This window comes from uncultured Pseudoteredinibacter sp., from assembly GCF_947500695.1.
Taxonomy (GTDB): Bacteria; Pseudomonadota; Gammaproteobacteria; order Pseudomonadales; family Cellvibrionaceae; genus Pseudoteredinibacter.
Window position 1 is genome coordinate 1 of the sequence record NZ_CANMSS010000018.1, and the last position, 42,766, is coordinate 42,766.

Below are 42,766 nucleotides of genomic sequence, written 5' to 3' on the forward strand. Positions count from 1 at the left end.
TTTCAAGTGTTTAACGTTGTTTTGGAAACTCGCTAAACCTTGTAACACTTGCCTGAAAAACCGCCTCATCAGCTTTGCTTTTCTGCTCTTCCCCGTCAGGAGAGGCGCGCATTATACGCAGCATCGAAACCTTGGCAAGCCCTTTTTGAAGTTTTTTTACAAAAATATTTAAAGACGCTTAAATTTGCATGAAAGCTGTTAATCGAGCCTTCTTTTACTTCTGGGATATCCAACGAGAAAGGCCGCCTTCCGGCGGCCTTGTTCCGACAGGAGCCTATAAACATAGACCACCTATTAGGGAAATCAAATAACTAAAGAACTAATTTTCTTCTACCGGGCGAAACAAACGCCAGCACCACAATACCGGTCCAGATAAACCGTAGATACCAAAGATCACTAGCAACATTGTAGAGGGCGCACTACTCACAACAGCAAAACCAATGACCACCGCCAGCATTACTACAAAAGGAACACGGCCACGAAGATCGATACCTTTAAAGCTGCTGTACTTAACATTGGATACCATCAGCAAACCAGCAAAGATGGTCACGATCGCCACCAGCATAGCAAGCTCGGTAGATAGCAACACATCATTCCACTGCCAAACTATGCCAGCCACTATCGCCGCCGCGGCTGGGCTCGCCAAGCCGACAAAGTAACGCTTATCGACTACATCCACTTGGGTATTAAAGCGCGCCAGGCGAAGTGCCGCACAAGCAGCGTAGGTAAACGCAGCCGTCCAACCAAATTTTCCTAGCTCAGCGAAGCCCCAAGAGAACACCACCATGGCCGGTGCCAAGCCGAACGAAACCATGTCGGATAAAGAATCATACTGCACGCCAAACTCAGAAGCGGTATTGGTCATGCGTGCCACACGGCCATCTAGCCCATCAAGAATCATAGCCACAAAAATCGCAATAGCGGCTGACTCAAAGTTTTGATGCATGCCAGCAATAATGGCGTAGAAACCGCTGAATAGCGCACCCGTGGTAATTAGGTTGGGAAGCAGGTATACCCCGCGGTGCACCACTTTTTGGCCATTCTCGGCCACTTCTTCCACATGCTCATCGATAGGCAATAGATTTTCCAGGCTTTTATCCTCGCCTGAATTGTCTTTATTGTTATCTTGGTTTTCTGGTTGATTCATATAAATCCTAGAACAATACCGTTGTAGAGCCGCATCATACTGGGGCGGCGCGGCAATGACCAGAACCAAAAAGCCCCGGCGTTAGCCAGGGCTTAGAGGACCACCGATAAAGGGGGCTATTGCTACAGTGCTTATAATTCTGCCTCTAGGGCTGCACCTTAGTTTTTGGTTTTATCGATGATCTTGTTGGACTCAATCCAAGGCATCATGGCGCGCAACTCAGCACCTACCTTCTCGATTGGGTGGGCCGCATTATTACGACGACGCGCAGTCATAGATGGGTAGTTAGTCTGACCTTCAGCAATAAACATCTTGGCATACTCACCATCCTGGATACGCTTAAGGGCATTACGCATAGCCTGACGAGACTCTTCGTTAATAACCTCAGGACCAGTCACGTACTCACCATACTCAGCATTGTTTGAAATGGAGTAGTTCATGTTGGCGATACCGCCTTCGTACATCAGGTCAACAATCAACTTCAACTCGTGCAAACACTCGAAGTAAGCCATTTCTGGCGCATAGCCTGCTTCAGTCAGAGTTTCAAAGCCAGCCTTAACCAACTCAACCGCGCCACCACACAATACAGCCTGCTCACCGAACAAATCAGTTTCAGTCTCGTCTTTAAAGGTAGTTTCGATAATACCCGAGCGACCACCACCTACGCCCATAGCGTAAGAAAGCGCAACCTCTTTAGCCTTGCCAGAAGCATCCTGATAGATTGCAATCAGATCGGGAATACCACCACCATTAACAAACTCGTTACGAACTGTATGACCCGGTGCCTTAGGCGCAATCATGATTACATCTAGATCTGCACGCGGAACAACTTGGTTGTAGTGAATCGCAAAGCCGTGAGCAAAAGCCAAAGTAGCGCCCTGCTTAATGTTTGGCTCGATTTCCTCGGCGTACAACTGACCCTGGAATTCATCTGGAGTTAGGATCATTACAACATCTGCAGAAGCAACAGCTTCAGCAACTTCAGTTACCTTAAGGCCGTGAGCCTCAGCTTTCGCAACAGAAGAAGAACCAGCACGCAGACCAACAGTCACATCCACGCCAGAGTCTTTCAAGTTACATGCATGCGCATGACCCTGCGAGCCGTAACCAATGATAGAAACCTTCTTACCTTGGATGATAGAAAGATCGCAATCCTTATCGTAATAAACCTGCATTTTGTACTCCAAAAATTCTATTAGCTGGCTCAGTGCCATACTTTAACGAGGTGAATACTAGCCATTTAAATGCGTTGCGTAAAATGATATATTTGCAAGATAACATCCCACATTTTGCAACATGGAATATCTGCGCCGATGGATAGCAAAAGCCTTAAGCTATTTTTACACCTAGCCCAAAGCCTGCACTTTAGTCGCACCGCCGAAGCTATGAACCTAAGCCCCTCCGCCCTAAGCAGACAAATTCAGCAACTGGAAGAACGCTTGGAGTGCAAACTGTTTGAGCGAGACAATCGCCAAGTACAACTCACCCCTCAAGGACGCAAACTGCAGAGCTATGCCCGCGAATCATTAGAGCAATGGGAAACTTTTCGCCAAGACCTAAATGCCAGCGACGGAGAACTAAGTGGCAGTGTCAGCCTCTATTGCTCTGTCACCGCCAGTTATAGCCTTCTCTACCAAATATTAAAACGCTTCAGGCAAGAACATCCCAAGGTCGAGATCAACCTACACACCGGAGATCCGGCCGACGCTATTCGCAGAGTGCTAGGAGGCCATGAAGATTTGTGCATTACCGCCAAGCCCGAAAAGTTAAGCAAGGAGCTAAGTTTTCACAGTATGGTTCACTCACCACTGCTATGCTTGCAAGCTAAGAAGGCCAGCATTCCCACCCCCAAGAACGATAAAGACTGGGCGGAAGTTCCATTGATCATTCCTGAAACAGGCCTTACTCGAGAAAGGCTCGACGCCTGGTTTCAGAAGAAAAAGCTCAAACCCAATATATACGCCCAAGTCAGCGGTCATGAAGCCATTGTAAGCATGGTAGCGCTCGATCTTGGTTTAGGCTTTGCCCCACAAATCGTAGTGGACAACAGCCCGCAGGCGAAACAGGTTAAGCTGGTAGAAAAAGCTCTGCCACTTGGGGATTACGATGTTGGGATTTGTACGCGCAGCAAACGCTTAGAAAAAGATAGGATTATTGCGGCATTTTGGGAGTTGCTTGGGGAGCATTGAGACTGTGCCTGCGGCAGGGGTCAGAACCCTTGGGTTCTGACCCTGACTTGCACTTATTTATTGAGTCGATTATCAATTAGCTGATCGACTACAGAAGGATCTGCCAAGGTTGAAGTATCACCTAGGTTTTCCAACTCATTCGCAGCAACCTTACGCAAAATTCGACGCATAATTTTACCCGAACGCGTTTTCGGCAAGCCTGGCGCCCACTGAATTAAATCTGGCTTAGCAATTGGCCCAATCTCTTGATTACAAAGACCAACCAACTCCTTCTTCAATTCATCAGAAGGCTCTTCGCCATCCATCAAGGTGACATAGCAGTAAATACCCTGCCCCTTAATATCGTGAGGGTAACCAACAACGGCTGCTTCGGCCACTTGAGCATGCAAGCCAAGTGCTGATTCAATTTCCGCAGTCCCCATACGGTGACCAGAAACATTTAGCACATCATCAACACGTCCAGTAATCCAGTAGTAGCCATCCTCATCGCGACGAGCGCCGTCACCAGTAAAGTAATAGCCAGGGTAAGTGCTGTAATAGGTATCAATACAACGCTGATGATCACCGTATACAGAGCGAATCTGACCAGGCCAAGATGCTTTGATCGCCAAGCTTCCCTCGCCCGCACCTTCCATCTCTTTACCTTCTGCATCAAGCAGCACAGGCTCTACACCAAAGAAAGGCAAGGTCGCCGAACCTGGCTTTAACTCAGTTGCACCAGGTAATGGCGTTAACATGTGACCACCAGTTTCTGTCTGCCACCAAGTATCAACAATTGGGCAACGGCCTTCACCAATCACGCGGTGATACCACTCCCAAGCCTCAGGATTAATTGGCTCGCCAACTGTACCTAATAAACGCAAAGAAGAACGGTTGGAGCGCTTAACAAACTCATCACCTGCACCCATCAAGGCACGGATAGCCGTTGGCGCGGTATAGAAAGTATTTACTTGGTGTTTATCAACAATATCCCAAAAACGACCAGCATCTGGATAAGTCGGCACACCTTCAAACATCAAAGTAATGGCACCATTGGTGAGCGGGCCATACACAATATAACTGTGGCCCGTTACCCAACCCACATCAGCCGTACACCAGTAAACCTCACCAGCTTGGTAGTCAAAGGTGTATTTATGGGTCATCGCCGTATGCAGTAGATAGCCGCCCGTGGTGTGCATCACCCCTTTTGGCTTGCCGGTTGAGCCGGAGGTATACAGAATAAACAACGGGTCTTCAGCCTTCATCGGCTCAGGGTCACAATGCTCATCAGCCGCTGGAACCGCTACGTGGTACCAAACATCACGCTCTTCGTTCCAATCGATTCGACCACCGGTGCGTTTAACCACCAAGCAAGTGTGAACATCAGGACAACTTTCAAGAGCGCGATCAGCATTGTATTTTAGCGGGACAGCTTTACCACCACGTACGCCCTCATCGGCGGTAATTAAAACCTGGCAGTCAGAGTCTAAAATACGATCTTTAAGAGCATCAGGTGAAAAGCCACCAAACACCACCGAATGAACTGCACCGATGCGAGCACAAGCCAACATAGCGTATGCGGCCTCGACGATCATCGGCATATAAATACAAACTCGATCGCCCTTTTTAACACCGCGAGCTTTTAGCGCATTGGCCAACTTACACACATGCTCATGCAGATTGCGATAGGTGATAGTTTTAGTGTCGTAAGGGTTATCCCCCTCCCAAATAATCGCAGGCTCATCGGCTTTATCGGCCAAATGACGATCAATACAGTTGGTAGTGACGTTTAAAACGCCATCTTCAAACCACTTGGCCTCACCCTGATGAAAATCAAAATCGCGTACTTTGGTGAAGGATTTATCCCAGCTCAGAAACTCATGAGCTTTTACTGTCCAGAACGCTTCCGGCTGCTCGATAGACTGTTGATACATGGCCTCATAGCGCTCTTTGTCGATATGAGCGTTGGCAGCCAGGGCCTTGGGCACTGGGTAGATATGGGATTCTGACATGGATACTCCTCCATCATCGCTGTAGTTATAAATTAATATGCCTCTTATCATAGCGATTACAGCGCGTTTGCCTAGTTCGACAAACGTCGAAAGCGGACCGCCCCCCAGGCAGCCAAAAGCCAACGCCCGATGATTGGCTATACTTTTAGGCCTACAAACAACACAGCCACTCAATACAGCCACCTAATATAGGCCCAATATGAGACTCATCTTTGCCATCGGTTTTTTCCTCGCTTGGACAAGCCTAATCGCCGCCCTTAGCGGAGGTCTTGGAGGCTTTATCAATGTGCCTTCCGCCGCCTTTTTAATTCCAATCGTTTTGTGTCTTGCCTTAGCCTCCACTAGCAAACAAGCCTTAATGGACAGCTGCCAGTTATGTTTTAAGGGCCAAGCCATTGAAGACCCGAAACGTACCCAGCAAGCGCGATTGTTTTTACAAGTTGCCGCCAAACAAAGCCTACTGATTGGCGCTTTAGGAGTACTAATTGGTTGGTGCGCCATGGCGGCTGGCATTGAAGACTGGAGCAATTTTGAACCCGCCTTCGGCATAAGCTTACTTACCTTGGTTTATGGCGTTATGATGAAGGCCATATTTGATATTGCCGATAAACGCATCGAGGGCCGCTTTTGCAATCAAGGCATTAGCTGATGTCCTAAACGCAAAACGCACACTGCCAAGGACAGCAAATGCACTTTAAACAAGTAGCAAATAAATTACGACAAAATGGCGTAAGCCTGGCTGCCACGATTTTAGTCATGTTACTCACAGGCTGCAGCAGCCACACTATCCACTTATTTGGGGACAAAAAAGATCTGCACGAAGAGCTGCAAAGCAAAAGTGGATTCAAAGTTATTGCTCGCAGCAATGAGAGCGCCAAAGCCTTTACTCAAAACACCTTGATAAGCCCTAGCGATTTAAAACAACAAGAGCTGCAAAGCTTAATAGAACTACTCAAGCAACAAGGAGTAGAAATCGACCATATAGCCTACGGCAGTTATCGTAATCACAGCTATCAAAACGGAAATATTGGTTTGTATCTCGCGAACGATCACGGCAGCCATCGCTTAGATATACCCACAGCAGAGATAGAGCAGGTAGATTTCACTGGCCAATATCAATCTATAAACTGCCAAGACAGCTGGCAACTGGAGCTAAAGGGCAATCGCCGATGGCAGGTAACACATAAGGGGCTAATAACTAATGGCCACTGGCGCAGCAAGGGGCACACGTTAATATTGCTACTCCCCGACTCTAGAATAAGGTTTGATGGCCACCCCAACAAAAAGCATAATAACGTCCTACAACTGATCCCCATAGATCATGAAAAATTACCCTGGCGCTGCCAATATCGAAAGCAAAGTTCATAACAGCAAGCGCCACATTGAGCAAAAGACATCATGACCATCCAAGAACTAGAACAACTTTGGCAAAAGGAAATCGCCGAGCAGCAAGAAAAATACCGCGATATAGATTTAAACCTTAGCGACGTAAAAGTGGAACTTCACAACGCCACATGGTGCCCCGACTGCGTACGGGAATGTTCTGAACTGCTGGCGATAAAAGCTGCCTTAGGAAGTAAAGCCCCAAAGGTTTCGCTAATCAGCTATGAAGATAAAGAACACTACATGAGCAACAAGGCGAGCTTAGACATTAACTGCCTGCCGACTATAGTCTTTACGCGAGGCGAGCAAGAATTTGCCCGTATAGAAGAAGACTCACAAGGAAAGACATTAGGGCTAATCTCTTAAAACAATCTTAACCCTAACACCGGATAATGTTTCTTTAACTTAAACTTAGAGAAACATTATCAATCAAACGAGCACCTTCAGTGTACATAGCACCCAAGATGGTAATTTCCATATCATCCACAGCAGCCATTTCCAAATCTTTGCTATTACAGATATTAAAATAGTCGATTCTAAAGCCTGCGCCCTGGATCAGCTCGCGCGCTTCGGCCTGCAGCTTAGAGTAATCTCTCTCACCAGATTTTATAGCATCAGCGGTAGCATTTAGCGCTTTGTTTAAAACATGCACTTTGGGGCGCTCTTCTTCGGTAATAAAGCCGTTGCGCGAACTCATCGCCAAGCCATCTTTTTCACGATGGATAGGCGCTGCCGTAATTTCGATATCCATACAAAGATCTTCAACCATACGACGAATAATCGCCAGCTGCTGATAATCCTTAATGCCAAACACTGCCTCGTCAGGCTCAACAATATGAAACAGCTTGGTAACAACCGTGGTTACGCCTTCAAAGTGGCCTGGGCGGCTCGCACCACACAGCACATCAGTCATGGTTGGGCAGATAACACGGGTTTGGTTTTCCAAACCGTTGGGGTACATCTCATTATCATCGGGATGAAAAAGAAAATCACAGCCTACACTGCGCAATTTATCGCAGTCATCATGAAAGGTACGCGGGTACTTATCCCAATCTTCATTCAGACCAAATTGCAGGCCGTTTACAAAAATCGAGCACACTACGATATCGCAAGTTTTTTTCGCGGTTCGCACTAGCTCCAAATGGGCATCGTGTAGATTACCCATAGTTGGCACAAAGCCAATGCGTTTACCTGCCAAACGTTCTGCCTTCAAGGATTGACGAAGGGTTTTAATATGATGAAAAACTTGCATGTAACCGTCTCTGCTATGCGCGCAGCCTTGCAGCTGCACAGGCTAAAATTAATAACCCGGGTCCTGCTGGTTGTAATACTCAGGAGCCAAATTTTCAAAGCGCGTAAATTTACCCACAAAGGCGGCCTTGGAGGTACCTACCTCACCATTACGCTGCTTGCCCACAATTAATTCCGCGATGCCTTTATCGGGGCTATCTTCGTTGTAATATTCATCGCGATAAATAAATAGGATGACATCCGCATCCTGCTCGATCGCACCCGATTCACGCAAGTCCGAGTTCATCGGGCGTTTATTGGGACGCTGCTCCACACCACGGTTAAGCTGTGAGAGCGCAATAACCGGACAGCTAAATTCTTTGGCGATAGCTTTTAATGAGCGGGAGATTTCAGAAATTTCTTGGGTTCGACCTTCAGTGCTGCCTGGCACCTGCATTAGCTGCAAATAGTCAATCATGATCATGCCCGGAAGACTTTGCGCTTCGGCGTCTTCAATGCTCATATTGGGGTTTTCCGTAAGCAGGCGGTTTTGATGGCTACGCGCCACCTTCCGAGCACGCGCCCTCACTTCTTGCGGACTAAGGCCAGGGGTATCATCAATATAAAGAGGACGACCTTTGATCTTTGCCACTGCGGCCGACAGTTTTGGCCAATCTTCTTCGGTAAGCTGACCGTTACGAATTTTGCCCTGATCAATACGCCCAATGGATGACAACATACGCATCATCAAGGCATCAGCTGGCATTTCCATACTATAAACAAGGCTTGGCCGCTCTTGGGTCATCATCGCCGCTTCAACAAAGTTGAGCGCCAGCGCTGTTTTACCCATTGAAGGACGTGCCGCTAAAACAATCATCTCACCCGGCTGCCAACCAGAGGTACGCTGATCCAGCTCATCAATACCCGTTGATAAACCGGTGATATCGCTATCGGAGCGAAACAGAGTATCGATTTTTTCTACGGTGACCTTAAGCAGGTCATTGGCACCAATAAAGCCACCTTCTTTCGGGCGCTCTTCAGCGATCTGCGCGACTTTGCGCTCGGCCATCTGCAGCAGGTCATCGGAGTCCATGCCGGCCGGCGCCATACTGTTACGGGAGATCTCGCCAGCAGCATTGATTAACTGTCGTAGAGTAGAACGCTCGCGAACGATTTGAGCATAAGCGCCAACGTTCGCAGCACTGGCCGTTTGATCAACCAGCTCGGTTAGGAAATGTAGGCCACCGCAGCGCTCTAACTCATCATAACGATCAAGCTCTTCGGCTACAGTGATGATATCTAGGGGCTTTTCGGCCGCAATCAACTCGGCCATGCGCTTGTACACTAGCTGGTGTACTTCGCTATAGAAGTCTTTCTCGCTCAGCGCCTCTGCAACAGCGTCATACTTCAAGCTATCGAGCATCAGGCCGCCCAATACGGCACGCTCTGACTCTAGCGAGTGAGGCATTTCTACCTGAATTTCCTTATCCGCTGTATTTGAGTAATTATCTGACATGCACAATGCCCCGATTGGCGACCTGATAAACCAAGAAAATAGCCGCACAGTTTAGTAAAAAGCAGCGCCCCTTACCAGCCGAAGCACTTCGCAGAGCCTACTTTTTAACCAGCGCCACGATTCAAAATTCAATACTGATATTTGACAGGCCTCTAGGGTATTATCTTGCAGCCAAAGTTAATGCGAAGAAAAGGGAGTATTTATGGCTTTGTTAGGGATAGACCTCGGAACCACCAATAGTGCATGCGCTATTTGGACAGAAGACGGACCAAAACTGGTGCCCAACCGCCTAGGAGCATTTCTGACACCTTCGGTCGTGCACATTGAAAGTTCCAAGCTAAGTGTTGGCGAAGTGGCAAAAGCACAACTATACAACCAACCCAAAGCAACCATCGCAAACTTCAAGCGCTTGATGGGCAGTAATCAGTTAAGCAAAATTGAAAATAAAAAGCTGTCTCCTGCGGAGCTGTCCGCCCTTGTACTTAGGAGCCTAAAAGAAGATGCTGAGGTCGCCACTGGGCAAACCATTACCGAAGCCATTATTAGCGTACCGGCTTACTTCAATGACAGCCAACGCATAGCGACCAAACAAGCAGGCGAACTAGCTGGCCTAAAAGTCAAAAGGCTCATCAACGAACCAACGGCGGCAGCTCTTGCCTTCGGACTACATGAGAAACCCGAAGGTTATTTTCTAATTTTAGACTTGGGCGGCGGCACCTTTGATGTAACGCTTATTGAGTACTATGACGGCATTATGGAAGTGCACGCCTCTGCTGGAGACAACTATTTAGGTGGCGAAGATTTTTTGCAGGCCTTAGTAAAAAAAGCCCTTTGGGATCACGAGCTAGCTATCGAAAAAATAGACCCTAGCGAACTTGAAAAAATACGCCTACAATTCGAAGCGGCTAAACGCCAAACGGGGCCAAACCTCAAAGAAATCATTAGCTTTGAAGTTAAAGGCAAGCACTATCAAATCAACTACGATAGTGATTGGTTTAACGCCGCTTGCGCGCACCTTTTACTCAAAGCCCAGCGACCTATTCGCCAAGCACTCAATGATGCCAACTTAGCACCGCAAAAACTGGATGAAATTATTTTAGTTGGAGGATCAAGCCGGCTGCACCCCTTTCGCTCTATGGTGAGCAAGCTACTCGGCCGCTTACCGTCAAGCCAGATAGATCCAGACACCGCAATTGCTCTAGGCACTGCCGTGCAAGCGGGCCTAGCTGCCAAAGACAAAGCCCTCGATGATTTTGTACTTACTGATGTCTCCCCCTACACCCTCGGCATCGACATTCTTAATCAAGATGCACCACACAAAGGTAGTTACTTTTTACCTATTATTGAGCGCAACACGACAATTCCAACTAGCCGGGTGCAAACTGTCTACACCGCTCATGACAAGCAAAAACAGATTGAAGTGAACATATTTCAAGGGGAAAACCCTTACGTCAGCAACAATATTCACATTGGTAAACTCAACGTATCGGTACCAGCCGCTCCAGCAGGGGAAGAAGCCATTGATGTGCGACTCACCCACGACAGTAGCGGCATCATTGAAGCCGATGTACAGGTACACAGCAGCGGCAAAAAGGTATCTACAGTGATCGAACAGTCGGCCAATCACTTATCTGAAAAAGAGGTACAAGAAGTTATTAGTAAAATCCAGGCCCTTAAGTTTCACCCCCGAGACAATGAAGCAAATCGCGAACTTCAAGCAAAAGCAGAAATGACCTACAGCTCCTCCCTCGGTGAAGCACGCGAATATATCAAGCAGCATCTAGGGCAGTTTCAAGCAGCTTTAGAAGCTCAAGATGAAAGAAATATCGCCAGCGCTAAAGAAGAGCTTGAAAAGCTACTGGAATTTATCGAAGAACAGGAATGGACTTAATCGAGTGGACATCTTTAAGCTACCCGAAGGACACAATGAGCGTGATATTAAAAGGGCCTACGCGAAAGCTCTAAAAACAATTGACGTCGACAAAAACCCCGAGCAATTTCAACAATTGCATCAGGCTTACAAACAAGCACTATTTGATTTTGAGAAAGACCAGCTCAATGAATTAGAAGGGCAAACAAAGCAAAGCATTCCTAATTCTGTCGACTCCGACAGCTTAAACGCTGTTCTAGCAATGGATCATAAGCTTGCCGAGGGCACAGCCTGGGAGATGGACGAGAGCAATAACGAGCAATGGCTCGATCATGACTCTTTAACAAACACTCCACCTAATGAAAGCTTCGACCAGTCTGAAACTACAACAGAAACATCTGATAATGCGGTACAGACACAGCAACTAGCCAAACTCGAAGAGCAGCTAGAACAACTACTAGCACAGCCAAACCAGTGCATAAAACTTCAAGCGTGGCTATTTCTCAATGAATTTCCCGAGCTAACTGATTATGATTTTTGGCTGGAAGCAAGCCAAATTGTTTACGACAAAATTGCTTTTTCACAATCACCTGACTACAAGGGGAAAAAGCCAGACCTTAGCCGTGAAGTATTGGCGTTTATCGACTCGATTTTTAATTGGTTTGAATATTTAGCCGATCCAGAAGAGCCCGCATACAACCATCACCAGTGTTTATATAATCGAGTACAAGAATTGCATGGCATTTTGCCACCGAGTACAGAAATCAGAACAGATAACAGCAAAACTGACGGGTTCCAAATTCCTCTGCCGGGTATATGTGCGCTAGCACTCGACATTTCAATTGTCATTTCTTTAATTGAAGTGCTAAAGAGTTTAACATCGCAGAACGCACTCAACTCTCTCTTCAGCGGTATTTACATACCTTTACTAGGACTCGTTTATTACCTGACCTTCCTAAGCAGCCCCCTCCAAGGAACCCCTGGCCAATTCATCAACAACATCAGAGTAACTAGATATGACGGACAAGCTCTCAGTTTTTTAGATTGCCTACGGCGTAGCTCAATCCTAATCATCATAACTGCATTCACTATTTACACAAACTGGATTTATTTGGATTTTTATAGCGGCCCTATAAGCTGGTCAATTATGTTCATCCCCATGATCACCATCGGCAGTTGGTATTATTTAAAAAATACAAAGCTTACTGAACGGATCGAAAAAAATGGTATTTTTGAGAAAGATGTTCTTTCGACATCTATTTTTGCCACAGCGATCGATTGGGTTCTCATCTTATTGCTCATGGTCGGAATACAAGAAGTGTTTGCATACCCCGCAATACTAGCCCTCGAAGGCAAGCACGGTTTCACGCTGCATTTATTTTATTATGTAATCTGCCTAAGCAGCCCACTTAACGGAACCCTCGGCCACCTTTTTCTCAAGGTCAAAGTTGTCAATCGAGACACTCAGAAGCCTAACGTGAAAGAAGTTATTGAACGCAGCTCGGGGCTTATTTGCTGGACAGCCTGCTCTCATCTAAGTCTGCTTATGACAGCAGAGCAACAAGACCTATTCAAGGGCCAACTAAACATACTTATATCCATACTGTGCTTTTTTATTTGGAAACACTTCAACCAAAGTCATTTAGCTAGCAGGCAATTGAAACTCTAGCAGCACGCATAAAAAAACCGCCACACCCTTACAGCGCGGCGGTTTTTTAGCTTTGCTAAGCGTTAAACCTTATTCAGGGATAACGTTAAGAGCAACAGCTACGGTTACTTCAGCGTGTAGCTGGATATCAATCTGATATTCACCTACTTCACGCAGAACACCTTCTGGCAATTTAACTTCAGACTTGGCAACTTCTACGCCAGTCTTAGTGATTGCATCAGCGATGTCACGAGTACCGATAGAACCGAATAGCTTACCTTCGTCACCAGCATTGGCTTCGATAGTTACAGTCAAATCGGTCAACTTCTCACCGCGAGCCTCTGCGGCTGCTTTCTTCTCAGCGGCAGCAGCTTCCAAATCAGCGCGACGCGCTTCGAAGTCTGCAACGTTTTCTTTAGTTGCAGGTACAGCTTTACCTTGTGGTACTAGGTAGTTACGACCGAAACCAGCTTTCACTACAACGCGATCGCCGATACCGCCTAGCTTACCTACTTTCTCGAGTAGAATAACTTCCATCTCGTTAACCCTCTTGTGTTAGGTGGGCCTGTCTGCAGCCTTAGCTGCTTTGGGACAAGCGCCCACGAAAATCAATCCACGAATCCAGAACCGCCAGTAGCGTTAATAGCATTGCCACAGGGCTTGCAAAAATTAGTGCTAAATACATCAGCACCAACCACTGCGTTCCCATCTGCCGCTGTTTTACTACAAAGTGCACAATGGCAATACCTTGTAGTAATAAAGGAAAACCGAATAAGCTTGCCCAAATAGCGTAGTCACTACCCTGGCTAAAACAGTACAAAGCCGAAACGAAGCAGATCAACACACTGCTCATATTCAGCCTTAGCTGACGAAACTCCTCACCGAAACCACCTGGGTTATACAGCGTGGACTGCCACCAGCGCGCCAGAATTAAACTGGCGATACTGCTGAGCGCCAACACATAGGCAATTAGGCCTAAGGCGAAACGCTCTCCAGGAACCGGCAACTGAGCAGCTTGCTCACCCTGCTTGGCCTGGGCTTCAATTTCCTTAAACAGATCTCCTAAAATCTCCACCAAACCCTCAACCGGGGCTGGGACTACCTGCCCTAAAAGCAAGCTGCCTGCGGAGCTTAGGGCCACCATTGCCATAATGGCAGCACCCCAAGAGATACTACGGCGCAAAACTAGCGCGACTGCAAACACTAACAACAGACTCAGCATGGTGATCAAAGCCATTAATGGACCAAGATCGCTAGCAAAGAGTGCCAGTAGTGCCGGCAACATCGCCACCAACAATACAAATGTACCGTCGCTGACGCCCCGACGCAGAGTAACCAAAGCTACCGTAGCCGGGCTAATCAGTGGGAACCAACTCCCAATAAGGGCGGCCACTGACGCCTGCAAACGTCCTCGCATTATAAATTCAGCAAGGGCGCGCACAGGGCTTCTTATTCGTGACTGTCGGTGTAAGGCAGTAGAGCCAGGTAGCGGGCGCGCTTGATAGCGGAAGCCAGCTGACGCTGATACTTAGCCTTGGTACCAGTAATACGGCTTGGAACAATCTTGCCAGTCTCAGAGACATAGGCTTTCAAAGTATCCAAATCTTTGTAGTCGATCTGCTTAACGCCTTCAGCGCTAAAACGGCAGAACTTACGACGACGGAAAAAACGTGCCATGATCAGTCTCCTTATTATTCGCTAGCTGCTTCTTCGCTAGCGGCTTCTTCAGCTGCTGGCGCTTCGGCAGGTGCTTCTTGGGCTGGACGCTCTTCGCGACGCTCACCACGGTCACCACGATCACCACGTGGTTTACGCTCGCGTTGCTCTTTGTCAGCCTTAGCGATTGGAGATTCCTCGGTGATCGCCTCATCAGTGCGGATAACCAAGTTACGTAGAACGGCATCGTTGTAACGGAAGTTAGTAGTTAACTCTTCCAACGCTGCTTCGCCACACTCAACATTCATAAGAATGTAGTGAGCTTTGTGGATTTTGTTGATTGAGTAAGCCAACTGACGACGGCCCCAATCTTCCATGCGATGTACCTTACCACCATCAGCTTCGATAGCAGCGGTGTAGCGCTCGACCATGCCGGGCACCTGCTCGCTCTGATCTGGATGAACCAGAAATACAATTTCGTAATGACGCATATTTGCTCCTTACGGGTTAAGCCTCCCGTCAGACGTACCTTCAAGGCGCAGAGCGCATCTATGGAAAGTACCGCGGTAAGGCAAGGAGAGGCCATATTGCTTTTACCGGCGAACCGGAACCCCTGGCCAAAAATAAAGGGGCGCGCATTATATGCTTAGGCTGTATAAAGATCAAACATCTTTGTCTGTAACCGCCTGATGGACACTTGTTCTACAAGACCTAAGTGTTACCATCAGCAGCCTAATAACGCACAACAACCCCGAAAAGGATTCGACCATGCCAGCTTCCGGCCGCACTTGGGCCCGTTATATCGGCCTTGCGCTAATTGCCGCAATCATTGCCTTCTTTTTAGCCAACCCCAAAGCTTATAGCTATTTGCGCTACGGCCCCAAGGTCATTAATGGCCTAGGCGCCAAGCTGCTTTGCTCAGGCGTCTTTGTCGCCGGACGCGATGCCCAAGCAGTCTTCGAGGAAGATGTACTTACCTCTCATGCGCTAGCCCAATACAGCAGTTTTGACATCAACCAACAAACTGAAGAAGTTACGGTAAATAGCTACGGGCTGTTTACTCAAAAGGCTAAGTACAATCCAGATTTTGGCTGCAGCCTTTACCACAATGAAGCGCCAAGCTTTGGCGCCCCAGAAATCAGCCAGCAAACCGGCTTCCAGTGGGGTGAAGTTGAAGTAAACCAAGATATTCAGGGCATCCTTGATAGCATTATTGCCGAAAATAGCAGCAAGCCCCATATCGACAGTCGTGCTCTTATTGTCGCCAAGCAAGGCAAGATTATTGCCGAATCCTATGCGCCAGGTTACGACCAAAGCAGCCAGTTCTTATCTTGGTCGATGGCCAAAAGTATCACCTCCAGCTTGGTAGGTATTTGGCTAGAAGAAAACGGCCAAGACATTGATCAGCCCCCAGGCTTTAGCGAGTGGGAAAATGATGAACGTAAAAATATTCAGCTGCGCCATCTACTGAATATGGCTAGCGGACTTAAGTTTGATGAGAGTTATGAACCAGGTGACAACGCCACCCGCATGCTATTTTTTGAAGATAATATGGCGCACTACGCCCGCACTGCAGCTGCGGAAATTGAAGCCGCCCCAGGTGAAAAGTTTGTTTATTCCTCAGGCACCACCAATATCCTTTCCGGCTGGCTATTCGATAAATTAGGCGGCACAGAGAACTACTATCGCTTCGCCCAAGAAAAACTATTTTTACCCAGCGGCATAACAGGAGCGACCTACGAGCCTGATGCCAGCGGCAGCTTTGTAGGTAGCTCTTACCTTTATATGACTGCGCGCCAGTGGGCTAAGTTTGGCCAGCTGTATTTACAGCGAGGTAATTTAAACGGCCAGCAAATTATCCCTGAGCATTGGGTAGATTTTGTAAAAACCCCGATAAAAGCAGCGCCACGAGGTGAATATGGTGGGCAGTTTTGGCTAAACGCTGGCGCAGCCGACGATTCCAGCAAGCGCATGTTTAAAGATTTACCTAGCGATCTTTATTTGGCCTCAGGCCACAACGGCCAATACGTCGTTATCATCCCGTCACGCGAGCTGGTTATTGTTCGTCTAGGCTGGGCCAATGGCGAACGCTTCGATCTAAACGGACATTTCGCAAAAATCCTAGCGGCACTCTAATGCCCTGCATGAACAAAGGGGTCAGAACCCACGGGTTCTGACCCCGGCTCGAAGCCGCATCACCTAAATTCAGCCAATCCATCAATAAAAATCACCAAGCCACAGAGCCGCCCTACAAGTAGCCCCAAAACTAAAAACCAAGCACAAACTCAACGGCTAAAACCACATAAAGCCTAGAAACAAACACCCTGCATGAACAAAGGGGTCAGAACCCACGGGTTCTGACCCCGGCTCGAAGCCGCATCACCTAAATTCAGCCAACCCATCAATAAAAATCGCCAAGTCACAGAGCCGCCCTACAAGTAGCCCCAAAACTAAAAACCAAGCACAGACTCAACGGCTAAAACCACATAAAGCCTAGAAACAAACACCCTGCATGAACAAAGGGGTCGGAACCCAAGGGTTCTGACCCCGGCTCGGAGCCGAGGGGCTAAAATCTAGCGAAATTCAAAGGCCACTAGATTAGCTAGTACTAAATATTTGCGGAGCGCAAAAGACAAAACAAAGCTGGGAAAACAGGCCGTGAACAGCCAAACAATCAATGCCAAGAGAAGGCAGCGGAAGCGATAAAACTTAAAAGAGAAACTTTCTAGAAATAGGGTCAGAACCTACAGGTTCTGACCCTGCAAGACTTATGCGTCTTCGCAAACCTCGCGGTAGGCATCTGCATCTAATGCAGCGTCAAGCTCAGAAACGTCAGCTGGCTTAACTTTAAAGAACCAACCATCGTCATAAGGAGAGCTGTTTACGGTTTCTGGCTCATCTTCCAAAGCTTCGTTTACCGCTACAACTTCACCGGTAAGAGGCGAGAAGATATCGGAAGCGGCTTTTACAGATTCAACAACACCCGCTTCTTCGCCGGCGTTAACCTGTGAACCCACCTCTGGTACTTCAACATAAACAACATCGCCTAGGCTATCTTGGGCGTGATCAGAAATGCCAACTGTTACAGTGCCGTCAGCTTCTACACGCGCCCACTCATGGCTCGATAGATACTTAATTTCATTGCGCACTTCACTCATGGACTAATCCTCTGCTATCTCTACTGTATTAATTAAAAAACTTGCTTACCGTTACGGACGAAGCTCGGCTTAATTACCTTAACTTCTACTTGTTTATTTCTCATTTCAACTAAACAAGTATCACCAATCTCTTTGGGCACTCGCGCCATGGCAATAGAATAGCCTAAAGTCGGCGAGAATGTACCACTGGTAATTTCACCAGTAGCCTCAACACCCGGCACAATAACTTTCTGGTGAGCACGTAAAACGCCTTTTTGCTCCATCACCAAGCCTACCAACTTCTCTTTAACACCGGTTTCTTTGGCGGCCTCCAAGGCTTTGCGACCGATAAAGTCACGATCTTCAGGTGCCCAAGCAATGGTCCAAGACATATTGGCTGCCATTGGCAGAATAGCCTCATCCATGTCGCTTCCGTATAAGTTCATGCCTGCCTCTAGGCGCAAAGTATCACGAGCACCCAAACCACAAGGCGCTACATCAGCAGCGACTAGATCTTTCCAAAACTGCACAATAGCGGCTTCTGGGACCATAATTTCTAGGCCATCTTCACCGGTATAACCGGTACGAGCAATAAACCAGCCATCAACTTCCAAGCCTTGGAATACCGACAGAGAATTAACCACCTCAGCCTTATTACCACCTAAAACGGCGGCAACCTTAGCTATTGCTTCTGGGCCCTGCACAGCCAGCATAGAAAGCTCTGGACGCTCACTCAGCTCTACTTCAAATGCTGCGGCCTGCTCATTCATCCAAGCCAAATCTTTCTCGCGAGTAGCGCAGTTCACAACAGTGCGGTACCAACCGTCCATATTGTAAACAATCAGATCATCGATCACCCCACCCTGCTCATTCAGCATACCGGTGTACATAGCCTTACCAGTAACGGAGCTAATCTTCTCAACATCATTGGCCAGCAAATAGCGTAGAAAGTCTTTCGCGCCAGCGCCTTTCACGTCAACAATGGTCATATGGGACACATCAAACATGCCCGCCTCACGGCGCACCTTGTGATGCTCCTCTACCTGAGAGCCATAGTTGATTGGCATATCCCAACCGCCAAAATCAACAATTTTGCCGCCTGCGGCTTCGTGCTCTGCGAACAATGCAGTCTTATTACCCATTACGCTACCCATCCAGTTAAGCCCCAGCCCAGGGGGTAAATACCCTTACACACTACTTGAAACCACCCGTTTTCGGCATGTTTCCCATAATGCACATTGTGTTTCCAATAATAGAAAAACGGCATTGTACTGGTATTAGCAGCAAAGGCAATCACCCCCAGGATAAGGGTAAACTCAATGGATAATTTGGACGCTAAAGGAAGACTGATAATCGCTAGAGAAGTGAGCAAGCGCCCCCAGACAACAAGAGGACGCCGCCAATACAGCCCCTTCAGATCAAGACTGCATCAAGCTCTCAAGTTAGAGCTTAGAAGTTTGAGCCTAGAAGTTATAGTTCAAAGATACCGTAGTATAACGATCGGTTTTCTCGGTACCTGGATCTACATCGGTATTGTGCTTGGCCAAATAGGCAATTTTTAGCGCCAGCTGCTCAGTCATGGCTACTTTTACCGCGACTTCAGCTTCAAGATAGGTATTCTCTTCACCAGCTTCGCTCAACAAGTAGCTTTCTAGCTTAGTGGTATCCGTTAGCTGCTGTTTGTAAGAAACCTTGCCTAGAATTACCGCCTCGTCTTCTTTTTCTTGATTAAGGCGACGCTCACTGCTTCGGAAACCCGCACCGACCTCTGCATCTAGAATAGTATCTTCGGTTTTAATAACGTGATAGCCCACACCACCAGTTAAGGAAGACTGGTATTCAAAAGCACTAAAGCGATCATCTTGGTAGCGATAGTTACCAAAACCGTAAACATCTTCATTAATCTCATAGCGGCTATTGAAGTTAAATGTATAAGCTTCAGCACTGGTTTTGTCATCGTTAGAAGCCGTATTAGCGCTAACCTCGGCTTTATGGGTCCAATCGTTTTGCACATAGGAGATCAACAATTTAACAGCCAAGGCTTCACTCTCAGAGTTGCCCGCCACACTGTTATAGCCAAGATCACCTTCACCTTTCCACTCACCGGCAAAGCTAACGCTAGATGCCAATAAGGCAGACACGAACAGGGTTTTATTTAATTTCAACATAGGTTCCTACTTGTATTACATTCTCTAAAAATAAAAACAGCCAACTCACCAAAGCTTAGACCAATCATTAGACGACTAAAAACAAAGCCAAGCTCAGGTTTAAGATGATGGGGAGGAAGATACTTTAAGCGGCTGAACTATAAATGAACCCTTATAGCTCAGCATAAAAATCAGGAAATAGTGGCAGATAAATTATCAAGGCAAGTAACTAGCGACGAGAGCGACGAATCATCAACACCACTGGGGCAAGACTCAGCAGCACCAAGCTTAAGGCAGGCAAGGCAGCACGCTCCCACTCCCCTTCTGAGGTCATCTCATATACACGCACCGCCAGAGTATCCCAGCCAAATGGGCGCAATAATAAAGTAGCCGGCATTTCCTTCATCACATCTACCAACACTAAAAGCATGCCAGCAAATATACCGGGCGATAGCATTGGTAAATATACCCGCCACAACAACTGCCATTTATTGGCGCCCAAGCTTTGTGCTGCTTCTTGAAAGCTAGGTTTTAAACGCTCGAAGGAAGACTGAATAGGCCCAAGCCCCACGGTAAAAAAGCGTACGCAGTAAGCCAGTATTAAAGCCACTACACTGCCCACCAATATTTGCTTAGGCGGCATATCCAGTAACGCCCGCACCGGCGCCACCAATACAGAATCCACTTTGGCGAAAGACAACATAATACCCACAGCAAGCACAGAGCCAGGAAAGGCATAACCCAAGCTTGCCGCACGCATTGCAAAACCTTTTGCGGAAATATTACCCAGCTGGCGCTGTCCAAAAGCCACCGCGATTGCCAAGCTCACCGTTAAGCTTGCAGCAATTGCCCCCAAGGCGAAGGTATGTAAAACCAAATCTATATAGCGCTGATCCAAACCACCAAGACCAGTTTCCACCACCCAAAACAGCAGCTGGCCAACCGGAATAACAAAAGCCAAAACAAATATCAGCAAGCAGTAACCAGTGGCTAAATAAGCCCGCGCGCCTTTTAATTTAAAACGCTCCCGCTCTTGAGCCGGCACCTCAAATAAACGACCGCCACCGCGTGCTTTTTGCTCGGCAAACAAAGCCAAGGCTACAAATAACAACAATACCGAAGCTAGCTGCGCTGCCGCTGGCAAATTAAAAAAACCAAACCAAGATTTATAAATAGCAGTGGTAAAAGTATCGTAATTAAAAACCGCAACCGCACCAAAATCTGCCAAGGTTTCCATCAGCGCCAAGGCGGCTCCCGCTGCAATAGCTGGGCGCGCCATAGGCAACGCTACCGACCAAAAAGCCTGCAATGGTGTGCGCCCCAACATACGCGCCGCATCTACCAAACCACGCCCCTGACTCATAAAAGCACTGCGACTTAGCATATATACATAAGGGTAGAGCACCGCACTTAAGACTAAGCTCACCCCACCTGCACTGCGAATTGAAGGCACACGAAAATCGCTACCAAACCATTCACGTAATTGAGTTTGTACAGGGCCACTAAAATCAAACAAACCCAGCGCCACAAAAGCAACCACATAAGTTGGGATTGCTAATGGCAGCATCAAGCCCCAATCGAGCCAGCGCCTCCCCGGGAACTCGCAAACCGAAACCAGCCAAGCCAAACTCACCCCTAAAAAGATGGCGATACTGCCAACACCAATGCACAGCTTTAAAGTATTGCTCAACAAGGTACCAAGCTGGGTTTGAATAAGGTGAGCCCAAATATCGCTTTGATCGCTAGTCCAGCTTAGGGCAATGACCAAAATTGGCATTAATACTAAAGCCGCCGCAAACCAAGCCGGTAAACGCCAGAAATGCTTACGCCATTTTGTAGATTGAGCATTCACAAAGAAGGACTCTTTGTTCGCTGAGGGCTGATTAGAATCATCATTAGATGGTTGATCAGAAGGGGGCTGGGGCACGGCAATTTCACTCATGCCCCATTTTAACTGGTTTCAAGCTGCAGCAATAGCCACAGCTTGCCTACACAGTTAATTAAAAGCCTTAAAGACTAAGCCGGAATTAACGGTAGCCGGCTCGGTCCATCAACTTAACAGCATCGGCCTGCAACTTACCGGCCGCCTCAACATTAACCAAGTCAGCTTTGAAATCGCCCCATGCTTGCACTTCAGCAGAAGGCTTAACAGTTACATTCACTGGATACTCATGGTTAATCTCAGCGAACTGGCCTTGGGCCTTATCGCTAGCCAACCACTCCAATAGCTTGCGCGCTTCAGCTGGCTGCTTGGCGTGTTTGGTAATACCGGCACCAGAAATATTTACGTGTACACCACGGTCTTCTTGGTTAGGCCAGTATAGTGCCAAAGCAACATCTGGGTTTTTCTTCTTCAAACGACCAAAGTAATAAGTGTTAACAATAGTGGCGTCACACTGGCCAGCAGCTACTGCTTCCATGGCCTTGGTATCGTTTGAGAAAGGCTCGGTAGCTAGGTTTGCTACCCAACCTTTAACGATCTCTTCGGTTTTTTCTTCGCCTTGAGTCTGGATCATGGTGGCAACCAAGGATTGGTTGTACACCTTCTTAGAAGTACGCAAGCACAAGCGGCCTTTCCAATCTTCAGCGGCCAAGGCTTCGTAAGTGCTTAGATCTTCTGGTTGTACACGCTCGGTTGAATAAACAATAGTGCGAGCACGAATAGATAGGCCAAACCAATCATTGTTAGCGGCCTGCAAGTTAGCAGGCACATTGGCTTCTAATGATTCGGAATCTAAAGAAGCAAACAAGCCTTTATTGCTAGCCTGCCATAGGTTGCCAGCATCTACCGTCATAAACATATCGGCAGGGGTAGATTCACCCTCAGCAGAAAGGCGCTCCATCAATGGACCAGCCTTATCGGTAACGTAGCGCACTTCTACGCCAGTCTCAGCAGTGTATTTTTCAAACAAAGGCTTGATCAGGTGCTCTTTACGGGAAGAGTAAACAGTAACCACAGGGGCTTCTTGTGTTTCTTTGGCTTTAACTTCGGCCTTTTCTGCAACCGCAGCTGCAGTTTCAGTGGTTTCTACTGCGGGCTTACTTTCTTCTTTCTGACTACAGCCAGCAACAGCCAACGCCATCAATGCCAATGACGGAGCCCACTTTGCCTTCATTTGAATTGCCTTCATGCCAACCTCATTCTTTATGCCGAGCTTTAACGGCGGGGAACTAGAAAAGATGCAAATGATAGAGATTACTATTCAGCAATGCAATGACGACAATCAACTGTTGAGACAGGTACACTTAGCCACAAGATAAATAGCCGATAAGATAAGAAGTATCCATGAGCAACTTGCCGTCCAAATTAATGGACCCAAAGTTATTCGCCAAGCTGGTATTAGCTTGGTATGACCAACATGGCCGTAAAGAGCTTCCCTGGCAGCAGGGCATCAACCCCTACCGGGTGTGGCTTTCCGAAATTATGCTGCAGCAAACCCAAGTAGCCACGGTAATCCCCTACTTCGAGACCTTTACCCGCAAATTTCCTGATGTTTGCAGCCTAGCTAAGGCCGATATAGACGAGGTGCTACACCTCTGGACAGGCCTCGGCTACTACGCCCGCGCCCGTAACCTGCATAAGTGCGCGCAAACCGTTGCCGAGCAATACCAAGGTGAGTTTCCAGGAACAGTTGCCGAGCTAGAAGAACTGCCCGGCATAGGCCGATCCACCGCTGGTGCCATTGCCTCCATCGCCTTTGGCCAGCCAGCGGCTATTTTAGATGGCAATGTAAAACGCGTACTAGCACGGCTTCATGCTGTGGAAGGCTGGCCCGGCAATAGCAAAGTGCAACAGACCCTATGGCAAATTGCCGAGCACTACACGCCAAATAAACGTAACCCAGAATACACTCAAGTAATGATGGATTTAGGGGCCACCGTTTGTAAGCGCAGCAAGCCATTGTGCGATGCCTGCCCGCTACAGGATAGCTGCCAAGCCCACGGCCAAGGCAACCCTCAAGATTACCCAGGCAAAAAACCCAAAAAAGAAAAGCCCGTACGCGCCTGCCAAATGCTTATCCTGCAAAACCCAGCTGGCGAAGTACTTTTGCAGCAACGCCCAAGCCAGGGCATATGGGGCGGCCTTTGGTGCCTGCCAGAGCTCGCAAGCGATGCCAATATTGCCGAGCACTGCATTAGCCAACAGCTCAGTAATAGCGAGCCCGCTACCGAGCACTGGAACAGCTATCGCCATACTTTTAGTCATTACCATTTAGATATCACCCCGGTGCTGGTGCAAGTAAACCCCAAAGACAAGATTGCCGAAGCTGGCGAGCAGTGGGTAAATCCCGCCGCCCCAGGCGAGCTAGGCCTAGCTGCCCCCGTTAAAAAGCTACTAGAGCAGATAGCGGCCATACAGCAACAACTTCTTTAAAGCCCAACCAGCACAGAGATGGGCAAATGCCCTCCGGAGGGGTAAAATCCCCCTCCCTTAAATAGAAGGATATCGCCATGAGCCGTATGGTTTTTTGCCGTAAGCACAAAAAAGAACTGGAAGGCCTAGACCAACCACCCTACCCCGGCCCCAAAGGCCAAGACCTGTACGAAAACGTATCTAAACAGGCCTGGATGGAATGGATGCAGCATCAAACCATGCTGATCAATGAAAAACGTCTAAACATGATGGACATGACCGCGCGCAGCTATTTAATGGAGCAAATGGAGAAATTCTTCAGCGGCGAAGAAGTAGACCATATCGAAGGCTACGTACCCCCTAGCGAGTAAATCAACAGCCCCGCAGCCGAACAAAAATTAGACTAAAAAGCCAACAAAAAGAAAGGCTTAAATAAAGTCTTGACTCTGCGGCGGCGAACAGGTTTAATACGCGCCTCTTTACGGGAGCAACCCGTAATATTTGCCCGGATAGCTCAGTCGGTAGAGCAGGGGATTGAAAATCCCCGTGTCGGTGGTTCGATTCCGCCTCCGGGCACCATACACAAACTCTGTTAGATCAGAGACTTAAGAAGCCAGGCATTTGACCTGGCTTTTTTATGCATTTTAGAAACGAACACATTAAGTACACTAGACTGGATATCCAGACTCATGCATCACTGACTCTAGGTACTCGCGCCCAGCATCCGTTAGCTTGACCCCTCTACTAGTAGTAGGACCATCTGATATCGGAACCTCTCTAACGAGCTCCTTATCTTTCAGCCGATTGATAAGCCCGTCAACTTTATCAACGCTCATTTCTTTCAAATATTCATTGGCGAAGCGAATAGAAGCCTGGACTACGCCAGACGAGGAGCGAGCAATTATTGATAGCAAGTAAATATAATCTCTTTCGAAACCAGCTCCATATATGAATATGTAAAAGGTATCATTCACATTTTTAAGATCAAACCCGACTAAAAGGCTACGAAGGTAGAGCAGATTTATATAATGCTCAAGAAAGTGGACCGTGCCTTTCGCGGAGCTAATATCAGGCTCCGTTAGCAACACATCCCGAAGCTTGTAAGCCCCCACAGAATGCCCATTTATCATCTCTTTTAAAACTTTGGGATCTACAAGCCTACGAGTTTCTGGCCTATCAATAGACAACTCTTGCGCCAGCCTAAGCTGTTCCTGTAAGCCCAGAATCTTGTTTGACGAATCTGTTTGCTGACTACCAAGCGCGGCGTTTTGAGTATTTAATCTTTCCACATCCCCTTCGAGTTCTTCTGCTATTTTTTTGATCTTTAATAGGTCAGACAGAGGTACCAATTCCACTTCCTTCAACTTAATAATCCGATTGGAGATAGAGGTTTTTTTCTTTGCCGCATAGTGAGAAATCCAACCAGAAAAAATGGGCGAGAGCAGCAAATATAAGTAGGCAAAGACCAGTGGCAAAGCAATATTTGAAAGAAAAACATTCAAATAAACAGGAGAAACAACATCACAGGTTTCAATAAATACCTTTTGGTAGTAACAATCAATAAATTCAATTTTTGAGGTGAAACTTTCATCCGAGAGAAGTAAAAGACCTATTTTATGGTTTACGATAAGCCATGCCAATAGGAAGGACACAAAAAGCGGATTGCCCCCCCTGTCATATAAACCTGCCTTCACTTCATTGAAAATGTCTTCAACCGTCAAAACCAACCTCCTTATTTAAGGTATTTAATGGGCCATATACAAGAGCTGCCTCTAGATGATTTCGAGACATATGCGCATATCGCATAGTCACCTTAACATTAGAATGGCCAAGAATCCTTTGCAATACCATTATATCACCCCCGTTCATAATAAAATGACTCGCAAAAGTGTGCCTTAAGACATGAGACATCTGGCCAGGAGGAAGAGTTATTTTGGCTCGATGAATTGCAGAGCGAAATGCCGACAGGCAATTAGCAAAAATTCGTACAGTTCCAAATCGCCTCCTAGCGGATAAAGCCTTATACAACTTCTCATCGATAGGGACTGTTCTATTCTTTCGAGTTTTGGTTTTTACGAATCTAATGGTGTTGTTCGAGAGCTGCGCAAAAGTGAGCCTTTCCACTTCTGACCATCTAGCCCCGGTAGCCAAGCAAACCAGAACAACCCAAAACAATGATTCATTAGCGCTTTTCCTGCAGGAAACAAGCAAACGTTTTATTTGATAAGTCGTTAAATATGACAACTCAGCTTCATCCAATGGCAGTGGAGCCAAACCGACTAACGGGTTAGAGCTTAGGTACTGAGCTTTAACCAGCTTGTTAAATAAAGTCTTCAAATACACCAGATCATGGTTACAAGTGTTTGGAGAGATCCCAGAATCAAGACGTTTCTTTCTATAAGCCAAATAATGACCTGGCTTTAAATGGGATACTCTTAAGTCACCAATATCTTTGATGATATGCAGCAGCTTTCGCTTTCTTGCTTCACCATCTTTTAAATTCGCACCAAAATACTGAAACCAAATATCAACACATACCGATAATTTCGCATGATCTAATTGCAGACGCCTTTGGCCCATTAACTCTTGCTCTAACCTTTTACCTTCTGCACGAGTCTTGCAGATCCTTCTTAAGTGCGGACCATTTGTACCCTGAGGCCGACAGGAAACCAGCCAACGACCATCTTTTTGCTTTGTTACTGCCATTCTAAGCCGCTACTCCATTTATTCGATGCTCTTGAAGTCTTTTATCTACAAACTCTGTTAAGTACATATATAGCTCTGTAAGGCCATCAAAGGTATGGGCACCAAAATAACTGGCCAGCTCTTCATTAAGACCTGAACTCATAATGTATTTAACCGTTGTTTCCACATCAATACCGCGCCTTGCCATTAGCTTTACTAAGTTTCCCAACCAAAAAGCCACATTGCGTTTTGAACTGATGCTAGGTGCTTTAGCTTCACGCTTGTACATCCAGTCTATCGCCGGGGGATAGATAGAAATATCTTCCAGTAGCATCTGCCATACAGGGTGGATATAGCTGCTAGAGTGCTGGTAACGAAAGTTATTCATGGCGTACCGCCATAGGTTAGTCAGGTGTGGGATTAGGTCTTGTAAGTCACGAATTTCTAAACGCCCACCATCGGGGCCTTTAGAGCCATTGCAGAATTGCCGTATTACAGAATGGTGGAAACGCATCTCTAAGCGCTTTACCTGATCACCCGGCTGATATTCGGAAACAAAGCAATCTTCGACAGATGGAGTGCTGGCCCACTGTCTTTCCCAGAAACCTATTTTATCGCTTTTGTTAGCCTCTTCTGTTTTATCGTATAGGCAAAACTGCAGGGAGCCAGAGCTACCGAAGGTAAAGGTTTCTCCATTGCCATACACGGCAGAAATATCGTTGAGATTCCATTGGGCCTCTGAGATTGAATTAACCTTAAACTGCCTCTTAGCCTTGCAGGTAAGCTTTCTTTCAAAGTCTAGCGGAACATCAAAGCCTTTAAGGTCAACAGCGATATGAATGGCTACAGCCTCAGGCACCACCTGTATGGCAAACAACTGCCCTATCTTCACCATTTCTTGGCACAGCGCCGCAGGATCACTGATTAGCAGCTTTTGGGGAGTAACTTCGATTTTCATATGTGAGGCCGATTCATCTACCTCAGCAAAGAAGCTTTTGAGCAGGACAACATAGCCGTAATCTAGGTTTTTCAGTATGTATTGATAACCGCTTGACTTAGACGAGCGTGTCACCATCCAATCGATGCCACCCAAGGTGATAAAAGGGCGCGCCCTTGCTGCTTTCATATCTTCTAGCTGATCAATGACGTGGCGCTTGGGAATACAGTTATACAACTGCTTTAAGGTATCAATGCCAGAGTGCAAAACTCGCACATTGGATAAGTCGTAAGATTCAGAGCCGGACTTATTAGTAAAAACGTTATCGTCTCGTTGCCATGTTTTATTTTCGTTTCTCATTAAAGTTACCTTCAAAGTGGGAAAAGTGGGATTTATGTCGGTACGTGTTTTACAGTGCAGAGCACCCCCCTATTTATTAACGTGTTACAAGGACGTTAGCCGCTGGATGGCGGCTATTGGCTGCCGCCAGTAAGCCGCCATTCCAGCGATTGTGGATTGCTTTTTTGTACTGCAGGTAAACAGGGTCACTTGATAGATGTTGCTCTTCTGTCTTAGCCCTTAGGTAATAAATGCCATTCAACATAGCTAGGGCTAAACAACACTTGGTAGCACTCTCTACATCGCTCACAACAACGAACGGCACAGAAATAAGCCACCAGCTTAAATTCTTACAAACGTAAGCAGGATGCTTTAGATAGCGGTATGGGCCAGCTGTAATAATTCCGCGGTTAGTCAGGTTAGAAAAGCGCAAACCAAAAGCCACAGTCGACATCGTGTAAACAGCGGTAAGGGCCAGAATGGCGATGCCCCATAGGTAGAGCAGAAACTGATGATCACTAAGCCACTGATGCCATTTCAGGCCATTGCCGTACTGAATATAGAACTTTGAAACAAACGACCAAAATGGTTGATAGCAGGCCAGCGCAACAGACCAACCTAACAATGTACTTTGGGCGGTTCTGATATGCGCACCAAAAATTTTTAAAGTACACAAGTAAGCCACCACCACAAAAATCAAATCCACGTAGTACAACAAACCTATCGCGATATCGAACAGCTGCAGGAAAGTGACAGTATCAAAATTAATAGATAGAGATTTTAGCCAGGTGATTTTCCCCAATGCATAGACATACATTAGAGGATAGAAAAAACCTTTAACGGCCCAGCCTAAAAAGTGGTGCTTGAGCTCTTCTTTTTTTAGGTAGCTAGAGTCACCCAGTAACAGCCGGCCTAAGGCATAGTACGAATCTTTGCTGTCATCGATACGCGAAACAACAAAGCCAATATAAAACGGAGATGCCAGCAATAAGAACGGGCCAAAGTCTTTGCAGAGTTTGTAAAACGGTGCATAGAACCGGCCGGAGTATTCGGGAAGCAACCAATAAAAAAACGCTACCGAAAATACTGTAAGTAGCATCCCAAGTAAGCGGGGCAGTATTTCGGTAGCAACCAAAGGTGTTTTCTTACGGATCACCATCCTTGGTGAGCTTCTATATTCACTCCAAGCCATAGGTAAAAACAAGACCAAGGCAACGATTTGGAGGACATTTTCGTCTGACAGCGATGAAATGCGAATTAACGCGACAAGAACAATGGACGATAAGAGCAGGCCTAATAGGTTTGCCCGGATATCAGAGGCGGACTTTGGCATTGTGGGATACCTTAACGAGTTATAACTTTGGCTTATCAGCGGGGAATGGATCGGATTCACGACGTTTTCTGAACCCTTCCGTATCGTGCATGATGAAGGCTTGGGGACGACGGCGACGGTATTCCTGTGCCGCTCGCTGACCTTGTGTTAATGGTCGTGTTTGAGTTTCAGACACATGAGCAAAGCCATTAGGTATTTCATCTCTAGCATCCGGGCGAGTCGGATCAAAGAAGCCGCCTTTAACTACAGCCTTACAGATGGCTGCACTCACATTCATTCTTGTGCCTTGTTGCGAGAAGCAGTGACAGCCCTTCATTTTGCTGGTGGACTCAGGCCTATCGTGATCACTCCAGTTAACGCAATTCGGCCTTGGATAAGTAACCGGCTGCATTACTTCTCGATACACAGGTGCTGTCCATGGCATGCCTTCAACCTCAGGCGTGTACGCTTGGATATAGGTCATTTCTGTTGGATCTTTCACAGAGTTCAACGGGGCATTGGCGGGATCAGCTAAGCCCTTATTGAATTGCTCTTGATTCGGCTCTGTTGGTGGTGCTGGAGATATTTGAACGTAGGCGTAATAGACCATACCTAGGCATAGAGCCAACGCACCAAAGAACATAGCAATGCGACCTTTGGGAAGCTGCAATTTATGTGTGTGCTGATCAGCAGAGTGATATTTACCGAAGTACTTTTTATCAAGCTTGCAGATCACCACATTGGCGTTTTTACGCTCTGATGGTGAATTTACATTGTCACAACAGCGAGGCCACATAAAACGATTAACAGCGGAAGAACCAAAGATTCGATCATAGTGATGATGTTCATTGATCAGACCTTTAATAAACGGATCAACCTGACCACTTACCTTTTGGTTGATCAGTAGAATGTCCATTCCCTTGTGACGGTGTACGGCCAATTCTTTTACATGCTTAGGTGGTTGTTTAGAAGCATGGCGAACAGGGAAAACGTTGTAGGCCTCATCAAAAATAATCACCGAGCCCGACGGCAAGTCAGGCCACTTGAACGCCTCTTCTTCAGTGAGCTCTGTCCAGCCAAATGATTCATCAAGGTCTTTAATACCAAAATAGTAAACAGGGCGATCTTTGAAGCGCTCTTCTTCAGCCACGAACTTGATCGTATTGAGTGTTTTACCTTGTCCGGGTGTACCGGTAATTTGATATAGCATGACTATTTACTCTGTCCGAATACAATACGGTTATAGGCACCGCGTATTTGTCGAATCCCTACAGCTGCAACGTAAGCCGACATGACGATATTCACGCAATCGAAAAAGCCCATCATGCTAGCCACTTGTTGAGCCTCACCAGAAACAGCACCAAGCGCCCTATTCAAGTAAGTGATGATTTGATTCATAGCCGCATCGATAGCCACAAAAGAAATAATGGTCATTCCTAAGGCCGTGATGGTTCGCATAATCGCGTGAGCAACCAGCGCACGAACCACAAAGGCCACTATCGAAGGGAGAGCGAGCGCACCATATACAACGGGTAAAGGCATTGTTTAATCCTCCGTTATCGACTTAAACAAGATATGGAAGGCCGCCAGATACGCCGCTAGGTACATCAACATCGATATGTATTCGAACAACTTACAGATGTACTTAATGTCGATATCGATCTGGCTGCCAAAGATAGAAATGGGCGGTATGGGATAGCATTGCTCCCCCAGAGATTTACCGCCCAACCCGGCAGGGAACAAATTGTTAAGAACTTGGTTGATTTGATTACTTGGGTCTAAGGCTCTTTTTTCGCCGAGAAAGTTGTCGACCAATTCAGAATCGGTAGTCACCTCAGCTTCAACGAAGGCTTTTTCAAAATCTTCTAACTTGCCTTCTTCACCGCAAATTAATGTGTGCTGCTGTTTGAGCATTTCACACTGGATGGTTCCCTCCGTGCATTCGGGTTCGCTACCCTCTTCACACTTACCCGCTGTATAGCCCTCGTTCTGGCAACGACTTTCCCAAGTCTGTAATTGAATGCCACACATGACCGGATCATCACCCGCGCAAACAGGCTCAGCATCGCAAGAACCGCCCGTTGGAGTTGTGCCGCCTTCGCCCTCGCCTTCACCTTCACCCTCACCAGAACCGCTAGAGCTAGCCCCGCCGGATGAACCATCGGTACCGGGACAACGGTCATAGCGGAACCTAGAATTTGAACACTCTGGATCATTTGGGAATGGGTCGGTGCTATCAGGATCACCATCACAATCCGCATCATTTGGACAAGAGCCACCAGAAGTGCTTGAACTAGCTGGAGGCACACCACTGCTTGACGTGGAACCCGAGCTTGACGACGTACCGGAAGGCACACCGCTTGTGCTAGAGCCGGAAGAACTCGAACTTGTTGTACCGTCGCCGTCGCCATCACCCGATGAAGAGCCAGAAGAGGTAGAACTTGAGTTAGGGTTCGCTGGACAGTCAGCCAAATCCCAAACGGGTACGCCACTGCCAACACAAATTAATGGAGGGTTTCGATCACAACTTCCACCTAAAGGCGGCCAACCATCTTGGCAAATATTGGGCTGTGGGCAATCGTCACCTGTGCAATATGGGTCAGGGTCACAACGACCAGAGGAATCTGGGGGACTACCATTTGGGCACGAATAGACTGGACCATCCCAAGGGTCTACAGGATCACCAGAGCTTGAACCGTTACTGGATGATGAGCTACCGCTTGACGTTGAACTGCCTGAAGAAGAGCCGGTACTTGAGCCTGATGAAGAACTTGTACCACTACCCGATGTAGAGCCAGAACCGCTGGAAGATGACGAGCCACCACCAGAGCTAGAGCCACCCGAAGTTGAAGACGTACCAGAGCCAGACGTTGACCCCGAACTAGAACCTGTACTTGAAGAACCATCGCCCGATGAAGAACCTTCACCGTCACCAGAGGAAGAACCCTCCCCCTCACCATCGCCCGATGAGGAACCATCGCCATCACCTGAGGAAGAGCCACCGCCTGAAGTAGAACCGTCGCCATCGCCTGACGACCCACTTGGTGCACCGCCAGAACTAGAACCACCACCTGAACTTGAACCACCGCCGCCTGAACTTGAGCCGCCGCCTGATGTACTGGAAGTACTACTGGTTGAAGAAGTACTTGTTGTACTGGTAGAACCGTCGGAGCTTGAACCTGTAGTAGAACCGCTAGAACTTGAGCTTGAACCGTCACCACTACTTGAACCCGAAGAACTGCCTGACGTACTAGAACCGTTTGAAGAAGTGGACGAACTGGAAGACGAGCCACTTGTAGAACTTCCACCTGGGCCCGGGCATTTGAATTGATCATAACTTGTAGAATTACAATCAGGGTCATTAGGGTGCGGATCTTGGTCGTCCGGCTCGCCGTCGTTATCATCGTCCGGATCGCTTTCGTCCGGATCACCATCTTCGTCGTTATCGTCCTTACAAATACCGCCGTCCTTCGCTGGATCAGAGGTTTGTTTTTCCTTACAGCGGCCATAAAAGTAATGGGTTTGCACAACCCCGGGGGAAATTTCTTCACTCGGGCCAATATACCGATAGCTGCCTGCGTAATAGCAATATTCACCACCTTTTGCGGCCTTACATGCTCTAGATGCATCACCTTTGGTTCCATAGTGATGCCTAATAACAATATTATTTGCGAAAGCGAACGAAGGAATAATTAACAAGGCTGCCAGTAGAAGAATCAATCTCATGGTTTGAGCCCTAAGAATCGAAAAGTATTTTCATGCCTGTGAGCCAGACAAGGAGGATGTACATAGAAAGCATGGGAAAGCCCTCTTAAAAAATCTCCCCTCCCCTGTTACCAGAGGAGAGGAGCAACGGGCATTAGCGCTTAACTAGACCGTATAGGGAGCGACCAACCAAGAACAACACACCGAAGCCAAGCATGGCCACAATGATGGTTTCTACAGCGGTTTCGCCAGCTTCGATTTCAGTAACAACAGCCGCCGTATCGATGGCCGCTTGAGCACCGTTTGCTAACGCAAAAGTACCGGCAACGAACAAAGCTTTGTCAGCGTGATTACGGGCACGGGCAAGTAGTTTTTTCATGGGTATATACCCCTCTCTTTGATTAAAGTTAAATGCACTTTTTGTGCTCTTTTGCCCGATCTATATATTGTTGTTTTACTTCTAGTGGCTTATTCAGTTTTTGTATTTTTGAATAAGCCGAATAAGTTTTTCCCTATCCAGCAGACAGCAAGGAAAGTTGTCGTTGCTGCCATAATTGCGCCGATTTCGGCTTGTTCTAATTCTGGAAAAGGTGGTGGTACTTGTTCAGCCACTTTGGAAACCAACTCAGCTTCTGTGATGGTTTGCAGAGTCCCTGCACAACGAACATTGTTGTTATTAATCTTGGTGAAGTTGCTATCGCAATATAGAAAACCCGCCATGATTGATTCCTTTGCTACCGCGCTACGCTTGCTAGATCAGTGTTCGGTTTGAAAGGCCGCAAATAAGCAGGCCTTTCAAATCCGCTCCACCGATCAATTACTGGGTCTTAGCCGGAGCTTGGCGAGCTGGTGCAACAGGCTTAATACCAATGCAGTGCTGCCCCATCTTTCCGCCAGCTGCCTTTTTAAGGCGTACTGAGATAGTGGCGTCGAACGGGTACTTATCGGATTTCATTTCCTCGTACACACGCTCATCACAAGAGACCTTCATAATCTCGATGCCTTTAGCGTTTTGTTCGGACTCATCTTCTACATGCTGACCAACGTACAGAGACGCGAAAGCCTGACCTTCCATACGAGCGATAGAGCCACCGTAAACTTGAACATTCATTTGTTGATTCATCGTGTTTTCCTCTTTGGTTTCTGCCTAAGTTTTTAAACTCGACCGGCAGTCGTTAATCGAGTCAGGGATTTAAGAAGCGCCGCCCAGAGATGTCCCACACACCGAAGCCCAAGCGACGCAAATCAGGAGCCTGAGTATTCACCCGACTCAAAAAATTCTTTTCCGGCTTTTAGTTCGTCTTGAAGCAGACTGAGATTGACTAAGCGTTGGCGTCCGATTTTGACGCTGGGTAAGGTGCCAGCTTGGATCCAGCCCCTTACCGTATCCTTGGTAGTACCGCAGTAAGTGGCGAACTGCTCTTGCCCCATAACTGGCGGCAAAACAGACAGTTGTACTGGTGTACGAAAGTTACTTTCCATTTCTATGCCTTAGCTTGTTTTGAACCTGCACGAGTTTTGATATGCTCGTTGCTGCATGTTTGTTCATAAGTAGATTTATCGTGTTTAATATACACGCTATAAATTACCGGGTCCATTAAACACGATATTGTATTTTTCTATGATGCAGGAAAGGCTCATTGAGCTAATTAATATGGAATCATCAGAGCGACTGAGGTTCTCAAAATTTGCAGAGAAAACTGGTTTGAGTCGAGACATCATTAAGAACCTCTACCACGGAAAACAGAGGTTTAACGAGGAACATATCGAAGCGATATGCTCTACATTTCCAACGTTTAGATATTGGTTTGTTTTTGGCGAAGAAGCCCCAGAGATAGGCCAAGTAAGCCCGTCGACAGAAAAGATTCCAACTACCGGTTAGCCAGGGAAACCGCATGCAAAATTAACAACATGTGGTTTAGTAGAAGAGGTAGTAAGGAAGGCAAGAAGGAATGAAAAAAAAACTATACAAGGTAGTTGGAAGCGCTACAGGCCTGAAGGGCCTAGAAGAAGCCGTCATGGAAAAAATGGCTGAAGGCTGGCAACCAATTGGTGGCCTAGCCTTCAACCAAGGATACCCCTACCAAGCGATGGGCAAAGTTGTAGACCCAGAAGCTAGATACAAGCCAGCTCCGTCAGATAAGAAAGAGCAGGAAATCAAACCTAAAAGCCTTTCTGCGAACGAGGCCAATAGAAAATTGGATAATTTGACATAGGGCCTAAATACAGTTTAGCGCGTTAACAAAAAGCTGAAGCCCACCTCCCCAAAAACTATAAAGACTCAGGAAACATTGTGAAAGTTGGCCATATAAATGGAATTATTCCATACACAGAAAAAGAAGTTGATATCAATCTGAACGGAAAAAATCTTATAATAACGGGAAAAAACGGTTGCGGAAAAACCCAACTACTCCAATCAATTTTCAACGTCCTTCAACAATCATCAAACTACGCCGACAACCACGAGAGAACGATCTCGAATCTCAAAAGCGCCATTTCTCGAAATTTAAAATATATCAAGTCACTTAAAGCAAAGCTTAACGGCCAGAAAAAAAGCGAAGATAATTTAAAAAAAGCCATAGAATTAAGACACAATTATAAAAGCGGCCCATCCCTAGATGTGATGAAAGATCAGCTTTCTGAAATTAGAAAAACAATAACATCTCTAGAAGATGCTATACAAACAAGCAGGATCAGCACCAAAGAAGCTAAAGACCATGCCAAGGATAGACTGTTAACCTATAGGTCGTATCAGGAAGACAACGGAAGCGATGTAATCAAGGAAACCGTAATTTCTTACAATGACATCAAGTCGCCTCCAAATATAAACATTTTTTTCAATGCTTTAAGAGAGCTAAGCGTAGAATCAGTAGAAAGCATACAATCTCTCGAAAAGGAAAAGGCAAACATATCGTTCCAAGTTAGAAAGGGAAAATCAAATAAGGGAAATGGAAATGCTGGTTCATTACTAGAAAGGTTTCTAGCCAACTGGGAAGTAAAAAGTGCATTGAGCGAGAGGAAAAACAACTATTCGGTCACCAAGGAGCTCGATACATGGAAGAAAAAACTAATAAGCAACCTAAAAATCCTTCTAGATGATGAATCTACAGACTTAATTTTTGATGAAAACTCCCTCAACTATCAAATATCACAGAGCGGAAAAAGCAATTTTTCTTTCAGAAACCTCTCAACAGGGTACTCTTCTGTATTAAAAGTGTTCACCGACCTCCTTATGACAACAGAAGTTTCCAGTCACACACCAGAAACTATAAACGGGTTTGTTATAATCGACGAAATTGATGCTCATTTACACCCTTCACTACAAAGAAAAATACTCCCCTTTCTAAGCAACCTATTCCCAAACATTCAGTTTATAGTCTCCACACATTCACCGTTTGTAATATCGTCGGAAAATGACACTGTTGTTTACGATCTATCATCAAGAAAACTTATCGACGCAGACTTGAGAGCATATAGCAACGAGATTATTTTACATAGCATATTCGACGTCTCAGACCACTCATTATACCTAGATGAAATACTAAACAATTTGAGCAATGAGAAGTATATAAGAGAGAACATCAGCAAAATAAGAGGATTAATAGAAAACTCAACGTTGTTAAATGATGAATCATATGTGCAACTCAGTTCTGCATACAGATCAGCTAAAAAAAAGATCGGCAAGATTGAGGACTGAAGATGTTCAATGTAAAGCGAGACGTACCAACACCAGAGTCCCTAAAAAGCGCAGGAAAGAATTACAACAACCCAGACGTACTAGAAGCCCTGAACAAAATATTTCACTCAAAGTGTTACATTTGTGAAATCAAGGAGCCGACGTCCATCGCTGTAGAGCACTTCAATGCAGACAACCCAAACAGGACAGACTGGGAAAATCTGTATTTTGCTTGCACTAGATGCAACTCCAATCTTAAAGGGAATAGATACAATAACTTGCTTGATCCTGCTGACCCGGAAACCGATGTATTCAGACTAGTACACCATCGAGCACCCTCAACCCCGAATACTGAAATAACGATTAGCAAGGCTACTGACACACCAGACTCAAAAGAAATTAGCGAGACATTAGAACTTATCAACCTAGCGTTCAACGACGCAAGTACAGGAAACCGCAGCGTATCACGCAGCTTTCTTCGTAAAAAGGTGTTTAAGGTACTAGCAAAGGTCTCAAGAGAAATAGAGAAGTGGTGTGATGAAGACACCCCAAGACACAAAAAGAAAGAAGCTGAGCAACAGATCATTCACTTCCTCAGAGTAGACCAAGAATTTTCGGCATTTATAAGGTGGCTAATTCTAGATGACCTCGAACTACAGCCCGTTTTTGGACATTATATTGAAGACTAAACTCGAAACATAAAATGGTGAAACTGGTTTAGCACCTAGCTACATTCAAGGAACACCTAGCGAACACTCAGCATGTACAACCATGCAATAACAAGCAGCCACAACCTAACAAGCCATTGTTTTCGTTGAACTAGATATTAATAGGCTTTAGAGACAGCTTTTGAAAATCCCCGTGTCGGTGGTTCGATTCCGCCTCCGGGCACCATACATTAAAAAGGCTTATCTTCGGATAGGCCTTTTTTGTTTTTATCGAGTTCATTTGTGCGGCATCGAACCTTGTTCGATTGATTCGCCCCATCCATAGGGCTCACCCTGCGGGTCGCTACCGCGATCCAAAACGACTCCTGTCGTTTTGTCCGCCTCCGGGCACCATACTTTAAAAAGGCTTATCTTCGGATAGGCCTTTTTTGTTTTTATTGGGTTCATTTGTGCGGCATCGAACCTTGTTCGATTGATTCGCCCCATCCATGAGGCTCACCCTGCGGGTCGCTACCGCGATCCAAAACGACTCCTGTCGTTTTGTCCGCATATATCGAAAAGCCCCCCTCACTGCATCGTGCTTCAACTAATCCCCCCCCAAGTTATTTAGAAAAAGAATGAGTTTTGTTATGCTCAACCTACATCGTAGCACTAAAGCACTAAGGTGCCGGCACGGAAGCCTCCCGAAAAATCAGCAAAATAGATTTATAGGGAATAGCAGTAAGGGAAGTAATTCTGTATGAAAAATAAGCTGTACAAAGTTGCAAGGAGTGCGGTTGGCCTAAATAGCCTAGAAAAAGGCGTCATGAAAAAGATGACTGAAGGCTGGAGACAACTATTCGGAGGGCCAACCTTCTACGAAGCCCCCCTTTCTCCCCGAACGAGCACTTCGAAAACTTGCCCGCCTAATGTAGAAACTCTTTCTTCAATTTCTCCACCACAGCTTAAAAGCTACTATTGGTCACCCCCCATAAGCAAGTGTATATGAACAAACAGAAGGAACTGAGAAAAATGAAAATTTCTAAAATTCATATTGAGAAATTCTTAGGAATAAAACACCTAGAAAGCACATTCAATGGCAAGCTTCAGCTTATCGCGGGACCAAACAATGCCTGTAAAAGCACAGTACTTAAAGCAATAAATTTATTTTTCACCGGAAATGATAGACACGAAAAATCAGATTACACACCTCAAAACAAATACTATGAAAGTGACCACACTAGGCCGACCACCAAGATAAGAATTCATTTCAAAGAACTGACAGATAGAGAGAAAACAACATTTAAAAATTTATGGCTTCCCAAGAAAAAAGAAATATGGATAGAGCTAAGAATAGACAAGCATGGGAGAGCAGGCTATCACACTTCAAACAGCGGCAACGGCAAGAGTGCTTTTGAGTCTCTATCAAACATTTACGACATTATGTATATACCTGCGGTAAGAGCCGGCACTAACTCCCGAGAAAATGAAAACCGAAAGCTATTCATAGCCGCCAAGGATGCTCTAGCACGACAAAGGAAAGGCGAATTAAACGAACTTCAAAAACAATTTAAACTTAGAGCCAAAGGAGTTTCTAAAGTCATAAGCGAGATCCTTACAGAAAGTACAAAAACAATCTCTAACGACTTACCAGGTGAAGCAGAAATTGGGTACGATATCCCTGAGCATGACGAAATACTAGATCTCATACTTTCTAAGACCAAGATAAAAACACGAAAGCGAGAAGATCTGACAATTGAAGACGAAGGGACTGGGTTTCAATCTCTACTCTCACTGGGACTACTACGGCATGTATCATCTAGAAATCGCAGTAGAAATTTATTGCTACTTGTTGAAGAACCCGAGGCGTTTCTCCACCCCCAACATCAAAGGTCAGTCTCTGAGTACTTAAAGGAGTTATCACTAAAAAATCAAGTTATTGTAACCACCCACTCTTCAATCCTTATAGACTCAGTAAAGATTGACAACATACTAAGACTACCAAAAAAACAGGATGGCCTAACATACAAGTGGGAATGGGATTCAAACAACATACAAGATATTGAAAAGCTATCTAGATTTTGCAACACCGAGAATAGCGAAATAATTTTTGCTGACAAGGTGATACTCTGCGAAGGAATATCTGATTTCTATATAATAAATCAAGTGAAAAAGAAGATTTTAAAGGGGGACCAGTACAAAAGGAACATTTCGACCATGGGTGGTGACGGCAGCTCGATCGTTCACGTAGCCCAACTGATGGATATATTCGAAATCCCATACCTAACAATACTAGACAAAGACTGCTACACCGAAGACAGAACTACACTGAAGAACATCTGCAAGAACAAGAATAAGCAAATAACTTCCGAAGAACATACATCTCTTGACAAGCTGAAAGCAATTGACTGCCAAACTTCCGATAATGCTGCAGACTGCAGAAGAAGGGCCAACCAACTACTAAGAGATAGAGAGATATATTGCCTTGGCGGCGACATAGAGACAGCAGTGTTACACTCTTATACCAAACAGAAATTACTCGAAGCGATAAGACCCGAGAACTTAGCCTTGATAGACAAAGCTGTCTTAAGTGAACTAAGCCAATTAAAAGCCTCTGACTATAGGAAACGAATAAATTGCATAATGGGGGCGAAAGGCTGGAATAACGACATACCTAAAAGCGCTAGAAACAAAAAAGTTAAACCTCACAATCTAAAAGCGATTGCGGAAACAAATGAGGGAGCAGAGACAAACAATAGTGACTTGCGAGCATTGAGAGAGGCCATAACAGTCTTCATTGAGAAAGGATAAGGGTGTTCAGCAGCTTACTAAGCGCACAGATAAAATGTCAAAGAGTGCGAGCATTTGTGCAGTATCTACGGCAAACTCAAAGCCACCATAGGATCTTCAAGGACATGCTAACGAGGGTGTTTTTGAAAATTCCGAGCCGGAGGCGGCTCAACACCACCTCCGGCACCATACATTAATTTTAAGCTTAGATAATATCTACAAGATCACTTTCAGTTTTAATCTCGGGCAGCTCGCTTATTGCATCATTCCAAACTAGAACGTCAGGTGCATCGCTGCTGGTTTGGGAATCTGCTTCTAGAGATTTAACATTTACTGATTTGGTTTCTAGGGCTTTTGGTAATAAAGCATCTAGATTTTGCTCTGCTTTATCTAGCGCCAGCACATCTTGTAGCTCAACGGAGTAAGAAGGCTCGTCACTGGAGGCAAAACTAAACTCTGCGCCTGAATCAGCAGTCGGCGATTCACTAAACAGAAGCTCATCTTGCTCAACCAATAAGCCCCCTGCTGTGGTTTTACTCTTGCCTGTACTCTGAGAGCTCTCTTGAACATCATCAATAGTATCTTGCTGTGCTTGTTCTGGAGCTTTCTTCAACGGCGATGAAGATACATTTTGTGTATCAAAAATTGAAACCGTTAAAGTACCCGTGCTGCTTTGGGAATCTACCACAGAGCCATTTGCGGTTTCATTCACCACGGCCGTCACTTCCAGATCGTAATCAACCGTTGCGCCATTGGCTGCGCTATTGGTGCTGCGCACAAATAGGTTATTCAGATCGGTACTGCTGATATCTACGCTGTTGTTTCCGCCACCTGCGGTGAACAACAAGGTATTGCCATCATACACTTCCCAACCATCTGGAATATTACCCAGCGTGATGGAAGCAATTGATTCTGAGCCATCGGTATCTTGCAATTGAACAGAGATACCCGAGAGCTTAATCTTCGCGCCCTCACCGCCTTTATTCAGCTCAATCGGATAGTAACCGCCAACATTACTATTGTGATTTGAGTTGCCAGCTGTTGGCCCTGGTACAAATTCAGAATACTGTGCGCCGGTTGCCTCTAGGGTATCGATATCCCTGAATACAACAACATTGCTATTACTCAAAGCTTGCGGCCCACCACCATCGAGGTGAATACGAATGGAAAAGTCGCCCGGCCCTGAATGGTTGTAAACATACGTTTCCAATGTGTAGTAACCGGAAGCTGACACAGTGTAAGTACCTGCAGCCGTATAAGAACCGGCACCCTGAGAAACAGTTTGAGCTGTTGCGGTATCGTAAGGCCCCCAAGTATTGCCATTGGTACGTAATAGCACAGTACCACCAAGCTCAATCTTAACAGCGTCATCCATATACCCAGAAAAAGAAACCGTTTGCCCTTCTTCAAGGTAGATTAATGATGTGACTTTTTGTAGCTGTCTTGCACCAATATCGGTTGCGCCATTATTGCCAGAAGCGTTGTAGGGTTGAGCAGGCGTGCTGACATTGCCGTTCAACCCAGCACTTATATTTTCCAGCTGATTACCCGCTTGCGGACCTGTAGCTGCGTTATTGTAAACTTCTCGAGTGAATCGATCAGAGCTAGGAATTTCAACCAAATCGATATGCTGGTTATTGCCACTGTTGTAATTCACCAAGGACGTATCGATCAACGCGGCATCCGCATCTGGAGTGACATCAACAGTAAAGCTCGCAGGCGCAGCGCTCCAGTCGTTGCCATCATTCACACTGAAAGTAAACGATGCGTAGTCTGCTTGCTGATCACCCGTGCCACTGCCACCATAAGCATCAGAACCGGATTCATGCTGATCAGGAACAAATTGAAGGCCTGTATTTGGCGCCGCCGTATTATTCAATTCTGCGGCAGTAATAACCTGCCCAGCGGTAACGGCAACACCGTTGAGCATCAATGTTCCGTCAGCCGGCAAGGAATCAATTCGTACCGAGGACAATTGATCGCCAGTATCAACATCCGTAAAGCCAAAATCAGAAACGCCAAGTTGAATTGCCACATCCTCATCACCCGACTTGGAGCTCGCAACAGCTTGCGGGCCCTGATTAGTGCCGGTTACTGTGATGGTAATGGTTGTTGTTGAGAAACTACCATCCGCATCTTTTAGAGTGTAACTGAATGTATCTGTCGCACTCACACCTAGCGCCAAAGATTCAGCCGCAGCACCTGGGGTGTATGTGTACGAGCCATCAGCCTGAAGTGTTAGAGAGCCCAGCGAACCCGCGATAGCCGTATTAACACCACCAGAGATATCGCCGGTTTGTGTACCAGCAACCACACCGGTAATCGCTGCTGCATCAGCGCCATCTACGTCCGCGCCACCAACATCGGTGCGAACGTTACCGATTGCGTTATTATCCGCATCAGTTGA

At 46.3% G+C, this 42,766-nt stretch carries 40 protein-coding genes and 1 tRNA gene; 15 read left to right on the forward strand and 26 right to left on the reverse strand.

The features are described from left to right. Positions 1–319: 319 nt before the first annotated feature. Positions 320–1,147, reverse strand: coding sequence for a CDP-diacylglycerol--serine O-phosphatidyltransferase (gene pssA / locus Q1A08_RS20905; RefSeq protein WP_299776345.1), 828 nt, complete (start codon positions 1,145–1,147; stop codon positions 320–322). A gap of 158 nt (positions 1,148–1,305) precedes the next feature. Next, positions 1,306–2,322: a ketol-acid reductoisomerase gene (ilvC, locus tag Q1A08_RS20910; protein ID WP_299776346.1), complete on the reverse strand. Its 1,017-nt coding sequence runs from the start codon at positions 2,320–2,322 to the stop codon at positions 1,306–1,308. 138 nt (positions 2,323–2,460) lie between these two features. Between ilvC and ilvY the strand changes: the two genes are divergently transcribed. Then, entirely contained in the window at positions 2,461–3,336 is an 876-nt protein-coding gene (gene ilvY, locus Q1A08_RS20915; RefSeq protein WP_299776347.1) for an HTH-type transcriptional activator IlvY, read from the forward strand. A gap of 53 nt (positions 3,337–3,389) precedes the next feature. Here the strand turns inward: ilvY and acs are convergent, their stop codons facing one another. Next, positions 3,390–5,327: an acetate--CoA ligase gene (acs, locus tag Q1A08_RS20920; RefSeq protein ID WP_299776348.1), complete on the reverse strand. Its 1,938-nt coding sequence runs from the start codon at positions 5,325–5,327 to the stop codon at positions 3,390–3,392. A 199-nt stretch (positions 5,328–5,526) separates the two neighbouring features. Between acs and Q1A08_RS20925 the strand changes: the two genes are divergently transcribed. Genes Q1A08_RS20925 through Q1A08_RS20935 form a run of 3 tightly spaced genes read left to right on the forward strand, consistent with a single transcriptional unit; the run spans position 5,527 to position 7,076 of the window. Beyond that, positions 5,527–5,976: a hypothetical protein gene (locus Q1A08_RS20925; protein ID WP_299776349.1), complete on the forward strand. Its 450-nt coding sequence runs from the start codon at positions 5,527–5,529 to the stop codon at positions 5,974–5,976. A gap of 38 nt (positions 5,977–6,014) precedes the next feature. After that, complete coding sequence (locus tag Q1A08_RS20930) at positions 6,015–6,695, forward strand: hypothetical protein (RefSeq protein ID WP_299776350.1); 681 nt, start codon at positions 6,015–6,017, stop codon at positions 6,693–6,695. Between the two features lie 30 nt (positions 6,696–6,725). After that, entirely contained in the window at positions 6,726–7,076 is a 351-nt protein-coding gene (locus Q1A08_RS20935; protein ID WP_299776351.1) for a thioredoxin family protein, read from the forward strand. Positions 7,077–7,110: 34 nt separating this feature from the next. Here Q1A08_RS20935 and panC read toward each other — a convergent pair whose 3' ends face one another. Together panC and dnaB are read right to left on the reverse strand one after the other, a co-directional pair. Beyond that, the gene (gene panC / locus Q1A08_RS20940) at positions 7,111–7,962 is read right to left on the reverse strand and encodes a pantoate--beta-alanine ligase (RefSeq protein WP_299776352.1); all 852 of its coding nucleotides are present in this window, start codon (positions 7,960–7,962) and stop codon (positions 7,111–7,113) included. Between the two features lie 48 nt (positions 7,963–8,010). Beyond that, positions 8,011–9,456 carry a replicative DNA helicase gene (dnaB, locus tag Q1A08_RS20945; protein WP_299776353.1) on the reverse strand — a complete coding sequence of 482 codons (1,446 nt, stop codon included), beginning with the start codon at positions 9,454–9,456 and terminating at the stop codon, positions 8,011–8,013. 202 nt (positions 9,457–9,658) lie between these two features. Between dnaB and Q1A08_RS20950 the strand changes: the two genes are divergently transcribed. Together Q1A08_RS20950 and Q1A08_RS20955 are read left to right on the forward strand one after the other, a co-directional pair. Beyond that, entirely contained in the window at positions 9,659–11,347 is a 1,689-nt protein-coding gene (locus tag Q1A08_RS20950; protein ID WP_299776354.1) for an Hsp70 family protein, read from the forward strand. Further along, the gene (locus Q1A08_RS20955; RefSeq protein ID WP_299776355.1) at positions 11,271–12,995 is read left to right on the forward strand and encodes an RDD family protein; all 1,725 of its coding nucleotides are present in this window, start codon (positions 11,271–11,273) and stop codon (positions 12,993–12,995) included. The genes Q1A08_RS20950 and Q1A08_RS20955 overlap by 77 nt, the downstream gene beginning before the upstream one ends. Before the next feature lie 69 nt (positions 12,996–13,064). On the opposite strand, the gene rplI is transcribed toward Q1A08_RS20955, so the two are convergent. Genes rplI through rpsF form a run of 4 tightly spaced genes read right to left on the reverse strand, consistent with a single transcriptional unit; the run spans position 13,065 to position 15,121 of the window. Then, the gene (rplI, locus tag Q1A08_RS20960) at positions 13,065–13,511 is read right to left on the reverse strand and encodes a 50S ribosomal protein L9 (protein ID WP_299776356.1); all 447 of its coding nucleotides are present in this window, start codon (positions 13,509–13,511) and stop codon (positions 13,065–13,067) included. A 40-nt stretch (positions 13,512–13,551) separates the two neighbouring features. Continuing rightward, complete coding sequence (locus tag Q1A08_RS20965) at positions 13,552–14,415, reverse strand: hypothetical protein (RefSeq protein ID WP_299776357.1); 864 nt, start codon at positions 14,413–14,415, stop codon at positions 13,552–13,554. 8 nt (positions 14,416–14,423) lie between these two features. After that, positions 14,424–14,651, reverse strand: a complete 228-nt coding sequence (gene rpsR, locus Q1A08_RS20970; RefSeq protein WP_299776358.1) for a 30S ribosomal protein S18 — start codon at positions 14,649–14,651, stop codon at positions 14,424–14,426. A 14-nt stretch (positions 14,652–14,665) separates the two neighbouring features. Beyond that, positions 14,666–15,121 carry a 30S ribosomal protein S6 gene (gene rpsF, locus Q1A08_RS20975; protein WP_299776359.1) on the reverse strand — a complete coding sequence of 152 codons (456 nt, stop codon included), beginning with the start codon at positions 15,119–15,121 and terminating at the stop codon, positions 14,666–14,668. 277 nt (positions 15,122–15,398) lie between these two features. Between rpsF and Q1A08_RS20980 the strand changes: the two genes are divergently transcribed. Beyond that, on the forward strand, positions 15,399–16,766 hold the full coding sequence (locus Q1A08_RS20980) for a serine hydrolase (RefSeq protein WP_299776360.1): 1,368 nt from the start codon (positions 15,399–15,401) through the stop codon (positions 16,764–16,766). A gap of 632 nt (positions 16,767–17,398) precedes the next feature. Here Q1A08_RS20980 and gcvH read toward each other — a convergent pair. The 5 genes from gcvH to Q1A08_RS21005 form a co-directional block, all read right to left on the reverse strand. Then, on the reverse strand, positions 17,399–17,788 hold the full coding sequence (gcvH, locus tag Q1A08_RS20985) for a glycine cleavage system protein GcvH (protein ID WP_299776361.1): 390 nt from the start codon (positions 17,786–17,788) through the stop codon (positions 17,399–17,401). Positions 17,789–17,820: 32 nt separating this feature from the next. Then, on the reverse strand, positions 17,821–18,909 hold the full coding sequence (gene gcvT / locus Q1A08_RS20990; protein WP_299776362.1) for a glycine cleavage system aminomethyltransferase GcvT: 1,089 nt from the start codon (positions 18,907–18,909) through the stop codon (positions 17,821–17,823). A gap of 321 nt (positions 18,910–19,230) precedes the next feature. Continuing rightward, positions 19,231–19,935 (reverse strand): DUF481 domain-containing protein, encoded by a 705-nt coding sequence (locus Q1A08_RS20995; RefSeq protein WP_299776363.1) that lies wholly within the window; start codon positions 19,933–19,935, stop codon positions 19,231–19,233. A 208-nt stretch (positions 19,936–20,143) separates the two neighbouring features. Beyond that, positions 20,144–21,856, reverse strand: a complete 1,713-nt coding sequence (locus Q1A08_RS21000; RefSeq protein WP_299776364.1) for an iron ABC transporter permease — start codon at positions 21,854–21,856, stop codon at positions 20,144–20,146. An 85-nt stretch (positions 21,857–21,941) separates the two neighbouring features. Then, entirely contained in the window at positions 21,942–23,045 is a 1,104-nt protein-coding gene (locus Q1A08_RS21005; protein WP_299776365.1) for an extracellular solute-binding protein, read from the reverse strand. Between the two features lie 155 nt (positions 23,046–23,200). On the opposite strand from Q1A08_RS21005, the gene mutY reads away from it, so the two are divergent. The 3 genes from mutY to Q1A08_RS21020 all read left to right on the forward strand — a co-directional run bounded on the left by mutY (position 23,201) and on the right by Q1A08_RS21020 (position 24,847). After that, positions 23,201–24,289, forward strand: coding sequence for an A/G-specific adenine glycosylase (gene mutY / locus Q1A08_RS21010; protein ID WP_299776366.1), 1,089 nt, complete (start codon positions 23,201–23,203; stop codon positions 24,287–24,289). A 77-nt stretch (positions 24,290–24,366) separates the two neighbouring features. Beyond that, positions 24,367–24,639 carry an oxidative damage protection protein gene (locus Q1A08_RS21015; RefSeq protein WP_299776367.1) on the forward strand — a complete coding sequence of 91 codons (273 nt, stop codon included), beginning with the start codon at positions 24,367–24,369 and terminating at the stop codon, positions 24,637–24,639. A gap of 132 nt (positions 24,640–24,771) precedes the next feature. Continuing rightward, a tRNA-Phe gene (locus tag Q1A08_RS21020) sits at positions 24,772–24,847 on the forward strand. An 89-nt stretch (positions 24,848–24,936) separates the two neighbouring features. Here Q1A08_RS21020 and Q1A08_RS21025 read toward each other — a convergent pair. From Q1A08_RS21025 to Q1A08_RS21075, 11 genes are all read right to left on the reverse strand, one after another. Next, positions 24,937–25,989, reverse strand: coding sequence for a hypothetical protein (locus Q1A08_RS21025; protein ID WP_299776368.1), 1,053 nt, complete (start codon positions 25,987–25,989; stop codon positions 24,937–24,939). Continuing rightward, entirely contained in the window at positions 25,979–26,974 is a 996-nt protein-coding gene (locus Q1A08_RS21030) for a tyrosine-type recombinase/integrase (protein WP_299776369.1), read from the reverse strand. Before Q1A08_RS21030 ends, Q1A08_RS21025 begins: the two co-directional genes overlap by 11 nt. Position 26,975: 1 nt before the next feature. Then, positions 26,976–28,250, reverse strand: a complete 1,275-nt coding sequence (locus Q1A08_RS21035) for a hypothetical protein (protein WP_299776370.1) — start codon at positions 28,248–28,250, stop codon at positions 26,976–26,978. Between the two features lie 76 nt (positions 28,251–28,326). Beyond that, positions 28,327–29,562 carry an isoprenylcysteine carboxylmethyltransferase family protein gene (locus Q1A08_RS21040; RefSeq protein WP_299776371.1) on the reverse strand — a complete coding sequence of 412 codons (1,236 nt, stop codon included), beginning with the start codon at positions 29,560–29,562 and terminating at the stop codon, positions 28,327–28,329. 19 nt (positions 29,563–29,581) lie between these two features. After that, complete coding sequence (locus Q1A08_RS21045; RefSeq protein WP_299776372.1) at positions 29,582–30,751, reverse strand: zonular occludens toxin domain-containing protein; 1,170 nt, start codon at positions 30,749–30,751, stop codon at positions 29,582–29,584. Positions 30,752–30,753: 2 nt separating this feature from the next. Next, complete coding sequence (locus Q1A08_RS21050) at positions 30,754–31,083, reverse strand: DUF2523 family protein (protein ID WP_299776373.1); 330 nt, start codon at positions 31,081–31,083, stop codon at positions 30,754–30,756. A 3-nt stretch (positions 31,084–31,086) separates the two neighbouring features. Continuing rightward, complete coding sequence (locus tag Q1A08_RS21055; RefSeq protein WP_299776374.1) at positions 31,087–33,267, reverse strand: hypothetical protein; 2,181 nt, start codon at positions 33,265–33,267, stop codon at positions 31,087–31,089. A 133-nt stretch (positions 33,268–33,400) separates the two neighbouring features. Further along, positions 33,401–33,625, reverse strand: coding sequence for a major capsid protein (locus Q1A08_RS21060; RefSeq protein ID WP_299776375.1), 225 nt, complete (start codon positions 33,623–33,625; stop codon positions 33,401–33,403). 89 nt (positions 33,626–33,714) lie between these two features. Continuing rightward, positions 33,715–33,966: a hypothetical protein gene (locus Q1A08_RS21065; protein ID WP_299776376.1), complete on the reverse strand. Its 252-nt coding sequence runs from the start codon at positions 33,964–33,966 to the stop codon at positions 33,715–33,717. A gap of 97 nt (positions 33,967–34,063) precedes the next feature. Next, complete coding sequence (locus Q1A08_RS21070; RefSeq protein WP_299776377.1) at positions 34,064–34,369, reverse strand: hypothetical protein; 306 nt, start codon at positions 34,367–34,369, stop codon at positions 34,064–34,066. A gap of 122 nt (positions 34,370–34,491) precedes the next feature. Beyond that, positions 34,492–34,728 carry an excisionase family DNA-binding protein gene (locus tag Q1A08_RS21075; protein WP_299776378.1) on the reverse strand — a complete coding sequence of 79 codons (237 nt, stop codon included), beginning with the start codon at positions 34,726–34,728 and terminating at the stop codon, positions 34,492–34,494. 172 nt (positions 34,729–34,900) lie between these two features. Between Q1A08_RS21075 and Q1A08_RS21080 the strand changes: the two genes are divergently transcribed. The 5 genes from Q1A08_RS21080 to Q1A08_RS21100 all read left to right on the forward strand — a co-directional run bounded on the left by Q1A08_RS21080 (position 34,901) and on the right by Q1A08_RS21100 (position 40,380). Continuing rightward, complete coding sequence (locus tag Q1A08_RS21080; protein ID WP_299776379.1) at positions 34,901–35,128, forward strand: helix-turn-helix transcriptional regulator; 228 nt, start codon at positions 34,901–34,903, stop codon at positions 35,126–35,128. Positions 35,129–35,198: 70 nt separating this feature from the next. Beyond that, the gene (locus tag Q1A08_RS21085; RefSeq protein ID WP_299776380.1) at positions 35,199–35,462 is read left to right on the forward strand and encodes a hypothetical protein; all 264 of its coding nucleotides are present in this window, start codon (positions 35,199–35,201) and stop codon (positions 35,460–35,462) included. A 77-nt stretch (positions 35,463–35,539) separates the two neighbouring features. Further along, positions 35,540–36,943: an AAA family ATPase gene (locus Q1A08_RS21090; RefSeq protein ID WP_299776381.1), complete on the forward strand. Its 1,404-nt coding sequence runs from the start codon at positions 35,540–35,542 to the stop codon at positions 36,941–36,943. A gap of 2 nt (positions 36,944–36,945) precedes the next feature. Further along, positions 36,946–37,611 (forward strand): hypothetical protein, encoded by a 666-nt coding sequence (locus Q1A08_RS21095; RefSeq protein ID WP_299776382.1) that lies wholly within the window; start codon positions 36,946–36,948, stop codon positions 37,609–37,611. Between the two features lie 963 nt (positions 37,612–38,574). Continuing rightward, positions 38,575–40,380, forward strand: a complete 1,806-nt coding sequence (locus Q1A08_RS21100) for an AAA family ATPase (protein WP_299776383.1) — start codon at positions 38,575–38,577, stop codon at positions 40,378–40,380. A 184-nt stretch (positions 40,381–40,564) separates the two neighbouring features. Here Q1A08_RS21100 and Q1A08_RS21105 read toward each other — a convergent pair. Beyond that, the coding region (locus Q1A08_RS21105; RefSeq protein WP_299776384.1) for an Ig-like domain-containing protein at positions 40,565–42,766 on the reverse strand (2,202 nt) is incomplete at its 5' end.

Coding starts and splice junctions, on each gene's coding strand:
- acs (WP_299776348.1), bottom strand. CDS start 5,327: ATGTCAGAATCCCATATCTACCCAGTGCCCAAGGCCCTGGCTGCCAAC.
- rpsR (WP_299776358.1), bottom strand. CDS start 14,651: ATGGCACGTTTTTTCCGTCGTCGTAAGTTCTGCCGTTTTAGCGCTGAA.
- Q1A08_RS20925 (WP_299776349.1), top strand. CDS start 5,527: ATGAGACTCATCTTTGCCATCGGTTTTTTCCTCGCTTGGACAAGCCTA.
- Q1A08_RS21040 (WP_299776371.1), bottom strand. CDS start 29,562: ATGCCAAAGTCCGCCTCTGATATCCGGGCAAACCTATTAGGCCTGCTC.
- Q1A08_RS20930 (WP_299776350.1), top strand. CDS start 6,015: ATGCACTTTAAACAAGTAGCAAATAAATTACGACAAAATGGCGTAAGC.
- Q1A08_RS21070 (WP_299776377.1), bottom strand. CDS start 34,369: ATGAATCAACAAATGAATGTTCAAGTTTACGGTGGCTCTATCGCTCGT.
- Q1A08_RS21000 (WP_299776364.1), bottom strand. CDS start 21,856: ATGAGTGAAATTGCCGTGCCCCAGCCCCCTTCTGATCAACCATCTAAT.
- Q1A08_RS21080 (WP_299776379.1), top strand. CDS start 34,901: ATGGAATCATCAGAGCGACTGAGGTTCTCAAAATTTGCAGAGAAAACT.
- pssA (WP_299776345.1), bottom strand. CDS start 1,147: ATGAATCAACCAGAAAACCAAGATAACAATAAAGACAATTCAGGCGAG.
- rpsF (WP_299776359.1), bottom strand. CDS start 15,121: ATGCGTCATTACGAAATTGTATTTCTGGTTCATCCAGATCAGAGCGAG.
- Q1A08_RS20995 (WP_299776363.1), bottom strand. CDS start 19,935: ATGTTGAAATTAAATAAAACCCTGTTCGTGTCTGCCTTATTGGCATCT.
- Q1A08_RS21050 (WP_299776373.1), bottom strand. CDS start 31,083: ATGCCTTTACCCGTTGTATATGGTGCGCTCGCTCTCCCTTCGATAGTG.
- Q1A08_RS21100 (WP_299776383.1), top strand. CDS start 38,575: ATGAACAAACAGAAGGAACTGAGAAAAATGAAAATTTCTAAAATTCAT.
- gcvH (WP_299776361.1), bottom strand. CDS start 17,788: ATGAGTGAAGTGCGCAATGAAATTAAGTATCTATCGAGCCATGAGTGG.
- Q1A08_RS21075 (WP_299776378.1), bottom strand. CDS start 34,728: ATGGAAAGTAACTTTCGTACACCAGTACAACTGTCTGTTTTGCCGCCA.
- Q1A08_RS21005 (WP_299776365.1), bottom strand. CDS start 23,045: ATGAAGGCAATTCAAATGAAGGCAAAGTGGGCTCCGTCATTGGCATTG.
- Q1A08_RS21045 (WP_299776372.1), bottom strand. CDS start 30,751: ATGCTATATCAAATTACCGGTACACCCGGACAAGGTAAAACACTCAAT.
- Q1A08_RS21060 (WP_299776375.1), bottom strand. CDS start 33,625: ATGAAAAAACTACTTGCCCGTGCCCGTAATCACGCTGACAAAGCTTTG.
- Q1A08_RS21085 (WP_299776380.1), top strand. CDS start 35,199: ATGAAAAAAAAACTATACAAGGTAGTTGGAAGCGCTACAGGCCTGAAG.
- Q1A08_RS21015 (WP_299776367.1), top strand. CDS start 24,367: ATGAGCCGTATGGTTTTTTGCCGTAAGCACAAAAAAGAACTGGAAGGC.
- Q1A08_RS21095 (WP_299776382.1), top strand. CDS start 36,946: ATGTTCAATGTAAAGCGAGACGTACCAACACCAGAGTCCCTAAAAAGC.
- ilvC (WP_299776346.1), bottom strand. CDS start 2,322: ATGCAGGTTTATTACGATAAGGATTGCGATCTTTCTATCATCCAAGGT.
- Q1A08_RS21035 (WP_299776370.1), bottom strand. CDS start 28,250: ATGAGAAACGAAAATAAAACATGGCAACGAGACGATAACGTTTTTACT.
- Q1A08_RS20935 (WP_299776351.1), top strand. CDS start 6,726: ATGACCATCCAAGAACTAGAACAACTTTGGCAAAAGGAAATCGCCGAG.
- mutY (WP_299776366.1), top strand. CDS start 23,201: ATGAGCAACTTGCCGTCCAAATTAATGGACCCAAAGTTATTCGCCAAG.
- dnaB (WP_299776353.1), bottom strand. CDS start 9,456: ATGTCAGATAATTACTCAAATACAGCGGATAAGGAAATTCAGGTAGAA.
- Q1A08_RS20950 (WP_299776354.1), top strand. CDS start 9,659: ATGGCTTTGTTAGGGATAGACCTCGGAACCACCAATAGTGCATGCGCT.
- Q1A08_RS21030 (WP_299776369.1), bottom strand. CDS start 26,974: ATGGCAGTAACAAAGCAAAAAGATGGTCGTTGGCTGGTTTCCTGTCGG.
- Q1A08_RS21055 (WP_299776374.1), bottom strand. CDS start 33,267: ATGAGATTGATTCTTCTACTGGCAGCCTTGTTAATTATTCCTTCGTTC.
- gcvT (WP_299776362.1), bottom strand. CDS start 18,909: ATGGGTAATAAGACTGCATTGTTCGCAGAGCACGAAGCCGCAGGCGGC.
- Q1A08_RS21065 (WP_299776376.1), bottom strand. CDS start 33,966: ATGGCGGGTTTTCTATATTGCGATAGCAACTTCACCAAGATTAATAAC.
- panC (WP_299776352.1), bottom strand. CDS start 7,962: ATGCAAGTTTTTCATCATATTAAAACCCTTCGTCAATCCTTGAAGGCA.
- Q1A08_RS20980 (WP_299776360.1), top strand. CDS start 15,399: ATGCCAGCTTCCGGCCGCACTTGGGCCCGTTATATCGGCCTTGCGCTA.
- rplI (WP_299776356.1), bottom strand. CDS start 13,511: ATGGAAGTTATTCTACTCGAGAAAGTAGGTAAGCTAGGCGGTATCGGC.
- ilvY (WP_299776347.1), top strand. CDS start 2,461: ATGGATAGCAAAAGCCTTAAGCTATTTTTACACCTAGCCCAAAGCCTG.
- Q1A08_RS20955 (WP_299776355.1), top strand. CDS start 11,271: ATGAAAGAAATATCGCCAGCGCTAAAGAAGAGCTTGAAAAGCTACTGG.